Genomic DNA, 43,979 nt, shown 5'->3' with positions numbered 1-43,979 from the left:
GAAAAGCGTGTTTTTTGTTGCATCATTGTTGCACGGATGTTGCATCTAGTTTCACTAGCGGACATATTTCAGCAAAAGCATAGAGAGCTTCTTGTGTTTGTCGCCAAAGGGTCGTTCGGTCAACATGCAAGCGATTAGCTAACTGAATGCTGGATTTACGTGTCGTCTTTGGAGTCAGATAACTCTCAACTAAAATGGTTCGGTAGTCTTCGTCCTCTATGGATTCGATAGCACCTTCACAGCACGCTATATAGTACAGCTCGTCAGCGTGCGATACGAGCTTTTCCTCGGCTTTGTTGCCATAGCTAGGTGACTTGGGCATGCCGTCCATCACGGGACTTCTGAGCGCTATTTTGGTGCGTTGAGCGAGCCGCTTGTGATGCCAGTAGTTCCCCAAGACCTCTTTGGCGTTTTCAATTGTTTTGTCATGATCAATTGGGCTAAAATATCTCGTTGCTCGCACCACTGCGTCCACCCCTTATGGTATAATTATTTTGCGGATAATTAATTGTCAGGCGTGCCTTCGTGGTGCGCTTTTGTTATACTGTCTTCGGAGGCCCACTCCAAAATGACTATTACTCTGGTTCAATTTACACACTGGCCTCCGGCGCGTCCCTAATCAGGCGCGCTTTTTTATTTGCTTTCAGAAGGCCGAATGAGCTCCCATGGATCAATCCCAGCTCTATATGCGATTTTATCTAAGGTGTTAAGTGAAACACTACCCTTCCCAGAGATTACATATTCAAGCGTGGTGATGGGTATTCCGATCTCTTTTGCATATTTGGCTTGTGTCATGTTCAGATCGTATATATTCTTCCTAAGGTTTTCGGCCAATGCTCGTTTGCTGTCCAAATTATTCACCTCCTACTACTTAGTTTTCCAGTTAGCCCACATCCACATTGCAGCACCTGAGATTAGCAGCATGACGGCAATCATTGCTTTCCCTCCAATAGCTCCGGATTCTCCCTGAACTTAATCTCTCGTTTCATTTCTCCGCCTCTATTCTTTTAGTAACCACTTGACCAGCTTTTCACCTGACCAAAAAACGAACCATACAACTGTCCCTGCGCCAATTACGAAGATCAAGATAGTCAATGATTTAGCTATCCCGAATTCGATAAAAGGCTTAATGATCCAATTCCAAAGGAAAATGGCAAATCCGTAAATGATTAATCCTGCCCAAGACACTAAAAGAACATAGGCAATGGCGTGCTTGATTTTAATTTTCATTCCTAGATCTCATCGCCTTTCTCGTCGACCTCAATCACGTCCCACTCATATGGCAATTCATCAAGCAAATTGTTGCCAAAGTTGAACTGGCCATTTTCAGCCGATAGATCGTAAAATCGTGCTGCTTTACCATACCCGGGTGTATCTTCCATCAAATATGCAGGGTAGATTTTGTCTTTAAGGTAAATGCGGCCTTCTGCCTTGAAATTTCCAGTTGCCTTAAAGTATCTAGTCTTAGGAAAGTTCATTTCTCCGCCTCCAATTTCACGATTTCGCCGGTTTCCTCAACGCGCCAGACACCTAGCACCCATGCACGGGCGAATGTGTATTCATGGTTAGCTACCCAGTTTAAACTAGGATTACCTGGTTGCTGGCACACAACGCTCAGTTCATGAACAAGTCCAAGTACATTTGATAGGGGCAAATGGTATTGCTTTTGTGTCACAAGTAAATCTGATACACCTTCTGGTATCACCGGCAGATCATCTGGCAAGGCAGCATTGTAACGATCTAAAAGCTTCGCCGGTGAGTCATAGCCTGGGTGGGGATACGGCCTTGAATCGTCATATGCGTCCAATGCGTCCTCGAACACGTCCCGCTTCGTCTCATTGCTCATAGTGCACACCTCCAGCCGGTAGTTTCGAACATTGCATAGGAATCATCAGCGTTCTTCTTTTTTAAGTAATTAAGTTGAAGAACTGCTCGCTCACGGTTGAAGTAGATAGGCGACACACGGTGTGCATTCCCAAAATCAGACACCTTGGCCACGAAGTAACAAGCTCGTCCACCACTTTTTAGGTTCACTTCTTGTTTATTCATCGTCAGTCACCTCGTACGGATACATGTCTTCGTCATCGTAATAAACATTCATGGCAATTGTTTCTGCTTCTGCCTCACTCTTGAAGCGATAAAGAGGATCTCCCATTGTTACCGCGAAGTCTCCAATAACGGCCTTGTGGCGCTTAGACAAGTTGTCAAAGTAATAGTCAATGATACCGGCTTCTTCGCCTCTAACAACCCATGCCATCGTCAGTCACCTCTTCTTTCGTGAATCGTTCACCGTCTAGTCCATACTGTTGAAGCTCATAGTCTGAAAATTCATTATCAAGGCCTCCAGAAGTGTCACTTGCATGAACGTGTCCGTCACTGCCCTTGTAGTAATAACTTGTTTGAGTTTCGGGAACCCTTACTTTGTACTTCTTCTCCTTTGCCACGGTGTAGCCGTTGACATAAGCGTTCATAAGCACCCCTTGGTCATCATTGTCTGGATCACTTTTATCAGAGATAAAGGTATCCGGAAACCTAAAATTTGCGGTAAGCGCTTTTTCAACGATTTTGGCTTGTTCTTCACTTAGAACTTCCTTGTAAGGCTCCTCAACGAACGTGACAACGTGGCCACCCTGCTCATCAGCCACTATTTCAGCCTGTTTCTTACTATGCGTTGTAAGGCAACCTGAGATGTGCGGTACACAGAAACCGGAAGTATCAAAGTCCCAGTATTTACCTTCATCGTTCTTTACTGCGTACAGTTTTTCTTCGCTCATTTTTCGTCCTCCTTACAAAAGCGCCAAAGACATGGTGCTGAGCATTTTCTCTTTTGCCAGCCTGTACATATCCTTCTTAATTTCAAACCCAAAACAAGATCTGCCTAGTTCCGCAGCCGCTCTTAGCGTAGATCCACTACCAGCACACGGATCGATCACAACGTCACCCTGATCGGTGAACAGCTCGATCAGTCTTTTCAGCACTGGGATAGGCTTCTGTGTGGGATGAATCTTAGGATAGGTACTGTCCGTATCCCACCGGAACCAGTTGAATACCATCTGCCCATCATTGTTGAACTTCGGTAACTTGTCGCGGTATAAGACCACGGCGTACTCGGTAGCGCCCACGATCCTCATGTTGGCTTTCAGAGCCTGTGCCGACTGGTTTTTGATGAATATCAGCGGAAAACTGTGTTGGAACCCGTATTTCTCCCCATATTCGATAACCATCTGCATCTGTTGGAATGCGCAAAACACGATCATTGCTGGTGCCTTTCCGCGCTCTTTTGGTTCTTTGACTAGCATGTGACTGCAAAAATGCATGAACTCGGCAACGCGGAAATCAACGTCTGTATCGAAGAACGTCTTGCCAGCCTTACTGCTAGTGCCATTTTTGTCGTTCCCACCAACATACCAAGTTGGGTTTGACCCGTAGGCGTTGTTCCCAATGTTGTAAGGAATGTCAGCAATCACAAGCTGTGCCTTTGGAATACCGTATCGCTTAAAGTTCTGAAAGTGGTCGTTGTAGAGCTCGCACTTTGCTTCGCTCATTTTTCGTCCTCTCTCCCGTAAATATTCTTAACAAGTGCCACAGCTTTCAGATTGGCATATTCGTTTACGTTACCGTCCACATAATCGCCCATAGAAAGCAGCTTTTCTGCACGTTTTAGTGCTTCTTCGTAATTCATCTTTTTTTGCTTTGGTTCTACGGGCACTAGCTTGTAGTCCACATCTTCGTACATGACGCCTACAACCTTGCTAGTCTCTTTGCTGATATAGATGTCATCGAACGTGTCGTCTCCTGTTTTCATTGGTCGTCCTCCTAAAGCTGTTCTTCCGTGAATAGTCCTGTGTGATAGTCATATCTAGCAATCGTGACCGGTATCTTGTACCTGATCATGAACAGCAGCATTCGAAGCCTAGCATCGGTGGTCAATGTAGCGTCTCCGCCTTTAACATCAACAACTTTTGTCAATTCGTTACCGTCATAAAAGCAGTAGTCGGGTGTGTATACGCGTGCTGAATAACGTTTTCCATTGATCTTGAATGCCGACAAAATTTCAAACGATTCTTGAATCGTTACCTTCTGTGGCTTGTTGCGTATCAGCATGTAGTAGGCGCCCTCTGCTTTGCTTGCAAATCGAATGCCATCAATTACGACTGGCTGCGCATTGTACTTGCCTCTGCGTCTCTTGCGAACAACCATGGCTAACGACTCGCAATCTCTTCATGGCCTTTGTTGCGGCGGGGCAACTTGATCTGGAAATCTTCAGCGACAGCTAAAATAAATGACCGTGACTTTCCAACACGTTTTGCAACCTCTGTTAGTGTTTTGCTCTTGCTTGCCGCCTCAGCAACTTGTACTGCATACTTTTTACGGTTAGCTTCCCCACGTTTGTTTACAGCCTTGATGCTGCTGATCAGTGCCACTGACGGCATGTCTCGATTATCAACACCGGATACCGCATGTTTTTCGACAATCGCTTTCTTTGATACAACAATCCGGTTGTTGAACTCTTGCTTCTCAATTTTTGAGAATGCTTCGCTTTTTGAGATATCTAGCTTAACTGCGTTTTCGTATCGCTTTCGCAATTCAGCCTTGAAATCGCGCCACACTTTGTCTCCCTGTTTGTAAACCCGCACTGTTACTTGTGCCATTACTTATCCTCCTGACGTAACTCGATGTATTCTTGCTCGCTAATTGGCTGTTTTAGCTTTTCTGGCGATATCTCCATGGCTTTAGCTATCTTTTTAAGTGTGATCCTCATTACCTCTTTGCCACTAAGAAAACTAGCAATCGTGATGCGACTCACGCCTGCAATCAAGGCAAAACGGTATACAGGAAGGCTAGGATGAACATCAATAAAGTTGCGAAGCCTCTCGCGTGCCCAATCTTGGTCTTCGTTGTTAGTATTGCTCTGGTGTCCAATCATGCCTTTGCCTCCTGCTTAATTAGTGGCGTTTCTGAAAAGTCAAGCGTTGCGAAGTGATTAGCTAGTTTAATTAACTTAAGCAAGCTATCCGAAACTTCACCATCGGCATATATGCTATCTGATGCTTCATGAATCATGCGTGTGTTAGCCTGCACAATGCCCCCAACAAGCACGATGATGTCTTGCCACTGTGCTTCAGTAACGTTTAGGCAACCTTGATCATAATCGCTCTCAATGTCCGCTATCGTTTGATTCAAGGCCATTTCATAGGCCCACAATCGTTTATCCAAGCGTTGCAAATATCTATTTGTCATTTCTTCAGCTGTCACAGTCTTTTCCCCCTTACGTCCGTTAACTTTTCAAAGTTCAATGTGCAGTCTTTTGATTTTGGAATAATTCGGCTGATTAGTTTGCTGTTGTACATATGCTCAAGCTCGCTCATCTCGTTGTTCGTTGTGATAATTGTTGATAGACGAGGACTGTTGCTCTCAAAATCAAGGCGGGCATTTGCAACGCGATACATCAGCTCTTGCATGTCACGTCTCACTGGCTTAATGTCGAGCTTCATACCGCCTTCTGTCCCGAAGTCGTCCAACAACAGCACGTCAGCCTCTTTCATTGCGCGCTCAATGCCCGCTAAACGCTGGCGAACGTCTGGTGCATCGTATTGCAAGCTCATTAGGTTACTCAGCTCTGCTGTTGAAATAAACAGCCCTGACTGGCCTTCATCTCGTAGACTCGTCAGCATCGCCAAAGCAAGGGATGTCTTTCCTGTTCCACGCGGTCCAAACAGAACCACGTTCTTAGGTACTTCCACCATTTGCTTAGTCAGCTTGTATGCACGATTCCCCAGATTCCTAGAGCTTTGCTGATCCGTTTGTAGTTCAGGCTGCCATTTTTCGAACGTAAACTTGGCCGGAACGTTTCCGGGGAAGACTGAGTAGCGATAAATGGCACGTGCCTTTTTACGGTTCAATGCGGCCATAGAGCGTTCGTAGAAGCGTCGTTCAATCTCGGCCTGAGTTGGCAGCTTGCTAACGTCCATTCCTCGCTTGTCAATGATTTCTTGAATGTCACGATGAGTAAACATGCCTTTAGTCTTCTCCATATCCCCAGTTTTCCTTTCTAGGTCTGTTCGGGTTAATCCGGTTTGCGGTGTAGTTGCGGTTGGCCTGTGCCGCCATCATGTCAAATTTAGATCGCAGTTTTGCCGCGCTTAGAATGTTTGCTTGCCAGAATGGATTGAACTGACACCAGTCAATCATCTTATGAATCTTCTCAAACGAACGGTGATCCAACTCGTGCATCTTACGAACGTCATCAGCCCATGACTGCAAGTTTGGTTTCCGGTGTTCTGGATTGTTTCCTTTGATCTTTTCCCAGAGATAGACAGCTTCAATCATTTCAGGAGAGTCGTCAGCATATTCACGCTTGCGTGATTGCTGACTATCTTCTTTCTTTTCATTCTTCTCCTTCTCTTCCTTCTTGTTTGTTGACACTTGATTGACAGTTGATTGACGTTTGATTGACACTTGATTGTCATTGTCCTGATAGTCACACCACTTAGATATTGATATGACGCTATATTTAGTGTTTGATTTGATTGTCAGCATTCCGCTGTTTTCAAATTTATTAACCCATCTCCACACCTGACGCCATGACACTTGATTGTCACGTCGCACACCATCATTCATCTCAAACGCCAACGCGTGGGCTCCTGTCACCAGTTCTCCGCTTGTCACGGATACTTCTTGACCGTTGAATAAGAACTTGCTAGGAGCATGATTTGCTTTCATCAAAATCAGCAGCCAAAGCTTTAGCTGATTCGCGTCAGTCCATACGAAGGACTGGCGTATTTTTCGGTATACTTTTATCCATCCTCCGTCTGCCATGTAATCACCTCAAATCAGAATGGAAGATCATCATCGCTGATATCGACTGGTTGGCTATTGTTAGCAAACCTGTTGCCTTGGCTTGCGGCCGCTGGGTTATTAGCCGATCGTTGTTGGCTTTCCTGAGACGTCTGCCGTGGCTCAAGCAAGGCGAAATTCTCAACGATTACCTCGGTCACGAATACTTTCTGCCCTTGCGCGTTATCATACGTGCGCGTTTGGATATGGCCTTCGATGCCAACAAGTGAACCTTTATGTGTGAACTTAGCGAGGTTCTCAGCTGACTTGGTCCAGATAGCACAACTGATGAAGTCAGTCTCGCGGTTGCCATTTGCGCTACGAAATTGGCGATCAACAGCAATCGTAAATGAACCAACCGCTGTTCCGCTTTGTGTGTAACGCAAATCAACATCTCTGGTTAATCGGCCTGTTAAAGCAACTGAATTAAGCATTTTTTAGTCTCCTTTTATTCGGTACTTGTTTTGTAATGTGGTTGAATTCGTTTAAGTTCGTCAGCCACCAGTTTGATTGGCTTAATGTGATACTTTTGGATAAACGACATGAGGCCAATCGTGTGCTGTTCGCCATGATGAATGCGGCAAAGGGACATGTAGTGATATTGGCTCTCGTCAATCTTGTTACGATTGCGCCCCATGCCAACCGCCTCGTAATGTGCCAAGTCAGCAGGGCGTCCGCAGATAACGCACTTTCGGAAACGGAGGCAGAACCATTGGCGTGCATAGTCGTTGGGTATCATGTCCCACGTCTTCGTCTTAAATGGAACATCGTTGCGGAAGCAAAACTCTAAGATCGTGTAGATCATGTTGCTGGCAGTTGTCATCGAACAGTCACTCAGTGAATATGGTTCAATTGCAAAAATCTCACGTGTATACGACTTCATGAGGCATTCGATCATGTCAACCGTGTCACCGTTCCAGTCTGATATGTCATGCATCAGAGCAAATATCTTTTTGCGTTGATCTGGGCTTATATGACGCCCGTCTTCGACTTCTAACTCAACTGACGGTAGTTTACCCGCGGCAATCTTAGACAGTACATACAAGCTCACAGAGCTATCAGCGGTGATGGTAATTTTATTGCCTGACAACTTATCGAGCCTGCCGTTGATTTTCATTTACGACACCTGCTAGTTTCTTAATTTCGTTCTCAAGCAAGCTTTTTATGCCAGCAGCCGCACTCGGAGTTAATGTTTCGATGCTTGTTGCCTTGCTGCCAAACTTGGCATTGGCTAACCCAATCCATATTTCGGCCAGTTCATTCACCGTCTTCGGCTTGGGATCACCGTTTTTGCTGACCTTCGGCATTTTGTTAAACTGCTGCATAATGAGTTCTTTAATTACTTTGACTGTAGCGTGATCGAGGCTACCATTTGGCTTAGTAGTCCGCTTAGGTTGAGCCTTTGGTGGATTAACTCCGGCCGCAGTACCGTCATCATCATCAAGCTCTGATGTGATGCCGAATGCTGCTGATAGTGAGTATCGACGTGCATATGTCTCAGCAGATCCGAACGCTTGAGCATCGTTCTTTGTAACAGGAACAGACAGCGGCCCCAGCTCAATAAATTGGCCACTAGTGTGGAAAATCAAAGTTGTCACGCTCACCTGGTTTCCTTCGCTAACCACATCTTGTGTGTATGCTAGCCCCGTATCAGGTAGTGCGCGGTCGATTGCATCCACAACACCCTCAAGCTGAACGTAACGAGACTTTAGAAACGGGTTGTCACCATCTTTTGTCGGTTGCTTGACAACTTGCCTGAATGCGTTGATTGCCTTCGCAATCTCGTTTATATCCTCTGATGTGCGCATCATTTACCCTCCATACTGATAAATTCAATGCCTTGTTTTGTCATGAAATCTGCTACACTTTTAGCTTCATCAAAAGTGCCAACAACCTCGAATCCGTAGTGCTTTATTTCTGGCTTTTTAACCACTTCACCGGTATTAGTGTCGACAACTTTGTCACCGATCTTTTTCTGATGGAGTGCATCAATCGCGGCTTGTGCTTCGGCACGTTTCTTAGCTTGTTCAGCCTCACGCTTTTGCCGCTCAACATAGGCATCAATGCGAGCCATAACGTCTAGCTGTGAAGCCCCTTGATCAATCTGTGCAACCCACCCACCAGCATCTAAGCCCGTGGCTTCTGCATATTTGGTAACGGCCTTCTTGGCTGCTTCAAGATCTGCACGCTGTTTGACAATATAATCAGCTGCATCTCCGATTTGCCGCGTGCGTTCAAGCTTACTTAGGCTTTTGTTGAGCCACTTGTCGTTGAACTCAATGTCTTTCAGGTTAATCCCACGTGACTGTGCAATTTCTGTAATGTCATCAAGTACTTGCTCTTTGCGTTGTTCGGCGTCTAATCGTTCTTGTTCTTTGATTCCATCGTTGATGGCTGTTTCAACCGCTGAAATATCGCTAATCATGCCATCAATGACGGATTTGAACGCATCGTATGGTTTGTTGTATTCGCGTTTTATTTCAATACGTTTGTCATTAAGCGCTTTTGACAACTTGCGCAAGTCAGAACGAGACGCTTTCGCCTCTTTCAAAGTTCCTTCAGTGATTACAATTCCACGGTATTTTTCGGCATATAGCTTGATATTGGCCGCAAGCTCGTCTGCATGTTGTAGAGTCAGCACCGATGGCTTATAATCAACTTTGAAGTCAGTAAGTGACAATGTGTTATTTTGCATTATGAATTTCCTTTCTATCAGTCGTTGGTCTGCATACCAGCGGCTTTTTTCATGACTTGTTTGATAATAAATAGGATTGCGTGTGCGCCATCTTCTTGACCCATCGCATACGTTTGATGAGGGTCTGTGTTGTTCGGCCCATAGTCAGTGGCAACCTTGTGATATTTGGCGATCTGACGGTTCGCTTCGGCTAGAATTCGTTCGTATTCCTCATTGGTCATCACGTCATCCCCTTAGTTTTGCTAGTCGAGCACGTAGCTTCTCGTTCTCGGCAAGCAGCATCTTTGCAATTGGTGTGTGGTTGCCGCGAATAATGTCTAACGTCATTTTGTTGTGTTCGTTTAGCAAATCACCAATGGTACGTTCTGCTTCATTCAATCCACTGCCTCCAATTTCCGCTGTGGCCTAAGCAGTGACCAATGATCACGCCAAAGCCACCAGCAATTAGTAAATAACCAATCATTATTTGTCCTTCTCTCTAAGTGACCTTGAAATCTCTGGGAACCATTTGTCTAAGAAGTCGAGCCATGGTTTCGGATGAAACAGATACCCCTTTTTGCCAGGCGGTGGATATGAAACCACGGTATCTTGCAAGAACTTGTGGAAGCGTGGGACGTTCAAGATATTGTTAACTACCCACGTGTTGTTATGTCCTTCGACATAGCTTGTTGCGGTGGTGAGCGTCCACATTCCTCGTGCTGCTAGCTTGCGTTTGAGTTCTTGGTTCTCCTCGATCATCTTTGCCAGTTCCTCTTCATCGACCGCTAAATACTTTTTGCTTGAAATCTGATCATCTTCAACAACCTGCAACAGTGGCATGGCATTTCCTCCTTTCCTGTGATTGCCTCCTTAGCTTTTTACAGCCATAACTATTTCCGCTTCTTAATGGAGAGTTTGGATTCTAACGCCCAATGAGTGACAAAGCGGTTTTCAGAACTGCTTCTTCTTGATCGAGCGACAATTCGCTCATGCTAGCGATCAAGCTCAATGCTATTTGTGCAAACATCTCTTGTTCATAAGGTGCTTGCTTTTTTGTGTTGCGTTCGTTCATACTGTCATCCCCTTTTGTAGAAACTTGTTGATAAAATACTGCTGGCCTTTTCCGGTTACCTTGGTCGTCTTGGTGATTCGCACGCTGCCATCTGGGTTCTGGAATGTGCGTTCCTTGATATCGAACAGGCCTAAGTCCATTGCCCGTTGTGTCGGCATGTTGCGGCGATCTCCACTGCCAATCAGGTATCCGTGTTCCCGCAGCCAAGCGAACAGCCTATTCTGGCCAATATCCACACCGTTCTGGCGGATGAGCTTGGCTAAGTCACCGATGAGAATGCTTGTGTGGCTGGTGGCTACTGCGTCTGCAAACAGTGCTTTAGGTTTCATTGTTTCGTTATCAGCCTTAAGTGCCGCTGTTTTGGCTTGTTCGTCCTTTAGCTGCGTTGCCAGATCGATAATGAAGTCTGGATTATAGATGGCCTTCTCAATCGTTTCAGGCGTCATATAAGCACCATGCTTGCGGATTGATGGGAGAACTTCATGCGTTACCCAACGGTTAAAACGTTTGGCCGCTGGTTTTCGACTAGCACCAATCAGTTTGTATAGCCCCGGTTCGCTGATGAAATTGGTCTCGCCTGATAAGCCCCCTAAGTTAAACTTAGTCACCTCATCGCCGTCTAATGATTTCAACGCTACCGTTGTGTTTGTTAGTTTCAGCGCATTCGTAACATCCGGTGCTGAAAACCAGATAATGCCGTTGGAGCTGACAGTCCGAATTTGGTTATCTTCGAACTGAAATAGTTGTAGTTCGTTCATACCGTCATCCCCTTAGGTCGCGTTATTGCGACTTTTTTCTTTAAAAAAATATCAATTGCTTCCTGATCGCTAAGAGGGATGAATTGCATCATTTTGAATATTTCTTGTGCCGTGAAGTCTTTTCCACCCCGCTGCATTTTCCGAAATAATGTGCTTCTTGCGATCCCTAATGCTAAAGCTAGAGAATCTTGAGTGACGTGTCGTTCTGTCATAAGTCCCTTTAAACGATCCAAATTCACATTAACCATATATGATTCTCCTTTCTGTCGCATTCCTGCGACTTGATGAACTAAGCATAAATCGCTTATAAGCAAGTGTCAATATAAAAATCGCAAATATGCGACTTTTGTTGTTGCAAATTTGCGACGTCGGTTTATAATTGTAGCCATACAGGAGGTGCCACATATGAACGTTGGAGAACGAATGAAAACTATTCGTAAACAAAAAGGCATTAGCGCAGATTCTCTTGCCGCCAAAATTGGTGTCTCTAGATCAACGGTTTTTCGATATGAAAAAGGAGACATCGAAAAGGTTCCAATTGAAGTAGTTGCAAAGGTAGCGAATGCCCTCGATATTAAACCAGAAGTTTTAATGGGTCTGAAAGCTGACACCGTTGTGGACAAGATTCATGACACGGTGGTTCAACTCCACCCCGAACGTCAGCAAAAAGTTTACACGTACGCGGAAAAGCAGCTCAATGAGCAGCAGAACCCCGACAACGTTGTCAGCTTAGATGAAGCGCGTGTAGAACGTAATCTCGATGAACCAGAGTTCAATGTTGAGGTTGATGGTATTGTGGCCGCTGGATATGGTGCCTTTAATGATGATCGCGATGAACCAATGGACACAGTTAAGATTCCAGACAGTGCTATTCCGTCTCACTACGATTACTGTTTTAAAGTTGTCGGCGACAGTATGCATCCTACCTATGATGATGGTGAGTTTGTCTTTGTTCAAAAAACACAAGATGTTACTAACGGCATGATCGCGGTAGTTGATATTGATGACATGACATTCATCAAAAAACTGATATTCGAGCAAGATCGTCTGTGCCTTCGGTCATTGAACGATGACGTAGATGAAGAAACTGGCGAACGTATCTACCCGGACTTCTACGCTGACGACACAGACAATATTGAAGTGATTGGTAAAGTTGTCGGATCATACGCATTCAAATAATCTTACGTCCAAGCCCTGATCGACGTTAAAAGCTGAATTTTTTGGAGGGAGAAATATGGCTTGCACTTGCGGTGTGGATGGCATTAAAATTGAGTCTTTTACTGGGAAGGTTGAGCTAAGCGATGGTATTTGGGTATGCGTACCACACTGGAAACAAGCGGGCTTTAGTACGCTAGAAGCAACTAAATATGGACAACAGCTCACAATTGATAGATTCAAAGAGATTTTAGAAAGTGGCCGTTCAGGGAAAGAATATTTAACAAGCGAAAATAAAACGTCATTTCAACTATCAACCAACGCTTTAATTCAACCAAATGAAATTGGCAAGTTGCAGATAGCCATAGCTCGCGACTGGGAATCTAACGAGGAGGTACTTATAGCTCTTAAAGGCGCATTCAAAGAATATTTGATTGTGACAAGGTCATATCTTTACATTTTTAAGTCAGGCTTTATGACCGGTCATTTTGTCGGCCAGAACCGATTTAAAATGCCGATTGCAAACATCACAAACGTCGAAGTTGATACTCATTTATTGACTGGATACTTTGAAGTAGCAGCGGGAGGAGTTCAAAATCTACCACGAAATTATTGGTCTACTGACTCAAAAACTGATCCTGCTAAATCTCCAAACACAATATCTTTAAACAGCAATTTATTCGATGACTTTAGAAAAGCATCAGACCTGATAAACGAATTGATTATGGACATCAAGTTATCCCCCTCAACAAGCGTTCAATCATTTTCAAAGTTGGATACTCCAGATGAACTTAGAAAATATAAGTCTCTTTTAGATGATGGCATTATTAATGAACAAGAGTTCAATGCTAAAAAGAAGCAGCTTCTGGGACTGTAGTTTTTTCCTCAACACAAGCTGAACCATATGGCAATCTTACGTCCAAACCCTGATCGACGTTAAAAGCTGAATTTTTTGGAGGGATTCATTATGAAAAAGAAATTGTCAGTACAACATTTTTTGCTGGTGCTGGGCACAGTTTTGGTAGCTGCAATCGCCATATTCATCACTCCTCCGACTCTGGCACAAGCTAAAGCCGCTGAGGCAACATTGATTCCTGGCACATATACCGTTGGAGAGGAGCTCAAGTCTGGGCGATACACGGTCAGTTCTACTTCAGGCACGGGTAACTTTCTCAACCAGCCGAAGAAATCAAACGGACAAGACGTCAATGAGATTTTGGGATCAGATGAGTCTGCAACCACATCTGCCGTAACAGCCACCTTTAAAAAAGGCGACCAGGTTGAGATTTCCGGCATGACATCAGCACACTTTGTGCCCGTAACATCGCGTAATAAGAAAAATACCAGCAGCCTCGGCACGGGATATTGGACTGTTGGTAGGGATATCAAGAAAGGCAAATATACGGTGTCCCCAGCAGCAGGCGCATCCGGTAACTTCTTTGTTCAACCTAAGAATCTATTTGGCACAGACATCAATGAAGTTTTAGGATCCGATTCATCCGCTGGTCAGGTGCCAAAGGTAAACGTCAATTTGAAAAAGGGTGACACCGTGATTATCGGAGGAATGCCATCCGTCTCATTCACAAAACGATAAGAAACTACAATCATGATAATTGATAATACACAAAAAAGTCCTTCCCCCACGCAAGCGGCGTCCCCGTGCAAGCCGGAGAGTGGGGCTGGATACAAAATAAAAAGCGCCTACCCCACCGAATGGGTAGACGCCTAAAAGAACGTGACTGCGTGGTGGGTGCAATAGCACCCGTCTGTATTATAGCACAAGGAGGTGTAAATGATGGCCAGCATTAGTAAACGTGGCAAAAAATGGCAATATCGTGTCTCTTACAAGGATAATGATGGAACACGCAAGTATGTCAACAAGGGTGGCTTCCCCTCAAAAAAAGCTGCTGATATAGCGGCAATCGAAGTCGAACGTCAGCATAATCGCGGTGCAAATTTGGATCTTAACAAGATAACGTTAATCGACTACTGGGACAAATGGATTGAGCTGTACAAATCTGGTAAGCATTCTCGTATCACTGAAGCTCGGTATAAAACAATTCGTAAACAGTTATTAGCCTATTGGGGCGAAAGCCGTGAACTAAAATCAATTTCAAAATCAGACTGGCAGGCATTTATCAATGAGTTTGGCAAAAAAAGGGCTAAAGATACAGTCAGCAAATTGAATGGATATGTTCGCTCAATGGCTGATTCTGCCGTCGATGACCAAATAATATATACTAACTTCACTCATAACGTTGTCCTCACTGGTAATGAAGGCCAAGCAGGAATCATCAAATATTTGCAAGTAAAGGATTTGCGCAAGCTCGTCAATTACTGCCTAGAATTTGCCGACTACGAGCATATTGCTTACTACATCATCGCAACCGGGGCACTGACCGGAGCTAGGTATTCTGAAGTTCTTGGGCTCACGTGGGATCGTGTTGATCTTAAAAAGCGCGTTGTGCACATTACCAGAACGTGGGATCACAGATATGGCAGCGGCTTTGCTGCTACTAAGAACAAATCAAGTGTACGTGACATCGACATCACGAGAGAACTTGCAGACTTGCTTTTACGTCTCAAGAAAGAACAGCAAGAGGTCTACCTTGTTCAGGCATATCGTGATAGCAAACAACTATTATTTCGCAGCATACGGCATAACATGCTATCGAGCACGGCAATTAATAAGGATCTAAGGACGATCGAGAAGACTCTCGACATTTCCCCCGCGATTACTTTCCATGGGCTTAGACACACTCACGTTTCCTATTTGATTGCCAATCACGTTGACATTAACTATATTTCAAAAAGACTTGGGCATGCCAATACAATGATCACTCAAAAAGTCTACGCTCATCTTCTTGAAGATCAAAGAAAAGAGCAGGTATCCCAGACGCTACAAGCACTTTCGAGGCTTTAGCTTGTGCACATTTTGTGCACATGATGAAAAAAACAACCGAAAATAAAAGGAAACAAAAATCCCGGAATGCCTTTATAACAGCATTCCGGGAAGCTATAGAAAGCATCTAGAAGCATAAAAACGGAGAGTAAGGGCGAAAACAAACGTATATATAATAGTAGAAAACAACTTTTTGTGCATATTTTGTGCACAAAAATAAACCTCCCGCCATTGCTGGTAGGAGGCATTTTTGTTACCTGATGTATAGGCTTTCGCCCGGATAAATCAGGCTGTAGATTGACTTGCCGTTGTTAGCGGCCAGTGTGTACATACTGATGCCATACTTTCTGGCAATACTCCAGAAGCTATCACCAGAGCGGACTGTGTAGTACGTGTGCGCATAGGTTTGCACATTTGAACTGCGCGAACCATAGCTCTCACCACCATTTACGCCCAAGGCAACATAATGATACCTGCCTGAGTAGCTGAGATAACGTGCCCAAACATATGTGCCACGGATATACACGTGATCATAAATCACACTTTCACCGGGTGCATAGCTACCAACGGATGCATATCCGGTGCCGGCACCAGTGCGGATGTTAACAGTCGCGGACGGCTTGAAAACACCAGTTTGCGCATAGTCGACATCACTGGCCGCTGTTGAAGTAGACGGTTGCGATGGTGTTGCGGGCTTTGATGGCGCGACAGGTTGTTGACTGTAGCCATTATCGGTTACGCCAAGCAAGTCAACGTTGCCATCAAGACCACCTGCCGCATGCATAGAAGTAAATTGGTAGAGCGCAATGCCGGGCATTGACGGGAATACACCATAATCTGGCAATGCCCGAATCTGATAGTCCGGATAGGCCGCGATCCACAGTGAATTGGGAAACTCCGCTAGAATGCGCTGATAGTCAACGTGTGCCAGTGTATACGGCTTGTAGCTGTAATACATTGGCGTATATCCCGCCTGCGCAATGCGCCGCATACCATATAGAATGGCATCGGTATTGGCAGCCATACTTGATGAGGCACCGTCCTCATAATCAAGAGCAACAATAGAACCTTTCGGCGTTAGAATCTTGGGAAGGAAGTAGTCAAGTGCCTGTCGACCAATATCAGCACTGCCACCGACCCCGTACCACAGATAAGTATGGGCTTTGAGTCCATTCGCCTGTGCTGCCTTGACTTGGCTTGCATACGTCCATTGATCATACAGCGTACCGCCTTGTGTACCGCCAGCCTGAATGATCGCGAAATTGTTATTCGTGCCATATTTCCCGTTGGCTCCCTGATAAACTGCCCAGTCCACACCGATGTCTCCCTTAGCCGCATTGACCTGTGATGGCAGGGCAAAAGAAATAGCCGCCAAGAAGGCGACTACCAAAGTGATGAGTTTAGTTTTAAATTTCATGGTGCCCTCCTTATTGCTGTGGAGCAACAGATGATGGTGCCAGCTGAGCCTTAACTGCGTCTGCGGCAGCTTGAGCTGCGGCCGCTACTTTGTCTTGATTAGATGCTTCCTGATCAACTGTCTTTTGTGGATAGGTTTCTGCTAGGCTATCTTTCAAGTCCGCAAAAGCTTTTTCAACCGCGTTGGCAATTGTCTGCTCGTCTGTGCTGGTGAAACCAAGCGATTTCAAACCATCTTTAACTGCTTGAATGGCAGTCGATTTCTTAACCGCACCGTCAATCGCCTGTGTCACACCGAGCTGTTCTGCCGCAGTTACGGCTGCGTTTGCCAATGGGCCTAATACCTTTACCAAGGTGAGTGCCTGCTTGTTAGCAAGCAATTGTTTTGAGATCCAAGCCCCAATGATCGGGATTGCTGCTACTGCGAGTGATACTAAAAGTTCTGTCCAATTATTCATGATTGTTTTCCTTTCTGAGGCGCTCATTTTCACGTCTCAAACGGTCATTATCTGCGCGTAATCTGTCGTTCATGTCCTCAAGCTCATCATGCCTGTTCTTCCGTTTACCCTCGCGGTAGGTCAGATAAGCAATAAGCGTTGGAACGATGGTTGCAATGTATGGAGTAGAATCGACAATGATTTTAGTTATCGCTGCTGTCACGGCTATCACTCCTTCGTGCCAGAATCAGCACGAAGGCTGTTATGATCGCATTGCTGATCCAACTTGTGTAGATTCCAGTTGAGATTGATGTCAGGAATTGTAGTATTGTCAAGAATGACATCAAGAAACTGGTAGTTGTGAGTAACAGACGATTGATTGTTGCCGGCTGTTCTTCCCATAACACCCAACCCCCAATCCCGAGTCCATCAATTACAAACAAAAACCCCACAATGTCATCGTTTAGCCAGTCAGAATAGTGCGGGGGCCAGATGAAATAATAGTCGTTGATGCCTAGATTGCAATAATAAAGTTACCACCTAGAAAGAGGCTTGCTCACTGCTTGAACTGGGGTTTGCCAACGGAGACATTTTCTAGGTTTGTTATTGATAAGCGCTGTGGCTTGTTGAATATCGGTCTCTGAAACCTGATCAAACTGTGTTCCCTTCGGGAAATAGTAGCGAAGTTCTCGATTGAACCGTTCATTTGTGCCCCGTTCATTCGGGTGATAGGCGTGGCAAAAGTAAACCGGTATCCGATAGCGCTTTGTAAGCGCCTGATCGCAGGAAAACTCTTTACCGTGATCAACCGTCACTGATCGAACCGGACCCGGAAAGTCCACCATCAGTCTTGCAAATCCCTTGAGAACAGCATTTTGTGATAAGTTTTCAAGCTTAGTTGTCGCCATTAAACGTGTCACCCGATCGACAATGGTCAAAACAGCAGCCTTTGACCCGCGACCACCGCGAACTGTATCCATCTCTAAATGTCCTTTTTCGGTTCGCCGATTAGCTGACTCACTGCGAATCTCAATTGAGGTGCCTACTGCTTGGTTATAGCGCGACCGAAGGTCTTGTCTTCTTTTATGACGTTTACCGTGATCAAAGAGTTGGCTTGGCTGAAAATCGACTTGTCTTTGATAAATCCAGTGGTAAATCGTGTGTGGCGCACAGTGAACGGCATAACCGACCATTTCAGGGGACCAACCTAGGTTTAGCTTCTCAGTTACCATCCGCTTCAACTTAGGCGTTAAAATCGAGTGCCGACCACAACGATGCCGACAAGTATCGGCATGATCCTGAGCTATAATGGCGCAGTAATCACCTTCAGGGCAACGGTGAAGCTCATGCCTAATAGAAATACGAGAGCGGCCTAAGGTCGCGGCGATGTATTGAATCGTGTGGTGTTGCATCAGTTCTATCTGAGATCGTTCAATTAAGGTTATAATGGCCATGGGACCTGTCCTTCTCTCTAGATGGTATGTTATGCAAACACCATTTTAGCAAGAACGGACAGGTCTTTTTTCACATTTTCTGGGTGGTAACTTTAATTATGCAATCTAGGGATGATTAGAAAAAAGCCAATGGCAACCATGCCAATGGCGAGTGCTGCGTGTGTCGGGTGATCTCTGATTTTATTTAGCATTGTCATCACTTCCTTCCACAAAAATAGCCGCTAGCTTTTACTGGCGACTTGCTTAAGAAGCTCATCCACTTCCGCTTGGCTAATCCAGCCGACACTCACGAAAAGTGGCAAGTCATCCTTAGTGTAAATTCCCATATTGAAATAACTGATCACCATATTCTTTAGTTCATCCATCGTGTTAACCTCCTTGAAATGACTGACGATATTAAAAAAGACGCCTAAGCGTCTGGAAAATTTCGATCATAAAATTTCTTCAATCGTTGTAGCTCTACTTGCCACTTAGTGTTCTGATCATCAGGCAAAATCTCACCCAGCCTGCTCAAAGCAGTAAAGCTAAAGTAATTCCTTTCAGCTTCATGCTTTGGCCTCATTGTTTTTTGCCGCGACGAGAGTTGCAACTTGTTTAGCCAAACTTGCATTCGAAACAGTTAAGTTTGCTACCTGCTTAGCCAATTCGGCATGGATAAGATCGTCAGCCGATGGATTGGACACTGGCTGCACGGGCTCATAGTTTGCATCCGCCACCAAGCGGCCATTGATTAATTTTGTGTGCCCAATAACAGCTGCTTGAAAATCCGCCTCGGGCACCTCACATACATTCAGACCGTCATCAGTGATTTCTCCAGCTTTACGCCGTGTCGCATCGGCTATTCCTTTTACCATAATGGTTCGATCATCGTTCAATTTAAACATTGCTAACATTTTCCTTTGCCTCCTCACACTGATTAATATAAAACGCGTTCTCCAGTTGGCGGATCATCAATCGTTCGATACGTCAGAAACCCACCAAAGTCGTATTTGCCATCGGGTACGTCAGTGTTAGTCAATCCTTTTAGAGCCCCGTTTTCAATGTAGATAGTCATAAAAGATCCACGTAATCCCGTGCTCCCCAGCACGCCCTGTGCATTTTCGCCCACGGTATACCCTGCCGGGAACTGGTTAATGATAGTATCCCAAGATAAAGCCTTCGTGATTTGAACCTTAACCAAAGCCTGAACAATGTTACCTTTGCGATAGAAAATGATTAGTCCATCACTGATAGCCCCCGTAATGTTTGGTGACATTACGTGCCGGTATTCAGCTGATCCTTCATCATTTGCTGCCAAAATATCAAAGTTCTTCTGAATTACTTCTGGGCCTTCTTTCATGCCAGTAAAGATTTTGTCTAAATTTGTCATGTTTACCTTCCTTTCTGTGCCAAAAAAAGACGCCTAAGCGTCTGCGATTTTTTATATCAATTTTAGATACTGGACTGCTGGCAACCCTTTTAAGGTGATCGTCTTGCCGGCAATATTCACTTCAAAATTTTGCGGATAAAATACAGGCGTCCAGTACACTAAGATGTCCACTTCATCCGGCTTTGAATACCGCAGACAATATACCTCATTCATCAACTCGCTGTCTTTCGAGACTTGAATCCGTTCTGCTAGTGTGTAACCACTTAAGGTCCCAATCAAGTTTGCGACTGCCTGACCAACAAGATTTGGGGTACAATCCTGATTCAGGATTGAGTAGTTCTTGCCCGCTTTCAAGGCATACAACGAGATGATTGGAAAATCGAGCAAATCTTGAACTAAGATTTCCCGAACAGTCAAATTAGCCGCGCTTTCCCAGTCCCAATAACCTTGCCACTTATAAGTCTCATCGCCATACTCAGAACGAGAAAAGCCAAACTCAGTGCTGATGATTGGTTTGCCTTGTGCAGATGGCGGCATATCCCGCATCAGTGAATCTCGCAACAGAATCTCTGGTCGTCCGCCATTGACCGCCTGCATAATATAGGGGTGGAAGCTAACCAAATCAGCGTTTAGATCAAACAGGCCAAATTTATCAGCATAAATCACCATGTCGTGGGTACTGTGACCCTCAGCATCGCGGTAATTGAGATATCCGGTGCTAGATAATGTTGCATAAGTGCCAGTCGGGTCATGATTCTTGACCAGTTGACCAAACCACTTGTCAAAGTCAACCCATGCCCGCATCGTGTCTTCCCGTGTACTTGCAGCGTTGCCATCGTTTGACCAGAAGCCACCGTTTGCCTCGTTGAAACCTTCCCAAAGAATATTTTGGTTGGCATATCGCATAACCAAGGTTTGACAAATTTCTTTGAAGTTAGCCAGTTCATCCGGCGTAAAGCGAGAGTGAGTTGTAGGATCGTCTGCGTTTGACGGCCAATTGCTCCAAGGCAACGAATAAATGTTAACAATCAGGTTAAAATCTAGTTTAAGCGCAGACGTCAGTGCTGAATCGAACTGCGCTGGGTCAAAATTTTTGGTGCCAGTTACATAATCAGGTGCAATTTCAAGATTGAACCTCATGTACTTTAGACCCATTTTTTGCGCTGACTTTAGTTGCATGTCAAGATCCGCGTCTTCTTGCCAAGCCATGACGCCTAGCTTGTCAGTAATGGGGCGTCGCTTGGCAACATGCTGTGTTTTTGTAAACATATCACAACCCTCGATCACTCAATTGAATGGTGCCACTGGCAAAGAATTCGCTGCCATCAGAATACTGCGTTGCCTCCGTCGAAGCATCAATGAATCCTTCAAAGAAAAGTAAACCATTGTCAGTCGTATTCATAGTCCTCAACACTAGTGATGGTTGAAACACGTCTACCTTCGTTGCCAAAAACCTTTGCGGAATATATCCGGGAACTTTTAGCTGATTAGGTAGATAAAAAATTGCCGTATCATCGCTGCCCCACTTGCCACTTAAAAGTGCCTGCTTAATTTTAAAGTGAATGGCAAAACTCAGGGCCTGAAAAGTTCCCACAGACAAGACGCGATAACGCAATTCTTGAACGCTATCAATATTGCTGCCAAACTTAAGTCCATCTTGAAGCCAGCCCGTATCTACTGTTGGCAAAAACCGGCCGCTATCTTTATATTGCGGAATCGTATCGAACGTTTTGACGCCTTCGATAGTTTGTGCGGATTTAAGATCGACTACATTATCTTTAAGTTCATCAATCTCAGTTTGCAACATCGTGAAGTTGTTTTGCAGTGCTTCGACGCTGTTTTGCATGCCATTTTCGATATTAATAAGTGCCATTTTATCACTCCTTCTTCGTCACCACAGCAAGATCTTCAGCGCGCAATTCCAATGTACATTTACCGTCAATGATGTGATAATTGCCATTCTGCATTTTTTGAAAGGCACCGGTTTTGACGAATGTCAGCGCCTCACCTGCAATCGCAATCATGCTCTCATCGGTACCACTACTGATTACTTTTCCAGAAACGCTCTTATCATTGCCACCGCCAAACATACCCTCCGGCTCTGTGCCGATATGGTTAAGACCCAAACTGTCAGTTTGATAGTGAAGCGGTACAGTCGCATTGGTCTCAAGTTCCAGCGGTATACTTAAGCGAATTGATCCATCGCTGGCAGCGGTTCGGATAGCGATAGTTGACTGTTTGCTCACACTAACGCCATTATCGGCTGTTACGGCCAATGTATACTTATTATCCGGTTCGAGTCCTGTTATGACGGCACTTGTTTCTTTAACTGTCTTTGTTTGCTGTCCATCTTTGTAAATATCATATTGCACGTTTAATCACCGCCAATTCAACTTTGCCGATTGATCAGTAATTTCACTGGCCGTTAACTGACTTGGACTATCTGGCGCCTCCGGATTTTCAAGCGCTACTTCTCCGGAGCCGTTTTTAACCGCACCGCCAAAGTCAAACTTAATTGTTTTAAAACCATTGATTAAATAGAAGTTTCCATCAGGCTCAACTACTGGTGTCCCGGTCATTGCAAACTTCATCGGCATTTCTACTCTAACAGTATTGCTGTCTGGATAGCTAACAAATATTGATAACTGCACTTCGTTAATTTCGCCAAAGCCACCAGCAAAGTTCGTCCCAAGACCATCCGTTTCAGTTCCAATCGCGTTTTCGTAATAAGAGGCAGAAACACGCGGCGTATACCCTAGATTGTGTGTCAAGGTTGCCACAAAACCGCTGGGGACGCTTTTTGCCAACATTCCTTCAATGTTCTCTAGCCGATCATCTAAGTCAACATACGTACCATATGTTTTAGAGTCACGAGCAAGGATCACTTCACTATCCTTAGTGGCATTGGCAATCACCGTCTTGAACTGATCCTCGACATTGCTCTGTCGTTTTTCGACATCAGATTGCCTATCCTCAACGCCATTGAACGCCGAAACGACTCCGTTTAACTTGACACTAATCCATTCCACGAACAACGCAAGCGCTTCACGAACATCAACCCCATACTGCTTGTGACGAATCCAATCTGCAAGTTTAGAACTGGTTTTGTCCTCGACACCCTGATTGATTTCGTCTCTAATCTCATTCTCGTCTGGGATATGGTCGGGATCATTATATTGCGCTGTTGATTGTTTATCGTTTTCTTCGTTCATCAACCCTTCCCTCCTTTTTCTGTATTGCTATTATCTTCCAGCACCTTTATGCGTTCTTCCAACGTTGACAACGTTGCTCCGGTATCTGTCTTTTGAGCACCTTTAACTTCGCTAACTTCTTTATCTAATTCTTCGATGTCAGACGAAATACCACTTAGCTTAGTATCTATCTCGCCTAATGATTGCTTGATTGAGGCAATGTCAGCACTACTCAAGTCCGTCTGAAGCTTTTCGACTGTCCCTTGCAGATCAACGATCGATTTTTGGGCTTCCTGTGCTGTTTTGCTAAGTGACACAATAAGACTCGATTGTCCAATAACTGTTTGTTGAAGCTGACCATATAGACGCTGGTTTTTAATGTTTTCTGCTGCCGTCTCCACTGCATAATCAACGCCAGACTTAAACTTGTTTCCAATAACAAGTTCTGCATTTTGAGGTTGAATCAAGTCAAGTGTTTGCCCAACGATCCGCATCGTTTCATCTGTTTGGGTTGGTGGATTGATTACCCGGTTAAAGTTGTATACTTTGAAGTCTTCTGGAGCACGTCCAATTAAGGAGAGATCTAATGCTGTAACGGCAAACTTGCGTACAACCGGCCGCTGTTGACTAATCCATGAATTAACAGCATCTTGAAGTTGATCAGGTGTTTTAGCACTGTCAAATACTTGTACACCTTCAAGGACCCCGTATTTATTTATCAAATCAGGAATATCAACATACAGCGATTTTCCAGCGTCTGTTAAATTAACCCGAGTCTGAACTGACCCTTCGGGACTCGCGTTGTCTTTGACAGCTCCTAAAGGAACAACTCGTGTAATTATCCCAGTAGCGTCAGTTTCAGCCTTAATTGCTTGCAAATTGACGCCAAGACGAATGACTGTTTTGCCAACTTCACCTAGCTGTGACTTAACATCTAAAAAAAGTCCATTATTAGCAGAACGAACGCGGATATCATATCCTAATGTGGTAACCACAAAATCATGGAGCGTATCATACAAATCTTTTTCTGGAGTCGTTTCTAGGGTCTGTGGCTGGTTGGATTCTGGCATAACTCCAAGTTGCATTTGTTTAAATGAGTCAACTCGGGAATTGAACACATTAACTAGCTGTTCGATGATCGTAGCAGGCGTCCCAGTAAACGTTTGGTATCCGGGTACAACATCATGTAAGAATGCGAGTGCACCCTCACAAGTATAAGAACGTGTTACAGCACCAGTTTCGGCCATCTCATTAGTTGGAACCAAAACGCGACCGTCGAAAAGGACATCGCCCGTATCTATTCGGACAACCCGCACTCTTGTGACCATCGGCATTATCTCGTTATAACCGGGATTGTTAGGCAACATACTAAACGTAAATGACGGAATTGAATTGATATCTTTTTTAATTTCTGCGGACGTAAGCATTGTTTTACTGCCGCCAGGACGCATGATAACAATAGACTTGTCATTATTAATAATTGTGACTTGATACAAATTAGATCACCTCCCTGTGCCATGCGAATGAGATTTCTCCCGATCCAGTAACGGTAATCGTGTTTGTTCCTACCTCTAAGGGGATATCTTGTGATGTTCCTTGCGGAACTTTATACTCGATTTGTCCAACGCGCACAGTCAAATCCGCATTTGTGGTTATTTGCGGTGTTACAGTTGTCACGCTATTATTGATGAGTTCAAAACTCCGACCACCATTTATTTCAAAATCAACGTTCTGGGCAACACCATTATCGAAATCAAACGTGTCCCAATCGTCATCGCCTTCAAACTTGTTTGCAATCATGAATGGATAGCAAGTGAATACGACCGTTAGCTCTCCTGATCGAACATCGTCTTTTAAATCTGCTGCTTCTTGCAACTCGGCCAAAAAATGATAATCAGGCAACTTGTCGTCATAAAGTTCCGCTTTTGAATTACTTGAATACAGCCAATTGGCTATTTCTGTTTTTAATTCGTGCATTGAAACTTGATCATATCCGTATTTATTGACAACGTTTATGACATAGGTAACTTTGCGTTCGTTATAAGGCTGAACCCCACCAATTGTTGAAAAGTCATAGCTTTGGTTACTGAACGGCACTGACACAATCGTTTTAATCTTTGAAGGAAAGCCAATGTCGTGTGAAACAACATGAACATACGCACCGAAATCGCTCGGCCGTTTTCCTAAATACGTAAAGTCATGAAAAGGCATTAGCTTGTCACCCCTCTTGTTTGCAATTGAATTGCCTTGCCGTTTGCGTTGTTTAATATTGGCCCAACGACTTGGCCAAGAACCTTACCGTCAACAATTAGGTAGATCGGCCTGTCATTGTCTGGTTTAACGTTTGAAGCCAGTGCTTTGCCAAGGCGTTCAATCGTTTGGTCGGATAAAGTCATATTGTCGGTGATGCCGCTGACATTCACTGCACTTGGCGTCCGTGTTGCGAACGTTTTCGGATTCAATTGGTTTATTCTATTAGCAGCGCCTCCGAAGTCTGTTGTGCCACCAGCAAAACGTGGAATCGAGTAGTTTCTTGCGGACTGCATGGCAGTTTCAATTTTCGTATGCCGAGGAAGTGGTAAGGTAACGTCTCGCCCATATGCCACAAATTTTGCTCCATTTGGTAGCGTGACGACCTCTTGATAACGAGTGCCAGATGCGTCGTTAATAGTTGCTAATCCACCGGTAAAGTTTTGAGTGCCTCGTGCAAACTTGCCACTGTTCAAAAGTCGTTGTACAGCGGGATCAACATCTGCATTAATCACGAATGTTTTTGTGATGGTAGCATCGCCACCGAATGCAGCAACTGCATTGACGCCAATTTGTGACGCTTCTGATACTCCACTTGCATCCCCGTTAAATAATCTCATTAATGGATCTTTGCTATTGAACAGCAGAATGCTGCTTTGCCCTTTTGATGACTCGCTATTAACGCTCGACGAATCGCCTTTAAATGGCTTCAGCACTGGGTTAGTTCCATTAAATAAAATGATACTGCTTTGACCAGAATTAGACGCACCATTAACAGACGATGAATTACCATTGAAAAGCTTTAGACCCGGCAATACCTCGTTATACTTAACAATGCTTGATTGCCCAGAAGAAGACTCTGTCTTAACGCCACTGGAATTCCCATTAAAAAGCTTTAAGCCAGGTAGAACTTCGTTGTATTTCTGAATGCCCCCTTTGGCTTCTTCTGTTTTTACAAGCACATCAGTATTATTTGCTTTAAGTCCTTTTTCGTTGGGGTTCTTAAACAAATTGTATTGATCAATTGCAACTCCAGCTTTTTCTAATTTAGTACGAGCATCGGAATCGTTCATCAACAGACTTTTGGTAGAGTTTGGAAGGCTATTCCAAAGACCGTATTTAACAACCATATCGGCTAAGTCGGATTTGCCTTTGGTCTGCATAATAGCAGTTTTTTCTTCTATTGATAGGCCATTCCACTCGCCGGCTTTGATCATGGCCTGGACTAAGCCTGCAGAAGCTTTATCTTTAACGATTGCTTCTAGCTGGCCAAGAGTTAATCGATTCCAGTCATTTGCTTTATCAATAGCAGCTACCAAAGAGCTGGTATCGCCCTTTGCTACAGCCTGGATTTCTTTTGGCGTAAGTGTATTCCACAAATTTAGCTGATCGATAATATCAGCGATGTCTTGCTTACCAAAAGAAACTAGGGTTGCATATTTCTGCGTATTTGGAAGCTTGTTCCAAACTCCCATGTCAAAAAGGATGTCTTCAAGGTCTTTCTTGCCTTTAGCATTGACAATGGCTTCTTGAACTTTTAAGTCGAGCTTCTGCCACTCGCCGGTTTGCTGAAGTGAAGATACTAATGGCGCTGTTGCTTTATCTTTAACGATTGCTTCTTGCTGTTTCAAGGTGAGATTGTTCCAGTCTCCACTCTTGACTAAAGCATTTACTAAAGGCGTGTAATCGCCCTTCACAATTGCTTGCTGATCCTTAAGCGACAGACTATTCCAGGAAACAAACTTATCCATAATATCTGCAAGCTGTTCACGCCCCTGAGTACGGATAATTGCATTCTTTTCGGGAACGCTCAATTTCTGCCATTGTTTAGAAGAAGCAAGTGCTTCAACAATCATTTGCTTGGCATTAGAGGTGATCTTGGCATTCTTTAAATCGAATTTAAGTTGCTGCCAACCTTTTTTAGTGCTGGCCGTATCTTTCAACACTTCAGGAAGATTTGTCTTCACCTTCCCAGTCTTGGGATCAAAAACAAGACTATTCCAGTGATCACCGGCCTCTTGAGCAGCTTTACCAAATCCTTCAGTCGCGGCAGCAAAATCTCGGTTACTCTTAACCCCTTTGGCCATAGACTTCTCATAACTATTCATAGCAGATTCGGCTTGTGAGCTTGTCAGATGGAAGTCAGTTTGAAGTTCCGCTAGCATTTCCGAGCGCGATGTTCCTTGTGCTTTCATGGCTTGAATTGCGCCAGCATAGATGGCTTTCATTTTGCTCTGGTGATCTTTTTCTAAGCCTTCAAGTGCCGTGTTACGCATGGCAGCATCATTCTTGTACTCGGTGTTGATCTTGTCCTGTGCCGCCTTATAGGCACTGTTTTCTTTGTTAGAGGCGTTCCACATATCTTGATACTGCTCTAGGGCAGCACTCTTAGACATTCTAGTTCTCTCACCAAGAACAGCCTTGAGCACATTATTCTGTTGCGATCCAGAAATCTGTAGCGTCTTGACAGCCAGTGCGGCATTTTTACGACGGTAGTTATCCAACAGTTGATACTGGTCAGCCGTCATCTGTGCTCCGCTCTTGTTAAACGATGCAGTAATGGCTTGGGCCTTTTCGTTGTTGCTTTCCATCTCTTTGATTCGCTTAGCGTTAGCGGCTTTTTCCTTAGCGGCCTGCTTTTCAATGTTTTCTGCGGCTTCACCGCCGAGGCTCTTAGCCAATTTCTTCGCTGCTGTCTCAGACTGATCAGCGGCTTCTTTTGCAGCTTTTGTTAAATCGTCGAACCCTTTAGAGATCGTCTTAGCATTCTGGGTGACTGTGTGGTTTGTATCATCAAAAGCACCAGAAATTGCCCCAGAGGCATCTTTCATTTTGGAAGCAGATCGGTCGGCATCGGTGCCAATATCAGTGCCCCATCGTGAAGTTCTGTCAGCAGACTCAAGAGCCTTTTTGCCCCACAATTCCCAGATGGCTACACCGGCACCGACGACTGCTGTCACACCTAAAACAACTGGGACGATTGGCCCCAATGCCGCTAGCAATCCTGTTCCGCTCGCTGCGGCTCCGCCCATGGCTGCTCCCATTCCAGAAGTGCCTTCTGCCGCCGCTGCTGCGGCTGGTGCAACCTTCAATGCTTCAAAGGCTGTTTTACTAAAGCCAGACTTGAGCACGTCCATTGCAGTTCCGCCGAGCTTTGTGGCTGCAGATGCTCGCCCAATGACTCCCGCAATTCCAGATATTCCTTTGCTCAAAGCAGTAACAGGCTTAAGAGCCCCACCAATCAGAGAACTCACTGGCCCTACAACTGCCGCAAACGCTGCAAATTTGATAATGGTTTGTTGCGTGCCACTGTCCATTTTTGTAAAGGCATTGACAACATCGGTTGCTGTTTTGATAAGAGGAGTCAGCGTCGGTAGAAGTTTTTGACCTACTTCAATCCCTAAAACATGAATCGACTCTTGAAATCTCTTCAATTTGGCGGCATCCGTATTGTTTAACTGGTTAGCAATTTTGGCAGTTGTTCCGCTAGCATGCTCAGCTTCACTGGTATATTTGCGTAGCTCACCGCCACCTGCACTAATTAAGGCATTCATGCCGGCTTGCGCTTCAGTGCCAAAAGCCAACGCTACTGCAGAAGCACGTTGCTGGTCCGTCCACCCCTTAGTGTTATTCTTGATTTTGTCAAGAATCTCTGGAAGAGTTAAAGTTCCTTTTTTGAAATCAGCAACAGATATGCCTAATTCATTAAAGCCTTGACGATTTTGCTTAGAAGGCTTCAACAGTCGTGTTAAAGCACCACGTAATGCTGTGCCAGCAACTGATCCTTCAATCCCTTTGTTGCTCATAATACCAATAGCAGCCGCTGTTTCTTCGAGTGAAATACCAGCAGCATGAGCAGAAGGCCCGACATATGTCATTGCCTCGCCCATATCTTGGAACCCTGCTGCAGTAGCGTTTGCAATATAGGTAAGGGCATCTGTAACGCGAGACGTGTTTTTAAGCATGCCCGTTGTTGATTCTGTCTTTAGACCAAATTGCTCCAAAACGGATGTAGAAACATGCATAACATCGTTGAAGTCATCGCCAGACGCTTTTGCCGCATTGAGAACTGCAGGCATTGCGCCTAATGTTTGCGCAGCGGTATAGCCACGTTTGATCATTTCTGACATGCCATCGTTAATTGCAGCCGTGGAAACGCCATATTCAACCGACCACTTTTTAGATGCTGATGCTAGTTGATCAAGTTGCGCACGATACTTGGCAGTAATCGCACCCCCATTTGTTAGCAAGGGCCCCATCGCTTGAATTTGGCTGTTGAAATCAATAGCAGATTTAGCTGCTGCCACAAATCCAATGGCAATTGGAGCAGTTACTGCCTTGGTCATCGTTGATCCGAAACTAGTTAGCTTAGAGCTTGTCTTTTCGGTAACAGATGCAAACTTTGATGCACCGTTTGATACTTTAGTCCAGCCGTCACTTTGCAGCGCAATCTCTTTGCGTAAGGCCGCCATTCGATTTTCATTTTGAGCAGCAGCGGCAGCAGTCCGATTATACTGTGATGCAGCATTAGCTTGCAGCTTTGTAGCACGATTAATTTCTTCCTGCGATGCAGCCTCACTTTTATTAAGTCTTTCAACCGCTTTCGAATTTTCATCATACTGTTCTCGCTGTTTCTGAAGCTGAGCTTGGTAGTTCTTTGACTGGCGGCTCAATGTGTCATAGGTTGAACGCATGTTGTTGATAGACTTTTCAGAGCCCTTAAACGCAGCATCTTGAGCCCGCAACTCAGCAGCAGTTGCTTTAATTGAAGAGTTCAAAACTCGCTGGCTTACTTGAAACGGATCAATGTTCAAACTTACGGTAGCCGCAATTTGTCCGAGATTTCCTAACATGTTTTACCTCCTTTCATAGAACTAGAAAAGGAACGGAAAGGCCTTGTCGATCGTGGTCTCCCGTTCCTCGTAAATCTGGTTAAGCTTTTCAATATCGCGGAGCGTCATAGCATCAACGTCAGCTAATCGGTAGCCTTCAGAGAGCCTTGCTTTGTAGAAGTCGTCAAGGTTGCTAATGGCTTCTTTGACGTCCGCTTCGGTGATTTTTTTGCTGTGTCCTTCTTATCCTCTTCACCATCGCTTAGAGAATCGCCAATGGCATCATTGATTGAATCCAACGATTTCAAAGAAATAGACGAGCCATCAATAACATCATCGGTAGTAAACTGGTTTTTCCAGAAATCAACCGCAAATTTGGCTAAGTTTTTCTCGTTCTCATCGTAATCATCGTTTGAAGGGCCATCTTTACGGTTTAGCATGCGCAGCTGTTGTTGCTGCACTTTTAAGGCGTTCGTAGTATCACGTAATGTTGGCTCTCCATTTCGTGTGAACACGCACGTTTCGCCTTTGATATTTAGTTTAATTTGATATGCCATGCTTAATCTCCTTAGGTATAAGCCGCCCGCTGTTCGCGTATTGTGCATTTACAAGGCGACGAATTCATTGCTAAGCCACAGTTACAGTTGCGGTGGAAGTTTTACCACCATCGTCAGTTGTGACTGTTACGGTTGCAGACCCTGCCTTTACACCAGCCACAGTCCCATCACTGGAAACGGTGGCAACTGTGGGATCTGACGTTTTGAAAGTAACTTGTTTATTTGCGGCATCAGCCGGATTAATTTGCACTTTTAGCACTGTAGATGCGCCAACCGCAAGGTTAATCGAACTGTTCTCAAAGCTGACACCGACTACACTTTTGGGACAGTAGTTGAGACAATAGTCGCGTCTTTAGCTTCCTTAGGGAATACATAGCCGTGGAAGGTATCAAAATTGAATCCATCGTTGTCTTCACGACCAATCAACACAACATTGCCAGTGTCTTGGTCACCACGAGGAATAAATGAGCCTTCGATGCTGTCAGCACTTGGATCTGGTGTGCCGTCAACAGTCTTGGTATCAACCCCAGGAAGTGAGAACATTCCCTTGAGCATACCAACCCAAACGTACTTGCCATTTGAAAGCTTCGTGCGGAATAAAGTTGCGGCGTAATTAGGGCTAAGATTCTTTGGATATACTTCAACCCCATTAACAACCTTAATGCCAAATAAATCAGACTTCATAACGGAATCAACATCGTACATTTCGATTGTTTCGGTTGCTTCTGTGATGCCACCAGAAAGAATCAAGTACGGGCCGTCATCAGCGGACAACGTCTTTTGCTCTGTTTTAATATCCAATTTCACACTAGATAAGCCTTGAATCTTTCGTGTTTTTTGTACAAAGTCGTCATCACCGACAACCCCGTATTCAAAGGCCGAAGCCCCAAATTTTGCTAACTTCTTATTAGTTGTTACAGCAGTCTCTGCCATATTAAAAATCCTCCTTTAGGAAATTAAAAAGGACTAGCCAATCGGCAGTCCTTGAAACTGAAAGTATCCTGTTGTCATGCGAAGGGCTGGGGTATCACCATCAACGTAGGAGTTGCGATAATACCTTTCCCAGCCAGCCGCGTGTAGTGCTTGATATATCTGTGTTTCTATCTTTTCTTGTTGATCCCAGTCCGTTATACCCACCCAAAAATCTACTTGTACTTTCGGATACTCTAGGATTCTAGAATCGTCAGCATAATAAGCAGCATCACCGGGCAAATAAGTGATTCTCACCCATGGAGCTAAACTTTCAGGAGTTACGCTAGTCTGGTTATTGAAGTCTGGAGTGCCTATATACACCTTGTCAGCAATATCCAAATTGGCTGACAGGATGTCATAAACACGTTTTTCAGGTGCCATTACATCCCGCCTTCCTTCAAGTGACTTAGGAAAGCAGCAATAACAACTGGCCGCATGACTTCTTGGGTTTCTTCAATGAAATGTTGCGGATCCTGCATTGAAGTGCCCGAGTTTGGAAAGTGAGCACGCCAGCCAGTATCTTTACCATATCCAACGTCTACTTCTGTTACACCACTCGTTTCACGGACACTTGAAAGCTGAATGTCATCTTTCAGATGTCCCTTCATATCAGTTTCACCATTCCACTCAGGCGTTTTGCTTTTTAGCTTGTCGGCAAACTTCTGTGCGCCATCTCGGACAGCCGCTCGAGCTTCTTTTGCAACTCCAAATTGGAGCTTGTTAAGATTAGCAAGCAGTTCAGCATCCCCTGTGACTTTTACGCCCATCAGCTCACCGCCTTTGCCGTAATCGTTGTCAGATCACGCCTCTCGTAATCAGGATCAAGCCCTGTGATTTGATATTCATTACCACGCCATTGAATTCTCCAAGTTGGTTGGATTTCCTCTGCGGTCAAAAATCGTACTAAAAAAGTCGGGCTGTCTTTGCGAGTGCCCAACTTCGTCTGTGGATCATTTGCTTCTCTGATTGGTACCTTAGGAACTTCCGCCCAAACCGTCATATGCTTAACGAGCACACCATCAACCGGAACTCCGTTAACCTTTTTTGACTCATAGCTGACGAACGCAATTCTTTCAGTCATTCGATTAGTGCGCATCAGGATCACCATCCTCTTCCGGCAATTCTGAGCGAAGCTGATTGATAATATTTGTGGTTGATGTTTGCAATGGAAAGCGCATGACTTCAGCACCCATACCTCGGTAGTCATAGTCTTCCTTCACTTGCTTCATGAGCGCTGTGAAGAAACGATCCCGAGTTTCTGGATTGCTTAGAAATTGTTCCGGATTTGATCCAAAGCTAATAGCCGAACTGATTTCACCACAAGCGTCATGCACCAGTTGCATAATCATTGGGTCTTCGATTGTCTGATCAACTTTCAAGTACATTTTCAGAACCTGAAACTGTTCATCAGTCAGTGGGCTTTTGTCAAACTTAGTATCTTCCAATAGTAGTCACCTACCCGGCGTTAACAGTAACAGCAAGCGCTGAGCTGATGCCATTAGTGCTAAATGTGATTGTCGCTGTGCCCGCTGTCAGATTGGTAATAGTGTAGACACCATCGGACTTCTTAACAACCGTAGCGACTTTTTCATTGCTCGACACAGCTTTAACTGCTTGAGGAGCGCCATCAGGAGTGACTGTCACCGTGATATCTTTTGTGGCACCGACACCACCCGTGAACGTTTTCTGGCTCAAAGTCACTCCGTCAGGCGTTACACTTTTGGGGTGTATGTGAGGAAGTAGCCAGCTTTTTGATCAGCAGCAGCTACACCAAAGCGCATGCCAGCTTGTAAATATTGGCCGTAAATCTGATCATCAATCCAGCGAACCATGAAGTCTGCGCGGTTAGCAAACAGAATTGCCCGCTTGATGTCACCCAAAAAGGCGTGTGCTTCGCCTGCTGCACCCAAAGTATCATCAGATACAACAACAATCGGCATACCAAGAACGCTCTTGCCAGACGGGGTCAAGATGCTATCTTGTAGCAAGTAGCGGCCATTGCCATCTTTAACTGTGTCCAAGAAATTGTAGAAACTCTGTGAAGCAATAATTACACGAGAATATGCAGGGTCTAGATCAACGTTATTAATATGCTTCAAATCATCAACGCTAGAGATCGTCTTGGCAGTGAATCCTTTCAGTAGAGTTGCAACAGCACCGTTGGTCGTATTGACCTTAATTTGTTGTGCGTTCTGGGCAATCAGACCAACCAAATCAATTGCGGAGTCGTCAATAGATTCCTGTGACACTGGAAGAGCCTGACGATACGTTTCAACAGACCAGTCGATCGATTTGAAGTTCGGTTTTGCCATTGCTGGGTTCTTTTCCAACTCGGCAACAGTAGCCATCTTGGTTGTAGCATTTGCAACTGTTGGGTAAGTGCCCTTTTGTGTAGAAGCTTGGAATACGTTCGTGAAAGGTTTCAGATCAACAACAGTCTGCAATTCACGTTGCGGGTTGTTGATAATGGTTTCCGGAATGGTCGCGGCCGCATCTGCTGACTTAACACCTGCATTTACAGCATCACTGGCATCCGTAGGACTGCCACGAAAAATCGCAAATTCACCAGCTTCTGTCTTTTCAAAATTGACGCCATCAGTATTACGACCACGAGTATGCAAATAAGCATTCAGTGCATCGCGATAGCTATGCTCTTCCGGGTGACTGGGATTCTTCCCACTCGGCTGTTCATTGCCTTTCAACGCAGCCTCGTATAAGTCACGTTTTTCTTCAAGATCTTTGATATCTTTGCCAGCTTTATCATACTTGGCACGAACGCCTTCTGCCTTCTTCAGGTTTTCCTCGGAATCTTCACCTTCAAGTAAAGAACGAAGTTCTGTCTTCATAGCTGGCAACGCTGAACGCTTTTCATCAAGTTGCTTTTTAACAGCAGCTAATTTTTCATCTAAAGTCATCTAGTGACCCTCCTTATTTTTTGTATAAAAATAGGCACTGATTATTCAATGCCTTTGAGCAAGTCCTCTTTATTTAATTGATAAAGCATCTTACGCCGCTTAAGTTCCCATTCTGGCGGCTGATCTAGCGCTTTTATCTGTTCCAACGATCGTGCTCCGACCTTTACCTCAGTATCCGGATATGCTGGCGTGGTTACTGGAGAGACATCAAACAAATGATCAATATTGTTAATAGTGCGGTCATACTTCACACCACGTTCATTAGATTTTTGCCACTTCTGTGCATCTTTGTCTGGTGCAATCGTGAATGCAAAACTTGACTGGCTGATGATTCCCTGACGAACATTTTCTAACAAATCACGCCCAAGCTGTGTATCTGGAGGTGTCAACGTATATTTGAGCCCCGTTTCATCAACCGTCAGCTCTAAATTGACTCCCGTGCGGCCTAACACTTGGTTCTGGTCATGATTAAATAGCGCAACAACATTACTCATGTCCGCATTGTCCAGTGCGTGTGGGTCAATGTGTTCGCGGAAACTCAGCTCACCACTGCCCATAATCTCGGATTGTCTGTCGAACTTAAGGGCATAGCCCTCAATAACGGCAGGATGATCATCATCACCATCACGAATTTGCATTGGTGCCGCTGCCATTCTGATTTCCTTTGGCATTAGTATCACCTCCCTTCAATTCTGCTGCATGCTGAGCTTGATAAGCTTCCTTTTGATCAAGAAATACTGTGTTAAGTGTCGACTGAATACGATCCATGTTCGGGTCTTTTAACGGTTTCTTTCCAAGCTCCGCACGTCCCTCGTTTCCAGTCCACAGTCCCCCATTAACTGCTGTATTTACGTCATCAATCGGCAATCCGTTTACTGATTTTGTGTCGAATCCTATGCAATATTGGTGCCGTTGCGCGTCATCAAGCAGCTTTAGTTCAAACTCACTTGTAATCGGTTCAAAGTAAAATGGAAGATCATTGCGAATATAGTCATCAGCAAGCTGTTTAACTGACTGATTGGGACTGTTTTGGGCTAATCGATACGCTGGCACCCGCAAAGCCTTCGCAATCTGCGCTGTTGAATAGTTATTGCTGTTAATCAGATTAAGAACGTTGGTATCAACTTCCAACGGCTGATAATCCATCGTTGCGTCAACTATAATTGGCGATCCAGCATCAGCACCTGCCTGTGCCCTTTCAAAATCTTCACGAATCTTCTGGCGTGCTTCGGCGGACAGGCGACTCTCCTTTGCTTTGATAATTGAGCCTTTCAAGCCGCTCTTGAAGAACTTCTGTAACGTTGAAACGCCTGACTCCTGCAGTCCAATTTCATCACCAAGCGACAACAGCGGTGAGCGCCCCATGATTGTGTCGTATGAGAAAAACTTCCAGTGAATGACGTCCTCAAATCCGCATATTTTTTGCATACTAGAGTTGTAAGGCGTGAAACGGTAGATGATGTTATCGGGGTCGCTTGTGTCCACCTGCGTTTGTGATGGGGCATAGAACTCAAACATAGCTGGTTCGTTGGTTATCGGATCGCGCACAATACGCGAATAAGCATTGCCAGTCAAAATTGCATTGACCATCATGGAAAATTTCCACTGATAAGCCGACAGCCGCTTGTTTACCTTTGTATTCATCAAGTATTCAATATTGGCTAAGTCAACAACCTCATCGGTTGAGCTGTCCGTGATTACTAGCGGAAAACGACTAACATCACCGGAAACAATTGATACAGCCGTAAGCACGTCAGAATTCCGTAAGGCAGAAATGCCAAGATACCCGCCTCGAAATGATGGAATTACTCCAGAATCAAGCAAATGATCTGCCCAGTGAGGGTCCACTTCGGTTGCCAATCCTCGAAATAGCTTCATTCATCTCACCTCCCTTCGTTATCAGGAAGCAACAGAATAAAGGCGAGAACAAACAACAAGCCGCCGCAAACCATGAATCCAGTAGGCCTATTGATCAAAAAAGCCCCATATCCAGCTAAAATGAAACCTAAAACAGTGGCAATTCCAGCCATATTTGCGCCAAGAATTCTGAAAAAGTTAGCTAGTTTTCCATTCACGTTCTCACCTCCTAAAAGCCAAAGTCGTCACTAAACACACGGTCGTCGTCCAAATAGTTGTCCAAGTCTTCCTTAAAAGCGATGGCATAAGCATCAAGCGTGGCATCAATCATGTCTATTTTGTTAGCATACTTATTCTTATTAATACGGACGCCGTTGTTGTCAGACATTATAACCGCGTTCATTGCGGCGGCCTGCATAATGCGATTATCTGAATGCTTTATGCGACCACCTATAACATCATCGCGGAACTGCTTAGTTGGCATTGACAGTGTCAGCGTTCCTTGTCGCACCTGTACCATCGGCCACTCAGGATGATTCTTCTCAATTGCCGTTAGCATTGGTCCAAATTGATAAGGGTCGTACATGATACCTTGAACATCTAAGTCATTACGTTCAATGAAGTCTTCGAGCCATTCATATACCCGATCGTTGTCAATGATACCTGACTCTAAGCTGCTGATCTCGCCTTCGCCGTGTTGTTCAGCAGCCAAGTAGTCAATCCGATCCGTCTTGATTTTGTTATCGATGCCACCTTTTGAAGCAACAAATGCATAACCATCAAGCCACCACCAGCCCTCCTGGGGGATTAGCCAAGAAATAGCGAATAGATCGCTTGTACGACCGACATCGATGCCAATCCATGCTCTTTGCCCGCGAATATCAGGTTTGTCGGTCAGCTCTGCCGCTTTCCAAGCGTCGAAATCTAGATAACTGTCTTCTGTAGCCTGTCGCCAAATATTGAAGTTTTTGACCAATTTAGCGTTTAGACTGCCATCAGCACGAGCTTGAGCTAACTTAGTCGTCAGATAATCACTGATTTGGCCGTGTAAGGTATCAACGTCAAGTAGCGGATTCGATTTGATCCAAGAATTGGGGTCATCAACCTCTTGTACGTTGTCTTGTTCAGCAATGAATGCAAAATAGCGTTCTGCCTTTTCTTCACCGGACAACACCTTTTTGGCATACGGATAATTTTGTTGAAACATCGGCACGTTCATGTCGAATCCAGCCGTTGAAATGATGAACGTCAGATAACTAGGCAGTAACACCTGCCCTGAGGCAAGGGTTTCAATCATATCTGTTGTTTTAGCGTTGGCATATTCGTCAACCACCGCAACGTGGGGTTCATAGCCATCGACAAGTCCTGTATCACGAGAGAATGAACGAATTGTTGACCCGTCGTCTAAATTGACAAGTTCATCTCGCGTAATCTTAACCATTCGTTTGATACCAGGGTCTTTCCGCATGAGCGCACGTAATCGGTCTTTGACCATTCCGAATACAATGCCGGCCTGCTTGCGATCATTAGCAGCGGTATATAATTGCCGTTTGTTGGCTGGATTCTTTCCGAACAGAAACTCATACAGAATGACGCCAGAAATCAAAAGCGACTTACCGTTTTTTCGTGCCATCGAAATGAACACATCGGTAAATCGCCTTATATTTGAATCATCTTTATCAACCCAGCCATATATACTGCCAATAATGAATTTCTGAAACGGTGCTAATGGTTGTGGTTTCCCACTTTTTGGTTCTGGCAGAATTTCCATAAACTTAACTGCCTTTCCCGCTAGATTTGGATCATAACGCCATCGCCAATCTGTTCGTTTCAAGTCTTCTTGATGCCGTTTCACCGCGAGATTAACTGCCTTAGAGGTAATAAGACGACCGTCCAGCACACGTTTTATGAAATTAGGCACTGGATCCTTAAATTTTGACAACCAACATCACCTCCATCGCAGTCAGCCAAAAGTATCAATGATTGAATCATTTTTCTGTGCTTCGGTCTTAGGCATGCTCATCTGCATCCGGCTATTGACATTAAGACCAAGATCACTGGCTAGACTTTTAATATTTGCCGTTGCTTTATTCAATATGCCAACGTATGCATAATACTCATCTTGATCTCCATTCTTTAAAGCCAGCTTCATGTTGACCGATGTGTTTTTATAAACCGAATACCATGTGCAATAATTTTCCAACTCGGCGCGATCGAGATTTCTAAGTGGTAAGGTCCCCAAAGATGCGATGATTCGCTTGTATTCTTGTTTTGCGACTGGGTCAAGATGATTAGGAGGTGTTACCTGAAGTTTCGGAATGCCATCTTTGGCCATCAATTCCGCATGTAGCTTGGCTTCCTGCCGTTCTTTGGTCAAATCACCCTTCGACATTTGCAACACTTTGTATTTTCCAGCCATTTCCCACTTCACCTCCTAATATCTATATAAAATGGGTCTTATTGACCTCCTACCCCCTAAAAATCGTTACAATTTGGGGTGCAAAAAAGAGGCCGACCGTTCTTCCGTTCTAAAAAATGTAACCCCCGATAAAAATGGAAGGGGGGTATAGCCGTTTCCAGCCCGTTAAGTCGCCCGATAAATTATCGAAAATCTGTTTTTTAACTTTTTATTTCTTTGAATTTTTTAAATTTGTTTTGTGATTTCAATTCATCAAGTTTGTTCATCGCTTTGATGAGTTGACTCACATCTCGACCTTGCTTAGACAGTCTCTGCATGCATGTGTCTCGGTCAGTGTCGATGAGTATGTGTTCGACATCTCGACTAGCAAACAACGTGTCTAGCTTCTCATCTGGATATGTCATGACTAACCATACATGGTCGAAGGTCTGCTCTGCTTTAAGCTTCCGCAGTATCAGCTCATAGATTAGCTGCACATAATCATTGGCGTCTATATTGCCCTGATGTAATGGCAGGCCTGTTAACGCCGTCATTAGGTGGTCGTAATCAAAGACGAGGTCATGCTGTCCTTGATGTCGCTTGACGTACGTTGACTTGCCACTTGCTGGATAGCCAACGATTACTGTAATCTTCATGGCTCGATGCTGTCCCTTCTTACGCTTGGTTGTCTCACGTCTCGTCTTCCAATAGTGGCAGTCCCTGCATAAAGCCTGCAGATTATCCGCGTTCGTGCGGTCTTCCCAGTCATCTTCGCTTGGAACAATATGATCAACTAATGATGCTTGCAGGCCACAGCGTTGGCATAAACTGTTGTCTCTAATCAATATCTGCTCACGCAGCTGCTTCCATTCATTACTGTGATAGAACTTAAGGTAGTCCGATTGCTGATCATTCCGCACACGGTTGTACTGCCTATCCGCCTCCGATCTAACACGAGCATTGGCATCAACCAATTGCGGTCTGCCATTTATAAAGGCGAGCTTCTTACTTGGCATGGATATCATTCTTAAAGAGATCAGGTCCCATCGCAGACCCCTGAGCGATTCCTTCGCGGTGATCCCCCTTTAAATATTCGATTTTATACGCCTGGATAACATGATCTGTTGCCGCTGGATCTTTTGTATGCCAGTCAAGTGAAACGCTAACGAGCCCTGTATCTGATCTATCAATCCGTTTGCCATCAACCCAAACACAAGGCACATCATTAATGTCATCGAATTCGATACGAACATGTGGAGTGCTTGTGCGCTGCCATAACTGCTCCTGCTTTTGCTGAAAGTCGTTCAGTGCTTTGTCTTGATCTGCAATGAATGATTCGCTGAATCCTGCATGATCTGGTATCTCAACGTCTTCGATATCAGGCAACTTAGCATCACATAGACCATACGCAGTTAAGGTTGGCGAAACTTCCGGTGTCGCGTCAGCCTTGATGTTTTCGACCGCGTTCTTGATCTTGTCAAGTTTGGCCATAAGCGGATCGGTGTTTGCATCAATCGTAACGGTTATCTTATCGGTTCCTTTTTTACCTAATAAGTGTTCTTTCAGTCGTTTCACTACTTTAAGCATGTGCGATTCCTCCTAAGATAATATGATTGTCGAATAGGAACCGTTACCGTCAATATTTAGACTAGTAACATCCCATCCTGATTTCGTTAGCAAACTGATTACTTCATTAACAACTGCTGGATTGTACTTGGCAACGCCAATTGAGATTGGGGATGTAGTATTAATTCCTTGATTAATGGCTTCGTTAACTTCGGCAATCAGACTGTCTTTGTATTTCTTAGTTGCATTGGCACGAGTTGGCAGGGATCCTTCCATTTTTGGTAGCACTGGTGCTGGTGGAGGCAACTGGCGGTGAGACAATTGCCTACTTTGGCCTTTAGCATTATCGAATAGCATGCTATCCCTCCGTGTATTGTTTGATCTTGTCAACACGCAAGTCGCACCACGTTTCGTGGGTACCGTCTGCTTTATATACCGTTACGACTGGGAACGATTGATAGCCTAGCTTGCGGAACCGTTCAATGTCACGCTCGTCGGCTGTTATGGTTGACACCGGCATGATCTGCTTTAGCTTCATCGCTGTATGGCGACATTTCTGACATTTCGGTTTCGTGTAAATTACAGCTTGCATACGTGTTTCTTCTCTCGATAGTTTCTCAATGATTGCTTGCTCTGTCTGGCTTACATATCCGTAACCGACTCGCTTCATTGCATTAGACATAGTAGATCGCCCTCGTGTCATGATCGCTGTATTCGACCAGCTCAAACGTTTTGTGGGCAACAACCCCGAGGTCATCAGTCCAGCGGTCATTAGGTTTTCTCGTTGATACCTGACGCTGAACGAATCCTCCCAAGTCTTTACTCATCTCGCTATGAAGGTGACCGGTAAAAAGCTCGCGGTTCTGTGCTGTGCCTAACATGAAGCCGAACTCATCGAGGTATTTTGCAAGGTAGTTGTTCTTACCTTTATCACCATGAGTGGCGCCAATGAAGTTATGGCCTAACATTGTGCCTTTGTAATGATTCAGTGATATGTCCCAAGTAATGTTTGTCTGTTTGCTGTAGGCACGTTTCAATAGACGTGCGAACATATACCCAACTGACGGATCATGATTACCGGCACAATACATGACCTCACACTCATTGGCATTCTTAATGATTGCTTCAATCAGTGTCTCGAAGTATTGCTCCATTTCGTTCACAGTCTCGCCTAGGTCAGTTGTTTCGAGCTGTGTGCCCTTTGCTGTGGTTGAGTTGATATTGTCCACGTGAGCTAGATCACCGCCCAGAATGAGCAATATTTTGGCGTAGTGGCCGCGTTGAATGATCTCTAGCTGCCGTTTAAGAGATTCAGCATAGACGTCGAATGTGTGACCGTTGAAATGCGTGTCAAAAGCAGGAATGACCAGATAACGATCTGATTCCACAAAAATAGGAGCCTTAGCTTGGTATGGCTCCTTGTGTGTGATGATGTCATTCATCAATGATTCATATTGTTCCGCCTCAACTAGCGGCCTGATCTGTATCTTGCTTTGATACAATGTCGCTTCAGGTGTTTGCTTCCAGAAGTTGCTTGTGGCACGTACAAGCTCCCACTTGGTGTAATCATACCCGTGAGCTTCTAAAACCTCTCTAGGCGTCATTTTGTTGCCCCTGACAACCTTTAGAATGGTTTCACTGGACTGTGTGCCGTCTGAATCGTATTCATTCTTCAATGGCTTTTGGAACTCGATGCCAAGCCGTCTTGCTTTGCCTTGAAGCGCATCGTAGCTAATCCCTAGCTTGTCTGCCGTCTCACGTCTGGTAAAGCCTTCAGAGGCGAGCTTCCTAATGTCACTGATCTGTTCATCTGTCCATTGCATCTACTCGCCTCCTAAAATATAATGTCTGTGAGCAGTAGCTTTGCTTCCCAAAATCGATCGCTACTGCTAAATTTCATTTTTTCCATTCCTTTGGCTCTCGGTCCTCCAACCGAGGGCTTTTTTATGTGCCTATTATAAGTATTGTGTTACAATGACTTAGTGAGTTCATTCTCACACTCCAAAAAGTGATTGGCCTTCGTTTTCCCAGAGCGAGGGCTTTTTTGTTGCACAAAAATAGCACTTCACCGTTTGGCGGAGTGCCACTAGTTATGCATCATAATAATCTTTTATACTATTTCCATAAATGAATAATTATTGTGATTGCTGCTGTGACTAATATTGAAGATATCGTTAATCCTATTCCTATCACCCAACATAATATTCTTATGATCTTGGTTGTAAAAGTATTTTCAACCGAATCCTTTGTAGCTAAGGGTTCCGTCTTGTCTTCTAAATCTTTTTTCAAATTAGTTTCTAAATCATTAAGAGATTTCATTGTTTCTTTGTGCAGTTCGTCAATATGGCTTATCAGATAGTCCACGTTTTTCTCTAAATCATCTGTTTTTTGTTCTACTGCGGTCTTTCCAGATGACATATTAATCGCTCCAGTTTCCTTTGAATTAATTTCCATTGATATACTATCTGGCTTACTATCTTCATTAGCAGTAAGTGTTGATTGCATTGAAATCAGTTTGTCGCCAGTTTTAAATGCGTAAGCTGATCCAAATGAAATTGATCCAGTAATTGCTACAGCCTCAAGTGTCAAGGCAACTGCTTTTCCAAACGTTTTATGGCGTGAATTTACTCTGCTGGATTCTACAGTGATTGAAGATGTTTCCAACATTTCCATAAGCTACTCTGCAGACCCAACATATACTGTCCAGAATTTCTGCTCCTTAAGCAATTTTCCATCAAGATAGAAGCGAATAATATGAACTCCAACCGATTTAAAAACTGCATTTCGAATTCCAAAATTAAAAACAAATCCGCCTAAAAAGTTTTGGAGAGACGATAATCCATTTTCGATGTTTGCGATAGCCTTATCGCCCTCAAGCACTTCAAGTTTAACGCTATGTCGAATGCTATAATCAAGGCCATGTGTCAGAACCGATACATTAAAACTTAATGCAGTCTCCTTTAACGGCATAGCTAAAACTAGGGTTGGGCCAACAATCTTTGGAACATTGACGTTAGGGCCTAGTTCAAGTCCCTCGGATAAAACGATTTGTGCATTTACAGATGTCTCATTTGTCATAAAGATATCACCTCAAAAAAATAGTACTCCATTTGGAACTGGAATACTACATTGAGGTGATATCTGCGCTTCATATGTCTGCTGCTCGCTCTCCCAGTGTCAGATGGGGTCATCGCAAGCTGTGTCCGGTCGCTAAACTGGACAATGTGGCATGCGGGAATCGAACCCGCCTGACTATCACGGTCAGTCCATTTGCCACGCCTTGCCACAGCTTTATCATCACTGAGGCTCGGAGGAAAAACGCGGTGTCTTAGGTTTCTCACCTTTGGCACAATACCATCATATGACG

Annotated in this window: 65 protein-coding genes and 1 pseudogene; 4 read left to right on the top strand and 62 right to left on the bottom strand. The window is 44.5% G+C overall.

Features of this window, described 5'->3' with window-relative positions:
* Positions 1 to 22 precede the first annotated feature (22 nt).
* The 26 genes from AC07KQ_RS14905 to AC07KQ_RS14780 all read right to left on the bottom strand — a co-directional run bounded on the left by AC07KQ_RS14905 (position 23) and on the right by AC07KQ_RS14780 (position 11,589).
* On the bottom strand, positions 23 to 466 hold the full coding sequence (locus AC07KQ_RS14905) for an ArpU family phage packaging/lysis transcriptional regulator (protein ID WP_480156667.1): 444 nt from the start codon (positions 464 to 466) through the stop codon (positions 23 to 25).
* A gap of 167 nt (positions 467 to 633) precedes the next feature.
* Entirely contained in the window at positions 634 to 852 is a 219-nt protein-coding gene (locus AC07KQ_RS14900) for a helix-turn-helix domain-containing protein (RefSeq protein ID WP_480156666.1), read from the bottom strand.
* A gap of 147 nt (positions 853 to 999) precedes the next feature.
* A complete protein-coding gene (locus tag AC07KQ_RS14895; protein WP_289421085.1) occupies positions 1,000 to 1,230 on the bottom strand; it encodes a hypothetical protein in 231 nt (76 codons plus the stop codon).
* Between the two features lie 2 nt (positions 1,231 to 1,232).
* Positions 1,233 to 1,478: a hypothetical protein gene (locus AC07KQ_RS14890; RefSeq protein ID WP_016385959.1), complete on the bottom strand. Its 246-nt coding sequence runs from the start codon at positions 1,476 to 1,478 to the stop codon at positions 1,233 to 1,235.
* Positions 1,475 to 1,846 carry a hypothetical protein gene (locus tag AC07KQ_RS14885; RefSeq protein WP_480156665.1) on the bottom strand — a complete coding sequence of 124 codons (372 nt, stop codon included), beginning with the start codon at positions 1,844 to 1,846 and terminating at the stop codon, positions 1,475 to 1,477. Before AC07KQ_RS14885 ends, AC07KQ_RS14890 begins: the two co-directional genes overlap by 4 nt.
* Positions 1,843 to 2,049 carry a hypothetical protein gene (locus AC07KQ_RS14880; RefSeq protein ID WP_015992524.1) on the bottom strand — a complete coding sequence of 69 codons (207 nt, stop codon included), beginning with the start codon at positions 2,047 to 2,049 and terminating at the stop codon, positions 1,843 to 1,845. Before AC07KQ_RS14880 ends, AC07KQ_RS14885 begins: the two co-directional genes overlap by 4 nt.
* Entirely contained in the window at positions 2,042 to 2,257 is a 216-nt protein-coding gene (locus AC07KQ_RS14875; RefSeq protein ID WP_015992523.1) for a hypothetical protein, read from the bottom strand. Before AC07KQ_RS14875 ends, AC07KQ_RS14880 begins: the two co-directional genes overlap by 8 nt.
* On the bottom strand, positions 2,241 to 2,774 hold the full coding sequence (locus AC07KQ_RS14870) for a DUF1642 domain-containing protein (protein WP_480156664.1): 534 nt from the start codon (positions 2,772 to 2,774) through the stop codon (positions 2,241 to 2,243). The genes AC07KQ_RS14875 and AC07KQ_RS14870 overlap by 17 nt, the downstream gene beginning before the upstream one ends.
* Before the next feature lie 12 nt (positions 2,775 to 2,786).
* On the bottom strand, positions 2,787 to 3,545 hold the full coding sequence (locus AC07KQ_RS14865) for a DNA-methyltransferase (protein WP_015992521.1): 759 nt from the start codon (positions 3,543 to 3,545) through the stop codon (positions 2,787 to 2,789).
* Positions 3,542 to 3,805 carry a hypothetical protein gene (locus AC07KQ_RS14860; RefSeq protein ID WP_480156663.1) on the bottom strand — a complete coding sequence of 88 codons (264 nt, stop codon included), beginning with the start codon at positions 3,803 to 3,805 and terminating at the stop codon, positions 3,542 to 3,544. The genes AC07KQ_RS14865 and AC07KQ_RS14860 overlap by 4 nt, the downstream gene beginning before the upstream one ends.
* An 11-nt stretch (positions 3,806 to 3,816) precedes the next feature.
* Positions 3,817 to 4,200 (bottom strand): DUF1064 domain-containing protein, encoded by a 384-nt coding sequence (locus AC07KQ_RS14855; protein WP_480156662.1) that lies wholly within the window; start codon positions 4,198 to 4,200, stop codon positions 3,817 to 3,819.
* A gap of 2 nt (positions 4,201 to 4,202) precedes the next feature.
* Complete coding sequence (locus AC07KQ_RS14850) at positions 4,203 to 4,652, bottom strand: hypothetical protein (protein ID WP_480156661.1); 450 nt, start codon at positions 4,650 to 4,652, stop codon at positions 4,203 to 4,205.
* Positions 4,652 to 4,927, bottom strand: a complete 276-nt coding sequence (locus tag AC07KQ_RS14845; protein ID WP_480156660.1) for a helix-turn-helix domain-containing protein — start codon at positions 4,925 to 4,927, stop codon at positions 4,652 to 4,654. Before AC07KQ_RS14845 ends, AC07KQ_RS14850 begins: the two co-directional genes overlap by 1 nt.
* Complete coding sequence (locus AC07KQ_RS14840; RefSeq protein ID WP_480156659.1) at positions 4,924 to 5,256, bottom strand: hypothetical protein; 333 nt, start codon at positions 5,254 to 5,256, stop codon at positions 4,924 to 4,926. Before AC07KQ_RS14840 ends, AC07KQ_RS14845 begins: the two co-directional genes overlap by 4 nt.
* A complete protein-coding gene (locus AC07KQ_RS14835; protein WP_480156658.1) occupies positions 5,253 to 6,035 on the bottom strand; it encodes an ATP-binding protein in 783 nt (260 codons plus the stop codon). The genes AC07KQ_RS14840 and AC07KQ_RS14835 overlap by 4 nt, the downstream gene beginning before the upstream one ends.
* Complete coding sequence (locus AC07KQ_RS14830; protein WP_480156657.1) at positions 6,022 to 6,819, bottom strand: replication protein; 798 nt, start codon at positions 6,817 to 6,819, stop codon at positions 6,022 to 6,024. The genes AC07KQ_RS14835 and AC07KQ_RS14830 overlap by 14 nt, the downstream gene beginning before the upstream one ends.
* 14 nt (positions 6,820 to 6,833) lie before the next feature.
* Positions 6,834 to 7,271 carry a single-stranded DNA-binding protein gene (ssb, locus tag AC07KQ_RS14825; protein WP_480156656.1) on the bottom strand — a complete coding sequence of 146 codons (438 nt, stop codon included), beginning with the start codon at positions 7,269 to 7,271 and terminating at the stop codon, positions 6,834 to 6,836.
* 14 nt (positions 7,272 to 7,285) lie between these two features.
* A complete protein-coding gene (locus AC07KQ_RS14820) occupies positions 7,286 to 7,954 on the bottom strand; it encodes a putative HNHc nuclease (RefSeq protein ID WP_480156655.1) in 669 nt (222 codons plus the stop codon).
* Entirely contained in the window at positions 7,929 to 8,645 is a 717-nt protein-coding gene (locus AC07KQ_RS14815) for an ERF family protein (RefSeq protein WP_480156654.1), read from the bottom strand. The genes AC07KQ_RS14820 and AC07KQ_RS14815 overlap by 26 nt, the downstream gene beginning before the upstream one ends.
* Entirely contained in the window at positions 8,645 to 9,532 is an 888-nt protein-coding gene (locus tag AC07KQ_RS14810) for a DUF1351 domain-containing protein (RefSeq protein WP_480156653.1), read from the bottom strand. The genes AC07KQ_RS14815 and AC07KQ_RS14810 overlap by 1 nt, the downstream gene beginning before the upstream one ends.
* A gap of 17 nt (positions 9,533 to 9,549) precedes the next feature.
* Entirely contained in the window at positions 9,550 to 9,753 is a 204-nt protein-coding gene (locus tag AC07KQ_RS14805; protein WP_480156652.1) for a hypothetical protein, read from the bottom strand.
* Between the two features lie 4 nt (positions 9,754 to 9,757).
* On the bottom strand, positions 9,758 to 9,910 hold the full coding sequence (locus AC07KQ_RS14800; RefSeq protein WP_480156651.1) for a hypothetical protein: 153 nt from the start codon (positions 9,908 to 9,910) through the stop codon (positions 9,758 to 9,760).
* An 84-nt stretch (positions 9,911 to 9,994) separates the two neighbouring features.
* The gene (locus AC07KQ_RS14795) at positions 9,995 to 10,351 is read right to left on the bottom strand and encodes a DUF771 domain-containing protein (protein WP_096772519.1); all 357 of its coding nucleotides are present in this window, start codon (positions 10,349 to 10,351) and stop codon (positions 9,995 to 9,997) included.
* Positions 10,352 to 10,433: 82 nt separating this feature from the next.
* On the bottom strand, positions 10,434 to 10,583 hold the full coding sequence (locus tag AC07KQ_RS14790) for a hypothetical protein (protein ID WP_223602938.1): 150 nt from the start codon (positions 10,581 to 10,583) through the stop codon (positions 10,434 to 10,436).
* Positions 10,580 to 11,341: a phage antirepressor KilAC domain-containing protein gene (locus tag AC07KQ_RS14785; RefSeq protein WP_480156650.1), complete on the bottom strand. Its 762-nt coding sequence runs from the start codon at positions 11,339 to 11,341 to the stop codon at positions 10,580 to 10,582. Before AC07KQ_RS14785 ends, AC07KQ_RS14790 begins: the two co-directional genes overlap by 4 nt.
* Positions 11,338 to 11,589, bottom strand: coding sequence for a helix-turn-helix domain-containing protein (locus AC07KQ_RS14780; protein ID WP_016366000.1), 252 nt, complete (start codon positions 11,587 to 11,589; stop codon positions 11,338 to 11,340). Before AC07KQ_RS14780 ends, AC07KQ_RS14785 begins: the two co-directional genes overlap by 4 nt.
* 157 nt (positions 11,590 to 11,746) lie before the next feature.
* Between AC07KQ_RS14780 and AC07KQ_RS14775 the strand changes: the two genes are divergently transcribed.
* From AC07KQ_RS14775 to AC07KQ_RS14760, 4 genes are all read left to right on the top strand, one after another.
* Positions 11,747 to 12,520 carry an XRE family transcriptional regulator gene (locus tag AC07KQ_RS14775; protein ID WP_289441936.1) on the top strand — a complete coding sequence of 258 codons (774 nt, stop codon included), beginning with the start codon at positions 11,747 to 11,749 and terminating at the stop codon, positions 12,518 to 12,520.
* A gap of 55 nt (positions 12,521 to 12,575) precedes the next feature.
* Complete coding sequence (locus AC07KQ_RS14770; RefSeq protein ID WP_480156649.1) at positions 12,576 to 13,373, top strand: SHOCT domain-containing protein; 798 nt, start codon at positions 12,576 to 12,578, stop codon at positions 13,371 to 13,373.
* 90 nt (positions 13,374 to 13,463) lie between these two features.
* Positions 13,464 to 14,090: a hypothetical protein gene (locus AC07KQ_RS14765; RefSeq protein WP_480156648.1), complete on the top strand. Its 627-nt coding sequence runs from the start codon at positions 13,464 to 13,466 to the stop codon at positions 14,088 to 14,090.
* A gap of 201 nt (positions 14,091 to 14,291) precedes the next feature.
* Positions 14,292 to 15,419, top strand: a complete 1,128-nt coding sequence (locus AC07KQ_RS14760) for a tyrosine-type recombinase/integrase (RefSeq protein WP_480156682.1) — start codon at positions 14,292 to 14,294, stop codon at positions 15,417 to 15,419.
* A 232-nt stretch (positions 15,420 to 15,651) separates the two neighbouring features.
* On the opposite strand, the gene AC07KQ_RS14755 is transcribed toward AC07KQ_RS14760, so the two are convergent.
* The 36 genes and pseudogenes from AC07KQ_RS14755 to AC07KQ_RS14580 all read right to left on the bottom strand — a co-directional run bounded on the left by AC07KQ_RS14755 (position 15,652) and on the right by AC07KQ_RS14580 (position 43,690).
* Positions 15,652 to 16,815, bottom strand: a complete 1,164-nt coding sequence (locus AC07KQ_RS14755) for a GH25 family lysozyme (RefSeq protein ID WP_289420793.1) — start codon at positions 16,813 to 16,815, stop codon at positions 15,652 to 15,654.
* A 10-nt stretch (positions 16,816 to 16,825) separates the two neighbouring features.
* Positions 16,826 to 17,272, bottom strand: a complete 447-nt coding sequence (locus tag AC07KQ_RS14750; RefSeq protein WP_048488439.1) for a phage holin — start codon at positions 17,270 to 17,272, stop codon at positions 16,826 to 16,828.
* The gene (locus tag AC07KQ_RS14745; RefSeq protein ID WP_045136928.1) at positions 17,265 to 17,474 is read right to left on the bottom strand and encodes a hypothetical protein; all 210 of its coding nucleotides are present in this window, start codon (positions 17,472 to 17,474) and stop codon (positions 17,265 to 17,267) included. Before AC07KQ_RS14745 ends, AC07KQ_RS14750 begins: the two co-directional genes overlap by 8 nt.
* A pseudogene (locus AC07KQ_RS14740) lies at positions 17,455 to 17,763 on the bottom strand (hypothetical protein); the annotation flags it as partial. The pseudogene AC07KQ_RS14740 and the gene AC07KQ_RS14745, both read right to left, overlap by 20 nt.
* Before the next feature lie 21 nt (positions 17,764 to 17,784).
* Positions 17,785 to 18,705 carry an IS30 family transposase gene (locus tag AC07KQ_RS14735; RefSeq protein WP_003574021.1) on the bottom strand — a complete coding sequence of 307 codons (921 nt, stop codon included), beginning with the start codon at positions 18,703 to 18,705 and terminating at the stop codon, positions 17,785 to 17,787.
* A gap of 221 nt (positions 18,706 to 18,926) precedes the next feature.
* Positions 18,927 to 19,070 carry an XkdX family protein gene (locus AC07KQ_RS14730; protein WP_480156647.1) on the bottom strand — a complete coding sequence of 48 codons (144 nt, stop codon included), beginning with the start codon at positions 19,068 to 19,070 and terminating at the stop codon, positions 18,927 to 18,929.
* Positions 19,071 to 19,250: 180 nt separating this feature from the next.
* Positions 19,251 to 19,598: a hypothetical protein gene (locus AC07KQ_RS14725; protein ID WP_289420796.1), complete on the bottom strand. Its 348-nt coding sequence runs from the start codon at positions 19,596 to 19,598 to the stop codon at positions 19,251 to 19,253.
* Positions 19,599 to 19,621: 23 nt separating this feature from the next.
* A complete protein-coding gene (locus AC07KQ_RS14720; protein WP_289420797.1) occupies positions 19,622 to 20,074 on the bottom strand; it encodes a hypothetical protein in 453 nt (150 codons plus the stop codon).
* A 51-nt stretch (positions 20,075 to 20,125) separates the two neighbouring features.
* On the bottom strand, positions 20,126 to 21,343 hold the full coding sequence (locus AC07KQ_RS14715; RefSeq protein WP_289420799.1) for a glycoside hydrolase 5 family protein: 1,218 nt from the start codon (positions 21,341 to 21,343) through the stop codon (positions 20,126 to 20,128).
* A gap of 1 nt (position 21,344) precedes the next feature.
* Positions 21,345 to 21,947, bottom strand: a complete 603-nt coding sequence (locus AC07KQ_RS14710) for a hypothetical protein (RefSeq protein WP_480156646.1) — start codon at positions 21,945 to 21,947, stop codon at positions 21,345 to 21,347.
* A 4-nt stretch (positions 21,948 to 21,951) separates the two neighbouring features.
* Positions 21,952 to 22,446, bottom strand: coding sequence for a hypothetical protein (locus AC07KQ_RS14705; RefSeq protein WP_480156681.1), 495 nt, complete (start codon positions 22,444 to 22,446; stop codon positions 21,952 to 21,954).
* Positions 22,447 to 22,452: 6 nt separating this feature from the next.
* Positions 22,453 to 23,286: a hypothetical protein gene (locus AC07KQ_RS14700; protein ID WP_480156680.1), complete on the bottom strand. Its 834-nt coding sequence runs from the start codon at positions 23,284 to 23,286 to the stop codon at positions 22,453 to 22,455.
* Complete coding sequence (locus tag AC07KQ_RS14695) at positions 23,286 to 24,761, bottom strand: phage tail protein (protein ID WP_289420803.1); 1,476 nt, start codon at positions 24,759 to 24,761, stop codon at positions 23,286 to 23,288. The genes AC07KQ_RS14700 and AC07KQ_RS14695 overlap by 1 nt, the downstream gene beginning before the upstream one ends.
* Position 24,762: 1 nt before the next feature.
* On the bottom strand, positions 24,763 to 25,476 hold the full coding sequence (locus AC07KQ_RS14690) for a distal tail protein Dit (RefSeq protein WP_289420804.1): 714 nt from the start codon (positions 25,474 to 25,476) through the stop codon (positions 24,763 to 24,765).
* Positions 25,476 to 30,368 carry a phage tail tape measure protein gene (locus tag AC07KQ_RS14685; protein ID WP_480156679.1) on the bottom strand — a complete coding sequence of 1,631 codons (4,893 nt, stop codon included), beginning with the start codon at positions 30,366 to 30,368 and terminating at the stop codon, positions 25,476 to 25,478. Before AC07KQ_RS14685 ends, AC07KQ_RS14690 begins: the two co-directional genes overlap by 1 nt.
* A gap of 122 nt (positions 30,369 to 30,490) precedes the next feature.
* Positions 30,491 to 30,904, bottom strand: coding sequence for a phage tail assembly chaperone G (gene gpG, locus AC07KQ_RS14680; RefSeq protein ID WP_003661382.1), 414 nt, complete (start codon positions 30,902 to 30,904; stop codon positions 30,491 to 30,493).
* Positions 30,905 to 30,974: 70 nt separating this feature from the next.
* Positions 30,975 to 31,163 carry an Ig-like domain-containing protein gene (locus AC07KQ_RS14675; protein WP_480156678.1) on the bottom strand — a complete coding sequence of 63 codons (189 nt, stop codon included), beginning with the start codon at positions 31,161 to 31,163 and terminating at the stop codon, positions 30,975 to 30,977.
* A 53-nt stretch (positions 31,164 to 31,216) separates the two neighbouring features.
* Positions 31,217 to 31,837 (bottom strand): major tail protein, encoded by a 621-nt coding sequence (locus tag AC07KQ_RS14670; RefSeq protein ID WP_366649642.1) that lies wholly within the window; start codon positions 31,835 to 31,837, stop codon positions 31,217 to 31,219.
* Between the two features lie 33 nt (positions 31,838 to 31,870).
* The gene (locus AC07KQ_RS14665; RefSeq protein ID WP_289430586.1) at positions 31,871 to 32,257 is read right to left on the bottom strand and encodes a phage tail protein; all 387 of its coding nucleotides are present in this window, start codon (positions 32,255 to 32,257) and stop codon (positions 31,871 to 31,873) included.
* Positions 32,257 to 32,643 (bottom strand): HK97-gp10 family putative phage morphogenesis protein, encoded by a 387-nt coding sequence (locus tag AC07KQ_RS14660; protein ID WP_343515616.1) that lies wholly within the window; start codon positions 32,641 to 32,643, stop codon positions 32,257 to 32,259. Before AC07KQ_RS14660 ends, AC07KQ_RS14665 begins: the two co-directional genes overlap by 1 nt.
* Positions 32,643 to 32,972 (bottom strand): head-tail adaptor protein, encoded by a 330-nt coding sequence (locus tag AC07KQ_RS14655; protein ID WP_020752182.1) that lies wholly within the window; start codon positions 32,970 to 32,972, stop codon positions 32,643 to 32,645. Before AC07KQ_RS14655 ends, AC07KQ_RS14660 begins: the two co-directional genes overlap by 1 nt.
* The gene (locus AC07KQ_RS14650; RefSeq protein WP_045137010.1) at positions 32,962 to 33,321 is read right to left on the bottom strand and encodes a head-tail connector protein; all 360 of its coding nucleotides are present in this window, start codon (positions 33,319 to 33,321) and stop codon (positions 32,962 to 32,964) included. Before AC07KQ_RS14650 ends, AC07KQ_RS14655 begins: the two co-directional genes overlap by 11 nt.
* A 10-nt stretch (positions 33,322 to 33,331) precedes the next feature.
* Positions 33,332 to 33,571 carry an Ig-like domain-containing protein gene (locus AC07KQ_RS14645; RefSeq protein ID WP_404882216.1) on the bottom strand — a complete coding sequence of 80 codons (240 nt, stop codon included), beginning with the start codon at positions 33,569 to 33,571 and terminating at the stop codon, positions 33,332 to 33,334.
* Between the two features lie 17 nt (positions 33,572 to 33,588).
* On the bottom strand, positions 33,589 to 34,791 hold the full coding sequence (locus AC07KQ_RS14640; protein WP_480156677.1) for a phage major capsid protein: 1,203 nt from the start codon (positions 34,789 to 34,791) through the stop codon (positions 33,589 to 33,591).
* Between the two features lie 41 nt (positions 34,792 to 34,832).
* On the bottom strand, positions 34,833 to 35,462 hold the full coding sequence (locus tag AC07KQ_RS14635) for an HK97 family phage prohead protease (RefSeq protein WP_480156676.1): 630 nt from the start codon (positions 35,460 to 35,462) through the stop codon (positions 34,833 to 34,835).
* Positions 35,416 to 36,669 carry a phage portal protein gene (locus tag AC07KQ_RS14630; RefSeq protein WP_480156675.1) on the bottom strand — a complete coding sequence of 418 codons (1,254 nt, stop codon included), beginning with the start codon at positions 36,667 to 36,669 and terminating at the stop codon, positions 35,416 to 35,418. The genes AC07KQ_RS14635 and AC07KQ_RS14630 overlap by 47 nt, the downstream gene beginning before the upstream one ends.
* 5 nt (positions 36,670 to 36,674) lie before the next feature.
* Positions 36,675 to 36,866: a hypothetical protein gene (locus AC07KQ_RS14625; RefSeq protein ID WP_003661399.1), complete on the bottom strand. Its 192-nt coding sequence runs from the start codon at positions 36,864 to 36,866 to the stop codon at positions 36,675 to 36,677.
* Positions 36,867 to 36,877: 11 nt separating this feature from the next.
* The gene (locus AC07KQ_RS14620; protein WP_480156674.1) at positions 36,878 to 38,590 is read right to left on the bottom strand and encodes a terminase large subunit; all 1,713 of its coding nucleotides are present in this window, start codon (positions 38,588 to 38,590) and stop codon (positions 36,878 to 36,880) included.
* 21 nt (positions 38,591 to 38,611) lie between these two features.
* The gene (locus tag AC07KQ_RS14615; protein ID WP_480156673.1) at positions 38,612 to 39,067 is read right to left on the bottom strand and encodes a P27 family phage terminase small subunit; all 456 of its coding nucleotides are present in this window, start codon (positions 39,065 to 39,067) and stop codon (positions 38,612 to 38,614) included.
* Positions 39,068 to 39,267: 200 nt separating this feature from the next.
* Positions 39,268 to 40,062 (bottom strand): HNH endonuclease, encoded by a 795-nt coding sequence (locus AC07KQ_RS14610; RefSeq protein WP_480156672.1) that lies wholly within the window; start codon positions 40,060 to 40,062, stop codon positions 39,268 to 39,270.
* Complete coding sequence (locus AC07KQ_RS14605) at positions 40,052 to 40,633, bottom strand: hypothetical protein (RefSeq protein ID WP_480156671.1); 582 nt, start codon at positions 40,631 to 40,633, stop codon at positions 40,052 to 40,054. Before AC07KQ_RS14605 ends, AC07KQ_RS14610 begins: the two co-directional genes overlap by 11 nt.
* A 12-nt stretch (positions 40,634 to 40,645) precedes the next feature.
* Positions 40,646 to 40,969 (bottom strand): hypothetical protein, encoded by a 324-nt coding sequence (locus AC07KQ_RS14600; protein ID WP_480156670.1) that lies wholly within the window; start codon positions 40,967 to 40,969, stop codon positions 40,646 to 40,648.
* Between the two features lies 1 nt (position 40,970).
* Positions 40,971 to 41,294: a ribonucleoside-diphosphate reductase gene (locus AC07KQ_RS14595; protein WP_480156669.1), complete on the bottom strand. Its 324-nt coding sequence runs from the start codon at positions 41,292 to 41,294 to the stop codon at positions 40,971 to 40,973.
* A complete protein-coding gene (locus tag AC07KQ_RS14590; protein WP_480156668.1) occupies positions 41,287 to 42,435 on the bottom strand; it encodes a GcrA family cell cycle regulator in 1,149 nt (382 codons plus the stop codon). Before AC07KQ_RS14590 ends, AC07KQ_RS14595 begins: the two co-directional genes overlap by 8 nt.
* Positions 42,436 to 42,727: 292 nt before the next feature.
* Entirely contained in the window at positions 42,728 to 43,285 is a 558-nt protein-coding gene (locus tag AC07KQ_RS14585) for a hypothetical protein (protein ID WP_129531407.1), read from the bottom strand.
* Positions 43,286 to 43,288: 3 nt separating this feature from the next.
* Positions 43,289 to 43,690 (bottom strand): hypothetical protein, encoded by a 402-nt coding sequence (locus tag AC07KQ_RS14580; RefSeq protein WP_129531408.1) that lies wholly within the window; start codon positions 43,688 to 43,690, stop codon positions 43,289 to 43,291.
* Positions 43,691 to 43,979 lie beyond the last annotated feature (289 nt).

Source organism: Lacticaseibacillus sp. YLM2-1 (assembly GCF_056583465.1).
This window is presented reverse-complemented; position numbering and strand designations above follow the sequence as displayed.

Bases quoted from the DNA above. Each gene is read 5' to 3' on its own strand.
- AC07KQ_RS14895 (WP_289421085.1), bottom strand. From the start codon at position 1,230: ATGAAAATTAAAATCAAGCACGCCATTGCCTATGTTCTTTTAGTGTCT.
- AC07KQ_RS14890 (WP_016385959.1), bottom strand. From the start codon at position 1,478: ATGAACTTTCCTAAGACTAGATACTTTAAGGCAACTGGAAATTTCAAG.
- AC07KQ_RS14885 (WP_480156665.1), bottom strand. From the start codon at position 1,846: ATGAGCAATGAGACGAAGCGGGACGTGTTCGAGGACGCATTGGACGCA.
- AC07KQ_RS14880 (WP_015992524.1), bottom strand. From the start codon at position 2,049: ATGAATAAACAAGAAGTGAACCTAAAAAGTGGTGGACGAGCTTGTTAC.
- AC07KQ_RS14875 (WP_015992523.1), bottom strand. From the start codon at position 2,257: ATGGCATGGGTTGTTAGAGGCGAAGAAGCCGGTATCATTGACTATTAC.
- AC07KQ_RS14870 (WP_480156664.1), bottom strand. From the start codon at position 2,774: ATGAGCGAAGAAAAACTGTACGCAGTAAAGAACGATGAAGGTAAATAC.
- AC07KQ_RS14865 (WP_015992521.1), bottom strand. From the start codon at position 3,545: ATGAGCGAAGCAAAGTGCGAGCTCTACAACGACCACTTTCAGAACTTT.
- AC07KQ_RS14860 (WP_480156663.1), bottom strand. From the start codon at position 3,805: ATGAAAACAGGAGACGACACGTTCGATGACATCTATATCAGCAAAGAG.
- AC07KQ_RS14855 (WP_480156662.1), bottom strand. From the start codon at position 4,200: ATGGTTGTTCGCAAGAGACGCAGAGGCAAGTACAATGCGCAGCCAGTC.
- AC07KQ_RS14850 (WP_480156661.1), bottom strand. From the start codon at position 4,652: ATGGCACAAGTAACAGTGCGGGTTTACAAACAGGGAGACAAAGTGTGG.
- AC07KQ_RS14845 (WP_480156660.1), bottom strand. From the start codon at position 4,927: ATGATTGGACACCAGAGCAATACTAACAACGAAGACCAAGATTGGGCA.
- AC07KQ_RS14835 (WP_480156658.1), bottom strand. From the start codon at position 6,035: ATGGAGAAGACTAAAGGCATGTTTACTCATCGTGACATTCAAGAAATC.
- AC07KQ_RS14830 (WP_480156657.1), bottom strand. From the start codon at position 6,819: ATGGCAGACGGAGGATGGATAAAAGTATACCGAAAAATACGCCAGTCC.
- ssb (WP_480156656.1), bottom strand. From the start codon at position 7,271: ATGCTTAATTCAGTTGCTTTAACAGGCCGATTAACCAGAGATGTTGAT.
- AC07KQ_RS14820 (WP_480156655.1), bottom strand. From the start codon at position 7,954: ATGAAAATCAACGGCAGGCTCGATAAGTTGTCAGGCAATAAAATTACC.
- AC07KQ_RS14815 (WP_480156654.1), bottom strand. From the start codon at position 8,645: ATGCGCACATCAGAGGATATAAACGAGATTGCGAAGGCAATCAACGCA.
- AC07KQ_RS14810 (WP_480156653.1), bottom strand. From the start codon at position 9,532: ATGCAAAATAACACATTGTCACTTACTGACTTCAAAGTTGATTATAAG.
- AC07KQ_RS14805 (WP_480156652.1), bottom strand. From the start codon at position 9,753: ATGACCAATGAGGAATACGAACGAATTCTAGCCGAAGCGAACCGTCAG.
- AC07KQ_RS14795 (WP_096772519.1), bottom strand. From the start codon at position 10,351: ATGCCACTGTTGCAGGTTGTTGAAGATGATCAGATTTCAAGCAAAAAG.
- AC07KQ_RS14790 (WP_223602938.1), bottom strand. From the start codon at position 10,583: ATGAACGAACGCAACACAAAAAAGCAAGCACCTTATGAACAAGAGATG.
- AC07KQ_RS14785 (WP_480156650.1), bottom strand. From the start codon at position 11,341: ATGAACGAACTACAACTATTTCAGTTCGAAGATAACCAAATTCGGACT.
- AC07KQ_RS14780 (WP_016366000.1), bottom strand. From the start codon at position 11,589: ATGGTTAATGTGAATTTGGATCGTTTAAAGGGACTTATGACAGAACGA.
- AC07KQ_RS14775 (WP_289441936.1), top strand. From the start codon at position 11,747: ATGAACGTTGGAGAACGAATGAAAACTATTCGTAAACAAAAAGGCATT.
- AC07KQ_RS14770 (WP_480156649.1), top strand. From the start codon at position 12,576: ATGGCTTGCACTTGCGGTGTGGATGGCATTAAAATTGAGTCTTTTACT.
- AC07KQ_RS14765 (WP_480156648.1), top strand. From the start codon at position 13,464: ATGAAAAAGAAATTGTCAGTACAACATTTTTTGCTGGTGCTGGGCACA.
- AC07KQ_RS14760 (WP_480156682.1), top strand. From the start codon at position 14,292: ATGGCCAGCATTAGTAAACGTGGCAAAAAATGGCAATATCGTGTCTCT.
- AC07KQ_RS14755 (WP_289420793.1), bottom strand. From the start codon at position 16,815: ATGAAATTTAAAACTAAACTCATCACTTTGGTAGTCGCCTTCTTGGCG.
- AC07KQ_RS14750 (WP_048488439.1), bottom strand. From the start codon at position 17,272: ATGAATAATTGGACAGAACTTTTAGTATCACTCGCAGTAGCAGCAATC.
- AC07KQ_RS14735 (WP_003574021.1), bottom strand. From the start codon at position 18,705: ATGGCCATTATAACCTTAATTGAACGATCTCAGATAGAACTGATGCAA.
- AC07KQ_RS14730 (WP_480156647.1), bottom strand. From the start codon at position 19,070: ATGGATGAACTAAAGAATATGGTGATCAGTTATTTCAATATGGGAATT.
- AC07KQ_RS14725 (WP_289420796.1), bottom strand. From the start codon at position 19,598: ATGTTAGCAATGTTTAAATTGAACGATGATCGAACCATTATGGTAAAA.
- AC07KQ_RS14720 (WP_289420797.1), bottom strand. From the start codon at position 20,074: ATGACAAATTTAGACAAAATCTTTACTGGCATGAAAGAAGGCCCAGAA.
- AC07KQ_RS14715 (WP_289420799.1), bottom strand. From the start codon at position 21,343: ATGTTTACAAAAACACAGCATGTTGCCAAGCGACGCCCCATTACTGAC.
- AC07KQ_RS14710 (WP_480156646.1), bottom strand. From the start codon at position 21,947: ATGGCACTTATTAATATCGAAAATGGCATGCAAAACAGCGTCGAAGCA.
- AC07KQ_RS14700 (WP_480156680.1), bottom strand. From the start codon at position 23,286: ATGAACGAAGAAAACGATAAACAATCAACAGCGCAATATAATGATCCC.
- AC07KQ_RS14690 (WP_289420804.1), bottom strand. From the start codon at position 25,476: ATGCCTTTTCATGACTTTACGTATTTAGGAAAACGGCCGAGCGATTTC.
- AC07KQ_RS14685 (WP_480156679.1), bottom strand. From the start codon at position 30,368: ATGTTAGGAAATCTCGGACAAATTGCGGCTACCGTAAGTTTGAACATT.
- gpG (WP_003661382.1), bottom strand. From the start codon at position 30,904: ATGGCATATCAAATTAAACTAAATATCAAAGGCGAAACGTGCGTGTTC.
- AC07KQ_RS14670 (WP_366649642.1), bottom strand. From the start codon at position 31,837: ATGGCAGAGACTGCTGTAACAACTAATAAGAAGTTAGCAAAATTTGGG.
- AC07KQ_RS14665 (WP_289430586.1), bottom strand. From the start codon at position 32,257: ATGGCACCTGAAAAACGTGTTTATGACATCCTGTCAGCCAATTTGGAT.
- AC07KQ_RS14660 (WP_343515616.1), bottom strand. From the start codon at position 32,643: ATGGGCGTAAAAGTCACAGGGGATGCTGAACTGCTTGCTAATCTTAAC.
- AC07KQ_RS14655 (WP_020752182.1), bottom strand. From the start codon at position 32,972: ATGCGCACTAATCGAATGACTGAAAGAATTGCGTTCGTCAGCTATGAG.
- AC07KQ_RS14640 (WP_480156677.1), bottom strand. From the start codon at position 34,791: ATGACTTTAGATGAAAAATTAGCTGCTGTTAAAAAGCAACTTGATGAA.
- AC07KQ_RS14635 (WP_480156676.1), bottom strand. From the start codon at position 35,462: ATGCCAAAGGAAATCAGAATGGCAGCGGCACCAATGCAAATTCGTGAT.
- AC07KQ_RS14630 (WP_480156675.1), bottom strand. From the start codon at position 36,669: ATGAAGCTATTTCGAGGATTGGCAACCGAAGTGGACCCTCACTGGGCA.
- AC07KQ_RS14615 (WP_480156673.1), bottom strand. From the start codon at position 39,067: ATGGCTGGAAAATACAAAGTGTTGCAAATGTCGAAGGGTGATTTGACC.
- AC07KQ_RS14610 (WP_480156672.1), bottom strand. From the start codon at position 40,062: ATGCCAAGTAAGAAGCTCGCCTTTATAAATGGCAGACCGCAATTGGTT.
- AC07KQ_RS14605 (WP_480156671.1), bottom strand. From the start codon at position 40,633: ATGCTTAAAGTAGTGAAACGACTGAAAGAACACTTATTAGGTAAAAAA.
- AC07KQ_RS14600 (WP_480156670.1), bottom strand. From the start codon at position 40,969: ATGCTATTCGATAATGCTAAAGGCCAAAGTAGGCAATTGTCTCACCGC.
- AC07KQ_RS14595 (WP_480156669.1), bottom strand. From the start codon at position 41,294: ATGTCTAATGCAATGAAGCGAGTCGGTTACGGATATGTAAGCCAGACA.
- AC07KQ_RS14590 (WP_480156668.1), bottom strand. From the start codon at position 42,435: ATGCAATGGACAGATGAACAGATCAGTGACATTAGGAAGCTCGCCTCT.
- AC07KQ_RS14585 (WP_129531407.1), bottom strand. From the start codon at position 43,285: ATGGAAATGTTGGAAACATCTTCAATCACTGTAGAATCCAGCAGAGTA.
- AC07KQ_RS14580 (WP_129531408.1), bottom strand. From the start codon at position 43,690: ATGACAAATGAGACATCTGTAAATGCACAAATCGTTTTATCCGAGGGA.